Annotated in this window: 60 protein-coding genes (1 of these 60 running past the window's edge); 7 read left to right on the top strand and 53 right to left on the bottom strand. The window is 44.5% G+C overall.

The window, feature by feature from the left end; genetic code table 11:
* Positions 1-325: the end of an MFS transporter gene (locus HRJ06_RS17700; RefSeq protein ID WP_174734295.1), read on the top strand. The gene continues 920 nt to the left of window position 1, outside the view; 325 of the gene's 1,245 nt are visible here — the last part of the coding sequence; its start codon lies off the left edge, out of view; its stop codon occupies positions 323-325.
* Positions 326-523: 198 nt separating this feature from the next.
* On the opposite strand, the gene HRJ06_RS17695 is transcribed toward HRJ06_RS17700, so the two are convergent.
* Positions 524-730 (bottom strand): hypothetical protein, encoded by a 207-nt coding sequence (locus HRJ06_RS17695; RefSeq protein ID WP_174734247.1) that lies wholly within the window; start codon positions 728-730, stop codon positions 524-526.
* On the bottom strand, positions 723-1,154 hold the full coding sequence (gene ssb, locus HRJ06_RS17690) for a single-stranded DNA-binding protein (protein ID WP_174734294.1): 432 nt from the start codon (positions 1,152-1,154) through the stop codon (positions 723-725). The genes HRJ06_RS17695 and ssb overlap by 8 nt, the downstream gene beginning before the upstream one ends.
* Before the next feature lie 258 nt (positions 1,155-1,412).
* Here ssb and HRJ06_RS17685 point away from each other — a divergent pair, with 258 nt between their 5' ends.
* A complete protein-coding gene (locus HRJ06_RS17685) occupies positions 1,413-1,850 on the top strand; it encodes a YwpF-like family protein (RefSeq protein WP_174734293.1) in 438 nt (145 codons plus the stop codon).
* A gap of 262 nt (positions 1,851-2,112) precedes the next feature.
* Here HRJ06_RS17685 and HRJ06_RS17680 read toward each other — a convergent pair whose 3' ends face one another.
* The 7 genes from HRJ06_RS17680 to spoIIID form a co-directional block, all read right to left on the bottom strand.
* Positions 2,113-2,448, bottom strand: coding sequence for a hypothetical protein (locus HRJ06_RS17680; RefSeq protein WP_174734292.1), 336 nt, complete (start codon positions 2,446-2,448; stop codon positions 2,113-2,115).
* Positions 2,449-2,682: 234 nt separating this feature from the next.
* Positions 2,683-3,105 carry a 3-hydroxyacyl-ACP dehydratase FabZ gene (gene fabZ, locus HRJ06_RS17675; RefSeq protein WP_174734291.1) on the bottom strand — a complete coding sequence of 141 codons (423 nt, stop codon included), beginning with the start codon at positions 3,103-3,105 and terminating at the stop codon, positions 2,683-2,685.
* A 94-nt stretch (positions 3,106-3,199) separates the two neighbouring features.
* Positions 3,200-3,484 (bottom strand): DNA-directed RNA polymerase subunit beta, encoded by a 285-nt coding sequence (locus HRJ06_RS17670; protein WP_338421117.1) that lies wholly within the window; start codon positions 3,482-3,484, stop codon positions 3,200-3,202.
* Between the two features lie 10 nt (positions 3,485-3,494).
* On the bottom strand, positions 3,495-4,331 hold the full coding sequence (locus HRJ06_RS17665; RefSeq protein WP_174734290.1) for a flagellar hook-basal body protein: 837 nt from the start codon (positions 4,329-4,331) through the stop codon (positions 3,495-3,497).
* A gap of 80 nt (positions 4,332-4,411) precedes the next feature.
* Complete coding sequence (locus HRJ06_RS17660) at positions 4,412-5,251, bottom strand: flagellar hook-basal body protein (protein ID WP_174734289.1); 840 nt, start codon at positions 5,249-5,251, stop codon at positions 4,412-4,414.
* A gap of 369 nt (positions 5,252-5,620) precedes the next feature.
* Positions 5,621-6,622 carry a rod shape-determining protein gene (mreB, locus tag HRJ06_RS17655; protein ID WP_174734288.1) on the bottom strand — a complete coding sequence of 334 codons (1,002 nt, stop codon included), beginning with the start codon at positions 6,620-6,622 and terminating at the stop codon, positions 5,621-5,623.
* Between the two features lie 224 nt (positions 6,623-6,846).
* Positions 6,847-7,119: a sporulation transcriptional regulator SpoIIID gene (gene spoIIID, locus HRJ06_RS17650; RefSeq protein ID WP_090748757.1), complete on the bottom strand. Its 273-nt coding sequence runs from the start codon at positions 7,117-7,119 to the stop codon at positions 6,847-6,849.
* A gap of 545 nt (positions 7,120-7,664) precedes the next feature.
* On the opposite strand from spoIIID, the gene HRJ06_RS17645 reads away from it, so the two are divergent.
* Together HRJ06_RS17645 and HRJ06_RS17640 are read left to right on the top strand one after the other, a co-directional pair.
* Positions 7,665-8,459 (top strand): LysM peptidoglycan-binding domain-containing protein, encoded by a 795-nt coding sequence (locus HRJ06_RS17645; protein ID WP_174734287.1) that lies wholly within the window; start codon positions 7,665-7,667, stop codon positions 8,457-8,459.
* A 123-nt stretch (positions 8,460-8,582) separates the two neighbouring features.
* On the top strand, positions 8,583-8,918 hold the full coding sequence (locus HRJ06_RS17640; RefSeq protein ID WP_174734286.1) for a DUF2628 domain-containing protein: 336 nt from the start codon (positions 8,583-8,585) through the stop codon (positions 8,916-8,918).
* A gap of 98 nt (positions 8,919-9,016) precedes the next feature.
* On the opposite strand, the gene HRJ06_RS17635 is transcribed toward HRJ06_RS17640, so the two are convergent.
* The 5 genes from HRJ06_RS17635 to HRJ06_RS17615 form a co-directional block, all read right to left on the bottom strand.
* On the bottom strand, positions 9,017-9,682 hold the full coding sequence (locus HRJ06_RS17635) for a 3'-5' exonuclease (RefSeq protein WP_174734364.1): 666 nt from the start codon (positions 9,680-9,682) through the stop codon (positions 9,017-9,019).
* Between the two features lie 38 nt (positions 9,683-9,720).
* Positions 9,721-11,742, bottom strand: a complete 2,022-nt coding sequence (locus HRJ06_RS17630; RefSeq protein ID WP_174734285.1) for a DUF294 nucleotidyltransferase-like domain-containing protein — start codon at positions 11,740-11,742, stop codon at positions 9,721-9,723.
* Positions 11,723-13,393 carry a sodium:solute symporter family protein gene (locus HRJ06_RS17625; RefSeq protein WP_174734284.1) on the bottom strand — a complete coding sequence of 557 codons (1,671 nt, stop codon included), beginning with the start codon at positions 13,391-13,393 and terminating at the stop codon, positions 11,723-11,725. Before HRJ06_RS17625 ends, HRJ06_RS17630 begins: the two co-directional genes overlap by 20 nt.
* A gap of 102 nt (positions 13,394-13,495) precedes the next feature.
* A complete protein-coding gene (locus HRJ06_RS17620) occupies positions 13,496-13,798 on the bottom strand; it encodes a sodium/substrate symporter small subunit (protein WP_174734283.1) in 303 nt (100 codons plus the stop codon).
* A 101-nt stretch (positions 13,799-13,899) separates the two neighbouring features.
* Complete coding sequence (locus HRJ06_RS17615) at positions 13,900-14,091, bottom strand: hypothetical protein (protein WP_422392743.1); 192 nt, start codon at positions 14,089-14,091, stop codon at positions 13,900-13,902.
* A 400-nt stretch (positions 14,092-14,491) separates the two neighbouring features.
* Between HRJ06_RS17615 and HRJ06_RS17610 the strand changes: the two genes are divergently transcribed.
* Positions 14,492-15,409 carry an LCP family glycopolymer transferase gene (locus tag HRJ06_RS17610; RefSeq protein WP_242035284.1) on the top strand — a complete coding sequence of 306 codons (918 nt, stop codon included), beginning with the start codon at positions 14,492-14,494 and terminating at the stop codon, positions 15,407-15,409.
* 168 nt (positions 15,410-15,577) lie between these two features.
* Here the strand turns inward: HRJ06_RS17610 and ggt are convergent, their stop codons facing one another.
* The 3 genes from ggt to HRJ06_RS17595 all read right to left on the bottom strand — a co-directional run bounded on the left by ggt (position 15,578) and on the right by HRJ06_RS17595 (position 20,401).
* Entirely contained in the window at positions 15,578-17,182 is a 1,605-nt protein-coding gene (ggt, locus tag HRJ06_RS17605; protein ID WP_174734362.1) for a gamma-glutamyltransferase, read from the bottom strand.
* A 202-nt stretch (positions 17,183-17,384) separates the two neighbouring features.
* Complete coding sequence (locus tag HRJ06_RS17600; protein WP_174734282.1) at positions 17,385-19,373, bottom strand: penicillin-binding transpeptidase domain-containing protein; 1,989 nt, start codon at positions 19,371-19,373, stop codon at positions 17,385-17,387.
* Positions 19,374-19,483: 110 nt separating this feature from the next.
* The gene (locus HRJ06_RS17595) at positions 19,484-20,401 is read right to left on the bottom strand and encodes a stage II sporulation protein SpoIIQ (protein ID WP_174734281.1); all 918 of its coding nucleotides are present in this window, start codon (positions 20,399-20,401) and stop codon (positions 19,484-19,486) included.
* Between the two features lie 133 nt (positions 20,402-20,534).
* Here HRJ06_RS17595 and HRJ06_RS17590 point away from each other — a divergent pair, with 133 nt between their 5' ends.
* A complete protein-coding gene (locus HRJ06_RS17590) occupies positions 20,535-20,969 on the top strand; it encodes a VanZ family protein (protein ID WP_174734280.1) in 435 nt (144 codons plus the stop codon).
* Between the two features lie 420 nt (positions 20,970-21,389).
* A complete protein-coding gene (locus tag HRJ06_RS17585) occupies positions 21,390-22,376 on the top strand; it encodes a nuclease-related domain-containing protein (protein WP_174734279.1) in 987 nt (328 codons plus the stop codon).
* Between the two features lie 152 nt (positions 22,377-22,528).
* Here the strand turns inward: HRJ06_RS17585 and spoIID are convergent, their stop codons facing one another.
* The 36 genes from spoIID to HRJ06_RS17405 form a co-directional block, all read right to left on the bottom strand.
* Positions 22,529-23,551, bottom strand: coding sequence for a stage II sporulation protein D (gene spoIID, locus HRJ06_RS17580; protein WP_174734278.1), 1,023 nt, complete (start codon positions 23,549-23,551; stop codon positions 22,529-22,531).
* 282 nt (positions 23,552-23,833) lie between these two features.
* Positions 23,834-25,147 carry a UDP-N-acetylglucosamine 1-carboxyvinyltransferase gene (gene murA, locus HRJ06_RS17575; protein ID WP_174734277.1) on the bottom strand — a complete coding sequence of 438 codons (1,314 nt, stop codon included), beginning with the start codon at positions 25,145-25,147 and terminating at the stop codon, positions 23,834-23,836.
* A 32-nt stretch (positions 25,148-25,179) separates the two neighbouring features.
* Entirely contained in the window at positions 25,180-25,923 is a 744-nt protein-coding gene (locus tag HRJ06_RS17570; RefSeq protein ID WP_174734276.1) for a YwmB family TATA-box binding protein, read from the bottom strand.
* A 323-nt stretch (positions 25,924-26,246) separates the two neighbouring features.
* A complete protein-coding gene (locus HRJ06_RS17565) occupies positions 26,247-26,480 on the bottom strand; it encodes a DUF1146 family protein (RefSeq protein ID WP_422392744.1) in 234 nt (77 codons plus the stop codon).
* Between the two features lie 568 nt (positions 26,481-27,048).
* Positions 27,049-28,569: an NADH-quinone oxidoreductase subunit NuoN gene (gene nuoN / locus HRJ06_RS17560; RefSeq protein ID WP_174734274.1), complete on the bottom strand. Its 1,521-nt coding sequence runs from the start codon at positions 28,567-28,569 to the stop codon at positions 27,049-27,051.
* A gap of 6 nt (positions 28,570-28,575) precedes the next feature.
* Positions 28,576-30,096, bottom strand: coding sequence for a complex I subunit 4 family protein (locus tag HRJ06_RS17555; protein ID WP_174734273.1), 1,521 nt, complete (start codon positions 30,094-30,096; stop codon positions 28,576-28,578).
* Positions 30,093-31,961, bottom strand: coding sequence for an NADH-quinone oxidoreductase subunit L (gene nuoL / locus HRJ06_RS17550; protein ID WP_174734272.1), 1,869 nt, complete (start codon positions 31,959-31,961; stop codon positions 30,093-30,095). Before nuoL ends, HRJ06_RS17555 begins: the two co-directional genes overlap by 4 nt.
* A gap of 187 nt (positions 31,962-32,148) precedes the next feature.
* Positions 32,149-32,463, bottom strand: a complete 315-nt coding sequence (gene nuoK, locus HRJ06_RS17545; protein ID WP_174734271.1) for an NADH-quinone oxidoreductase subunit NuoK — start codon at positions 32,461-32,463, stop codon at positions 32,149-32,151.
* Positions 32,460-32,987 carry an NADH-quinone oxidoreductase subunit J gene (locus tag HRJ06_RS17540; protein WP_174734270.1) on the bottom strand — a complete coding sequence of 176 codons (528 nt, stop codon included), beginning with the start codon at positions 32,985-32,987 and terminating at the stop codon, positions 32,460-32,462. The genes nuoK and HRJ06_RS17540 overlap by 4 nt, the downstream gene beginning before the upstream one ends.
* Positions 32,984-33,403: an NADH-quinone oxidoreductase subunit NuoI gene (gene nuoI / locus HRJ06_RS17535; protein WP_174734269.1), complete on the bottom strand. Its 420-nt coding sequence runs from the start codon at positions 33,401-33,403 to the stop codon at positions 32,984-32,986. The genes HRJ06_RS17540 and nuoI overlap by 4 nt, the downstream gene beginning before the upstream one ends.
* Before the next feature lie 33 nt (positions 33,404-33,436).
* Positions 33,437-34,441 (bottom strand): NADH-quinone oxidoreductase subunit NuoH, encoded by a 1,005-nt coding sequence (gene nuoH, locus HRJ06_RS17530; RefSeq protein WP_174734268.1) that lies wholly within the window; start codon positions 34,439-34,441, stop codon positions 33,437-33,439.
* Positions 34,441-35,541: an NADH-quinone oxidoreductase subunit D gene (locus HRJ06_RS17525; RefSeq protein ID WP_174734267.1), complete on the bottom strand. Its 1,101-nt coding sequence runs from the start codon at positions 35,539-35,541 to the stop codon at positions 34,441-34,443. Before HRJ06_RS17525 ends, nuoH begins: the two co-directional genes overlap by 1 nt.
* 3 nt (positions 35,542-35,544) lie before the next feature.
* On the bottom strand, positions 35,545-36,747 hold the full coding sequence (locus HRJ06_RS17520) for an NADH-quinone oxidoreductase subunit C (RefSeq protein ID WP_174734266.1): 1,203 nt from the start codon (positions 36,745-36,747) through the stop codon (positions 35,545-35,547).
* A gap of 3 nt (positions 36,748-36,750) precedes the next feature.
* Positions 36,751-37,263, bottom strand: a complete 513-nt coding sequence (locus HRJ06_RS17515; protein WP_174734265.1) for a NuoB/complex I 20 kDa subunit family protein — start codon at positions 37,261-37,263, stop codon at positions 36,751-36,753.
* Positions 37,254-37,628, bottom strand: coding sequence for an NADH-quinone oxidoreductase subunit A (locus HRJ06_RS17510; protein ID WP_277874697.1), 375 nt, complete (start codon positions 37,626-37,628; stop codon positions 37,254-37,256). The genes HRJ06_RS17515 and HRJ06_RS17510 overlap by 10 nt, the downstream gene beginning before the upstream one ends.
* 849 nt (positions 37,629-38,477) lie before the next feature.
* The gene (locus HRJ06_RS17505) at positions 38,478-38,888 is read right to left on the bottom strand and encodes a F0F1 ATP synthase subunit epsilon (RefSeq protein ID WP_174734264.1); all 411 of its coding nucleotides are present in this window, start codon (positions 38,886-38,888) and stop codon (positions 38,478-38,480) included.
* Positions 38,889-38,910: 22 nt separating this feature from the next.
* On the bottom strand, positions 38,911-40,332 hold the full coding sequence (atpD, locus tag HRJ06_RS17500; protein ID WP_174734263.1) for a F0F1 ATP synthase subunit beta: 1,422 nt from the start codon (positions 40,330-40,332) through the stop codon (positions 38,911-38,913).
* Between the two features lie 82 nt (positions 40,333-40,414).
* Positions 40,415-41,275 carry an ATP synthase F1 subunit gamma gene (atpG, locus tag HRJ06_RS17495; protein ID WP_174734262.1) on the bottom strand — a complete coding sequence of 287 codons (861 nt, stop codon included), beginning with the start codon at positions 41,273-41,275 and terminating at the stop codon, positions 40,415-40,417.
* A gap of 174 nt (positions 41,276-41,449) precedes the next feature.
* Positions 41,450-42,958: a F0F1 ATP synthase subunit alpha gene (gene atpA / locus HRJ06_RS17490; protein ID WP_174734261.1), complete on the bottom strand. Its 1,509-nt coding sequence runs from the start codon at positions 42,956-42,958 to the stop codon at positions 41,450-41,452.
* A 24-nt stretch (positions 42,959-42,982) separates the two neighbouring features.
* Complete coding sequence (locus tag HRJ06_RS17485) at positions 42,983-43,519, bottom strand: F0F1 ATP synthase subunit delta (protein ID WP_174734260.1); 537 nt, start codon at positions 43,517-43,519, stop codon at positions 42,983-42,985.
* Positions 43,516-44,037, bottom strand: a complete 522-nt coding sequence (gene atpF / locus HRJ06_RS17480; protein ID WP_174734259.1) for a F0F1 ATP synthase subunit B — start codon at positions 44,035-44,037, stop codon at positions 43,516-43,518. Before atpF ends, HRJ06_RS17485 begins: the two co-directional genes overlap by 4 nt.
* Before the next feature lie 136 nt (positions 44,038-44,173).
* Positions 44,174-44,389, bottom strand: coding sequence for a F0F1 ATP synthase subunit C (gene atpE / locus HRJ06_RS17475; RefSeq protein WP_174734258.1), 216 nt, complete (start codon positions 44,387-44,389; stop codon positions 44,174-44,176).
* A 72-nt stretch (positions 44,390-44,461) separates the two neighbouring features.
* Positions 44,462-45,172 (bottom strand): F0F1 ATP synthase subunit A, encoded by a 711-nt coding sequence (atpB, locus tag HRJ06_RS17470; RefSeq protein ID WP_174734360.1) that lies wholly within the window; start codon positions 45,170-45,172, stop codon positions 44,462-44,464.
* Positions 45,173-45,192: 20 nt separating this feature from the next.
* On the bottom strand, positions 45,193-45,567 hold the full coding sequence (locus HRJ06_RS17465; protein WP_174734257.1) for an ATP synthase subunit I: 375 nt from the start codon (positions 45,565-45,567) through the stop codon (positions 45,193-45,195).
* Positions 45,568-45,574: 7 nt separating this feature from the next.
* Positions 45,575-45,796 carry an AtpZ/AtpI family protein gene (locus HRJ06_RS17460; protein ID WP_174734256.1) on the bottom strand — a complete coding sequence of 74 codons (222 nt, stop codon included), beginning with the start codon at positions 45,794-45,796 and terminating at the stop codon, positions 45,575-45,577.
* A gap of 294 nt (positions 45,797-46,090) precedes the next feature.
* Complete coding sequence (locus HRJ06_RS17455) at positions 46,091-48,268, bottom strand: S8 family serine peptidase (protein WP_174734359.1); 2,178 nt, start codon at positions 48,266-48,268, stop codon at positions 46,091-46,093.
* 497 nt (positions 48,269-48,765) lie between these two features.
* Positions 48,766-49,047, bottom strand: coding sequence for a UDP-N-acetylglucosamine 2-epimerase (locus HRJ06_RS23095; RefSeq protein ID WP_338421116.1), 282 nt, complete (start codon positions 49,045-49,047; stop codon positions 48,766-48,768).
* 29 nt (positions 49,048-49,076) lie between these two features.
* Complete coding sequence (gene upp, locus HRJ06_RS17445) at positions 49,077-49,706, bottom strand: uracil phosphoribosyltransferase (RefSeq protein ID WP_174734255.1); 630 nt, start codon at positions 49,704-49,706, stop codon at positions 49,077-49,079.
* Positions 49,707-49,984: 278 nt separating this feature from the next.
* Entirely contained in the window at positions 49,985-51,226 is a 1,242-nt protein-coding gene (locus HRJ06_RS17440; RefSeq protein WP_174734254.1) for a serine hydroxymethyltransferase, read from the bottom strand.
* 142 nt (positions 51,227-51,368) lie between these two features.
* Entirely contained in the window at positions 51,369-51,647 is a 279-nt protein-coding gene (locus HRJ06_RS17435) for a hypothetical protein (RefSeq protein ID WP_174734253.1), read from the bottom strand.
* 127 nt (positions 51,648-51,774) lie between these two features.
* Positions 51,775-53,433, bottom strand: coding sequence for a glycoside hydrolase family 13 protein (locus HRJ06_RS17430; protein WP_174734252.1), 1,659 nt, complete (start codon positions 53,431-53,433; stop codon positions 51,775-51,777).
* Between the two features lie 196 nt (positions 53,434-53,629).
* Positions 53,630-54,202, bottom strand: coding sequence for a TIGR01440 family protein (locus tag HRJ06_RS17425; protein ID WP_422392742.1), 573 nt, complete (start codon positions 54,200-54,202; stop codon positions 53,630-53,632).
* Positions 54,203-54,223: 21 nt separating this feature from the next.
* The gene (gene rpiB / locus HRJ06_RS17420; RefSeq protein WP_174734250.1) at positions 54,224-54,664 is read right to left on the bottom strand and encodes a ribose 5-phosphate isomerase B; all 441 of its coding nucleotides are present in this window, start codon (positions 54,662-54,664) and stop codon (positions 54,224-54,226) included.
* Between the two features lie 155 nt (positions 54,665-54,819).
* Positions 54,820-56,115, bottom strand: coding sequence for a methyl-accepting chemotaxis protein (locus HRJ06_RS17415; protein WP_174734249.1), 1,296 nt, complete (start codon positions 56,113-56,115; stop codon positions 54,820-54,822).
* Positions 56,116-56,135: 20 nt separating this feature from the next.
* A complete protein-coding gene (locus tag HRJ06_RS17410; RefSeq protein WP_174734248.1) occupies positions 56,136-56,576 on the bottom strand; it encodes a low molecular weight protein arginine phosphatase in 441 nt (146 codons plus the stop codon).
* 128 nt (positions 56,577-56,704) lie between these two features.
* Positions 56,705-57,259, bottom strand: coding sequence for a manganese efflux pump MntP (locus HRJ06_RS17405; RefSeq protein WP_242035282.1), 555 nt, complete (start codon positions 57,257-57,259; stop codon positions 56,705-56,707).
* Positions 57,260-57,671: the final 412 nt, after the last annotated feature.

Below are 57,671 nucleotides of genomic sequence, written 5' to 3'. Positions count from 1 at the left end.
AACTGTAATTCCGGCTATCGCCATTATTGGCCTTGGCCTTGCCTTAGTTTGTACAGGATTTTTCATCGCCCACTCAATGGCCTCTTCCTCTGTAACCCAGATTGCCACCCACCATAAAAGCGGGGCATCAAGCTTTTATCTGATCAGCTATTATATTGGCGTGGTTCTAGGAAGTACTGCTGCTGGTGTTATTTGGGATGTATTTTCATGGATCGGTATTGCAGCCACCAGCTTACTACTAATGCCATTAGTGTGGATGATTTTTAAAAGCGCACATTCATCTTCCATTGAAAAAACAAATTCAATCATTACCAATAATAACTGAACTTGTAAAATGTACCTGCAACCTTTCTTTACCGATAGTCGACGTATGGACTAGAGAAAACTGATGCGACTATCCATAATTTTAAAATTTCTAAAGTTAAACAATAAAAAAACCGGCAAACTGCGCCGGTAAAATGAGGGTATTGGAGAGGGGATTTCGTCTCTCTCTGAAAGGGAGTTAAACTGAATACCTAAACGTTTATATGGATCGTCTTATTTGCTGATTTGGATTATCAGGCTCCGCAATAAAGGAGTACGTTTTGGGGCGATGCTCTGTAACTGCCAGTTCAAGCTGCTGGACTCGTTTCGCCAGCTCATCCACTTTTTCATTCGACCTGCCGAGCATTTTGATTAGTGAGACAAGCAATTTCTCCATGCCTTCACTATCCTCAAATAAATTACTCAAAAGGCAAAGCCTCCTTTTTCTGGTCGAGGAATCCTATGCTCGATTCCAGGCCGTGGCTGACTGCTACAGGCACCTTTAATTCGTGGTCAATCGGGACAGCTGCTGGTTTACTGCTGAGGAAGCGGACATTTTCGGCCACGACTTCTGTGACATAGACACGCCGCCCTTCCTGATTGTCGTAGCTGCGTGTTTGGATCCGTCCGGTAATTCCGATTACAGATCCCTTCTGGCAATAATTTGCTGTGTTTTCTGCTGTTTTATTCCATATGGTGCAATGGACAAAATCAGACTCAATTTCACCGCTCTGGTTCCGGTAATGCCGGCTGACAGCTAGGGTAATGTTTGCAACCGCCTTTCCCTCCTGCGTGTAGCGCAGTTCCGGATCCCGCGTCAATCTGCCGACTAGGGTCACTTGATTTATCATTTTTCATCTCCTTTCCGCGTGATAAACCTATTCTATATGTCGATAGAATTCGAGTAAAATTGACAAATTTGCTTTTTAAAACTAGGTTTGCTCTTCCCACGGGCTTAATTGGCTTCGAAAACGCCATTTCCGAACCCCAAGAATATCTAAAAATTTAAAATACCCATTGACGAAAGTATTTTTCGACAAGGTGATCAATTCGCATTCTTTAGTGAGTATGTTATAATTTTCTCAAAACCACCAAAAGGGAGGTTGACAATGAAGACATTTAGGCTAATCTCGCTGCAAGTTGTAGATGATGAAAATATTACTGATATTGAAATGAAGGATGGACTCATCATTAATAAAGAGGATGAAAAGAACACCTGGCTTTTAGAGGCTTTTGTAAAAAACGACCATGTTCATTATTTTGAAGATGCGTGCAAAGAGGACAAGGATATCGTTGCTAAGGTCGTCATCACTAAAAAAGATAATGACCCAGCCTCCTTCAAAACTAAAGTTTGTTCTGTGATCAAGCTGGAAGAGCATGCAAGTGTCATGTTAAAAGGCACATTGCATAAAACAAGAAATGATTATGCGGAGATTTTGCTTGAACACCTCATTGACAAGGGCTTATCCGGACAAGAACTTTTAAACGAGTTTAAAACGAATATGCTTGTAAAACCCCGTTTGGTTCTGCCGAAACGACCATCTTAAAACTCCAGTGCATCGCAGCTGGAGTTTTTTGCACCTTTAGCTGAGTTTTCTCAGCACAAAAAAAGCCACGAAACAACTCCGACGCTGCGTTCCTTTCAGCTTCAGACAGCGCGCTCAGATCGAGCCCGCGGAAAGCGCAGTGTATTTCCAGAGCGCCGATGTTGGAGCTGCACGGAAAACGTAATGATCCGTAAATTGGAATTTATTTAAATTCCAAACTATAAAAAAGGACAGGATTCCAGGGAACCTGCCCTTTTTCACATTATTGATCGTTGTTGTTTTCGTCATTCATATCAAGATTATCTTCGATTGGGTCTTCCTCAGGCGTGTTGTCATCAAGCATAGCGTCGCCATCTTCATCAGTGTTTATGTCGTTGCCACCATTAGTGCCACCGTTGTTGCCACCGTTTGTACCACCATTGTTGCCACCGTTGTTGCCCTCATCGATTAAACCGTTGTCATCCTCGACATTTCCGTTATTGTTTTCAACATTAACGTCTTCTGGCGGCGGGTTGTTATTATCGTCCGTTCCACAGCCTGCAAGGAACATGGCAGATAGCAAGGTACCTGCAACCAACTTTAAAATCTTGTTGTTCATAGAAAAAAAGCCCCCTTCTTGTGTATTTTTTTGAGACCTTAGCCGAGGTCTGCTGTTAGGTTGCCCAAGATAGGACTGAACTTGCAGAGAAATTTAAAATTTTTTTGGCATTGTACGTTTTTTTGGGAGCTACTATTTATTTTTAACAATATCCTTTCACTTGCAGGCCGGAATAATACTAATTAACCTAAGCAAAATAAAACCGGCTGCATCAAGCAGCCGGCATCAAACTGGTTATTTTATTGCAAACATGATTTCCGTTTCGCAGGCGATTTCGCCATCTACTGTTGCGACGGCTTTCCCTTTTCCAATCGGACCGCGAAGTTTGACGATTTCAACTTCGAGACGCAGCTGATCCCCAGGTTTTACCTGTCTTTTAAAACGGCAATTATCGATTCCCGCAAAAAAGGCGAGTTTGCCGCGGTTTTCCTCCGGCTTCAGCATGGCAACAGCACCAACCTGAGCTAAAGCTTCAACAATCAGCACTCCAGGCATCACTGGATAATCAGGAAAGTGGCCATTGAAAAACTCCTCGTTTGCGGTAACATTTTTAATTCCAATCGCTTTTTTTCCATCTTCTATCTCAACGATACGATCTACAAGCAAAAACGGATAACGATGGGGAATAATTTCTTTTATTTGAGTAACGTCTAACATGATTTAGTACCTCCTGCTAATACTAGCTATTATTTCTTCTATTGTACTAAAAAGTGTACACAAAAAGGAAGGGCTATCCCTTCCTTCGTTTAATTTATTCTTTTTTAAGAAAATCCAATATGTGAGTCCAAGTGGATTTATCAAACGCGTCAGCTGGGTTTCCCCCGCCAATCATGCCATACCCTACAAACACTCCGAGCATTAAAGATAGAGCGATTAAGACAACGACAATAATAATTCGAAGCCATATCGGAATAAGGCGAACCCTGATCCGTTTTTTTGGTTCACGCGCTTGTTCTTGTTGTGGGGCTTTTTTGCGTTCTTTTTTTATTTGTTCACGCGTTTGTGATGCTTCGTGATTATCAGTTGTGGTCATCATGATTCTCCTCTTAGCGAATTCCGTTAACGAGTCCAAGCATCTGGTCGGCAATAGAGATGGAACGCGAATGGAACTGAATGCCGCGCTGAACGTTAATCATATCTGTCATTTCCTTGCTCAAATCGACATTAGACTGCTCCAATACACCCTGTTGGATAGAGACTTGATTTCTGTTTATGCCCCTCAGCTCGGTAAAAACATCCTCCTCGGCCACATCAAGGTCTCCGTTAGGAAGCCCAAGCAGGTTGCCGCCTTTTTGCTCTAAAAACTGAGGCTTGTTCACCATTATAATTCCGAGGTTAAACTCCTGGGTCGTCCCGTCCGTTTTTCCGATTATAAACTGGCCGTCTTCGGTCACTTTATAATCTTTTGGTTCGCCTTGAATATATATCGGCTGGCTGTTTTCGTCAAGAACTGCGTTTCCCGCACTGGTTACAAGCTGCACCTCATTGTCGGAAATGGGTGAAAGATAAAAGGCGCCATCCCTTGTGAACCGTTCCTCTGAGCCATTTTGTGTCTGCACAAGAATTTTATAATATTGCCCTTTCGCTGTAAAAGCCGTATCAAGGGTCCGCTCAGTCGTTTTCAAAGCACCCTGGGTCATGATGATGGCTGTTTGCCCAAGCTTGGCACCAGTACCCTGGCGGATATTAAACGGAGTCATCCGATTTTGCTCAAGGCGGTCATTCGGCTGATTGCGAAATTCCTGAAACAGCAAATCCGTAAACGTCGCTTCTCTCCGCTTGAAACCAGTTGTATCCACATTGGCCATGTTGTTGCTGATTAAATCCATTTGTTTCTGAAGCTGAGCGAGTGTATTCGTCGCGGTGATCATCGACCTGTTCATATTAGTCCCCCTCGGAGGTAGAAAAATCTATTTATTTATATTAGTTGAGCTAATTTTTTTCAGTATGATTGTCCGCAAGGTTAGCCAATTCGACCGATTTCGTTTGCGGCCTTGTCCATGCTTCGGTCATAAGCCTGCAGAATTTTTTGATTCGCTTCAAATGATCGGTATGCAGTCAGCATGTCTGTCATCGTTCTGCTCACATCAACATTGGACTGTTCAAGCTGCCCCTGCTTCACGCTAAACTGGGCACCATTGATGTTATAGGCATTTGGCAAGCCGTTTGCTTCTTCTGTCCGGTACAGACCGTCTCCTTCTTTCATCAGGCGCTCAGAGTTGGCCGCAAAGCCCACGCCGATTCTAGCTGCCTCACTATTTTCACCAGCTAGAACGCCATTATCAGTTACCGTAAATCGGTCGCTTGAAAGCTGAATCCGGTTTCCTTGATCATTTAGAACATAAAGGCCGCTTGCTGTCGTTAAATACCCTTGTCCATCTAGAGTAAACGAACCATTCCTTGTGTAACGTACGTCCCCTTCGGCATTTTGCACGGTAAAAAAGACCGACCCTTCTCGGCCAGTGTCCGGATCGACTGGCATCAGGGCATCTTGAAGCGCAACATCTGTTGTGTTGTCTGTCTGGCGAAGATCTCCCTGAATAAATTTAGGGATTGCCTCTTGCATATAGACCCCTGTGTTGAGGGAGCCGATGACTTTATTGGACGGGAAATTCAATCCTCGCTGAGTCGGAATATTCGTCTGATCAAAATGCTGCAGAAGCATTTCCGGAAACGGGCGCATGGTCGATTGATCCGCCTTAAAGCCTGGCGTATTTGCATTGGACATATTGTTCGTCAGCATATCCGTGCGGCGCTGCTGTGCAACCATTCCGGATGCAACCGTATAAAAGCCTCTAAACATCTCTTCACCTCTAATTGAAAGTGCTGCTTATTCAGAAAATAAGCATTAACAAAGCTTTCGTAATAATTCCGTGGCCTATCTATATAAAAGTTAAAGTCCGTGGCATCATGTATTTTCCAGTTATCTTCTATTATAAAAAAAATCCGCCTAAGATACATTAAAAAAATAAAGAAAATTGAAGAAAAAAGGTTTTCCCTGACGAATTCTGGGTAAAAAGACACAATAGATGGTCTCATTTACTTTAAAACGTTCCGCCTGAAAGGAACCAACACAAAGAAATTTAACAGAGCAAAAATAAAAAGCCTGAAATTCATCGTTGATCGATGAACCCCAGACCTTGATAATAAGCTAATTGATCGGCTGTCTCGCTTAAACGATTTTTCTCCGAGAAAGCTTGTCAATGTTGTCGAGCATGATGCCAGTTCCGATGGCTACGCAATCCATCGGATTTTCGGCCACTAGTACAGGAACTTTGAGTTCTTCTGCGAGAAGCATATCAATGCCATGCAGCAAAGCGCCGCCGCCTGTCAAAATTACGCCGCGATCAATGATATCGGCTGATAATTCTGGTGGTGTGCGCTCAAGAACAGATTTAGCTGCCTGAACAATGACAGAAACCGGCTCACGAAGAGCTCCTTCAATTTCCTCTGAACGAACGGTGATTGTTCTTGGCAAACCTGAAACCATATCACGTCCGCGGATATCCATTTCTTCACTTCTTGAACCTGGAAACACGGTACCGATATTGATTTTGATGTTCTCGGACGTCCGTTCTCCGATTAAGAGCTTATATTCACGTTTAACATAACTTAAAATTTCAGCATCAAATATATCTCCAGCCATCTTGATCGATGAACTGGTTACGATATCTCCCATTGATAGAACAGCGATGTCGGTTGTTCCTCCGCCAATGTCAACGACCATGTTTCCGCTTGGCTGGAAAATGTCCATGCCTGCGCCAATGGCTGCGACTTTCGGCTCTTCTTCGAGGTAAATCTTTTTACCGCCGCTTTTTTCAGCAGCTTCACGGATCGCTTTTTGTTCAACACTTGTGATGTTTGTCGGGCAGCAAATTAAAATCCGCGGCTTTGACAAAAATCCTTTTACATCAAGCTTGTTGATAAAGTGCTTTAACATAGCTTCTGTTACATCAAAATCGGCAATAACTCCATCTCTTAACGGACGGATTGCTACGATGTTGCCAGGCGTACGCCCAACCATCTGGCGCGCTTCTTCCCCAACCGCCAGTACCTTATTGGTGTTTTTATCAATCGCCACAACAGACGGTTCATTCAGCACAATTCCTCGGCCCTTAACGTGAATCAGTACGTTAGCCGTACCCAGGTCAATCCCAATATCCCTAGCAAACATTCTTTTTATTTCCTCCTTGGCACTTTGGCTGGCTGCGGCTTTGGAACCTCATACTTAGTCTGTGTTGCTTCTTTATTTAGAGATTTTAAAGTCGCGGCCGCTTTTCTGCGGACCAGTTTCTATCCTAATTGTTTATTTTACCATATACGACAGCAATTAGTAATAGAATAGGTGAAAAAATGCACATTTTGCAGAAATTTGTCAACTGCCAGGGAGGAAAATTTTTATTTGACCGGCTCTTCTTCTCTTTCTTCTTTACGGTACTTCAATTTCGTTGCTTCCCCGCCTCTAAGGTGACGGATCGATTTATGATAATCTAAGATTTCTTTGACCTCATTGGCAAGTTCAGGGTTAATTTCCGGAAGCCTTTCCGTCAAGTCTTTATGGACTGTACTTTTGGATACGCCAAACTCCTTCGCAATTACGCGAACTGTTTTTTTCGTCTCCACGATATACTTTCCAATCTTGATAGTTCTCTCTTTGATGTAATCGTGCACACCACTCGCCCTCCCTAAATTGGATGTGAGAAGTGTGAAATGAGACTCGCTTCTCGCTTCAACTGTTTACTGCTTACCCACATGCAATCCATGCGGCAGAAGGACATGCCTTCTGTCTACTGAGATTAATCATGTCCATCGCTAAATTCCCGTATAGTTCAAACGACTCTTCACCTCAAACACTCTCTTTGTCAGGTTTGTAACAGTTTATTAGCTTGGGTAACGATATATGCACGAATTACTCAATAGGGACAAGGAATCACGAAAGTTTTTTGAAAATTGGACAGTATGACAACAACTTCTAACCTAAATTAGGATTTTAAAGGCCGAGGAGTTCTTCGATAAGATGCCTTTTTTAAAGAACAGTATGGATTTTGCCTTTGTTAAGTGCAGCGGAAATCACAGCCTTAAATTTAGGAAGAGTTGTGGCCGAACAATTTAGCAATGATATTTTGCCCACAGGAAAATTTTTCTTAAAAGTGACATAAATGATCGAAAGGCGGCGAATTATCTAGTTGGATTACAATTTAGGGGGAAATTGGCCAATGGATCAGATTAGAAGTACGAGAAAAATGAGAATTAGAAAGATAGAAAAGCAGAAAAAGAACCTGAAGAGGGCGAAGATTGCTGGAGTGGCTGCGGCAGGCTGCATTATTGCAGGAATCGTTATGGCGCCGCACATTGATGCAGGCAGTGATCTTTATAAAATAAAAAAAGGTGACACCTTATACAGCTTATCTCAAAAATTTGATGTAAGCGTCCAGCAATTAAAGGATGCAAACCAGCTTAAATCAAACACTATCTATGCCGGACAAAAAATTACGGTTCCAGCAGCTGCTGAGGCTGAAGCGGCGTCAGAGACGGTGCTTACTGTGAAAAAAGGAGATACCTTATACTCGCTCTCTAAAAAGTATGAAGTTAGCGTAGAGGATATGAAGCAAGAAAATAACTTAAAAACTAATACAATTAAAGTTGGTCAGAAACTTTTTATACCTGAACAGCTGGCAGGAGTTCCTGTATACCAGGTGGAGCCTGGAGATACTCTGTGGGGCCTCAGTCATCGCTTTGGTGTTCCAATGAGTGACATTAAGCTGGCTAACAGCCTAAAAAATAACGCTGTTCTTATCGGCCAGAAGCTCTTGATCCCAGGGAATGTCAGTTACACGAGGGCGACAGTCGCCGGGGCTGCCGATCAATTTACGGTTGAGTTTATAACCAACAAACAAGAGCTTGCTCTCAAGGTTCCCTATGGGACAGCTAAGAACTACCAGTCACTAGCTGGGAAAAAAGTTGTTCTCGCCCATAAAAAAGGGGCCGTTCTGAATATAGAATTGAGGTAGGGTAAATCAACTAGGTTAACAAATAGTAAAATGTGAAATAGTACCCAATAAATTTACACAATTTACAAATCCTCCTGTATAATGAAACCTTGTTATTATAAGTCCTAAAGGAGGATGTTGTTTATGCGCGCTAAATTAGCGAACGAAGCAGGTGTAGTGAAAGATGTCAAAATCGGGTTTAGTTGGACTACTTTTTTCTTTGGCTTCTTCCCAGCCCTTTTTAGAGGAGATTTAAAATGGGCAGCAATTATGTTTATAACTGCAGCGGCAGTAGGAGTCTTCACATTGGGTTTTGGGGCATGGATACCAGGTATTATTTTTTCTTTTATTTATAACAAGCTTTACATTAAAGATTTGCTTGAAAAAGGCTACCGTCCAGTTGATGACAGTACCCAATCTGTTCTCGCCGCTAAAGGAATTGTTTCTATTCCGGCGGTTGGGCAAAATGTTGGCGCTTAATGTCAAACTCACTCTTTATATAGAGTAAATATGTAAATACGAAAAGCCAACCACTAGTGTTGGCTTTTTTAACGCACGGAATTCACCCAAATATAGCCTTAAAACTGCATCGACCTTGCCTGGCTGTCGGTTGCTTTAATCAGCTCACCCCATGTAGTAAGACCTCTGTTTTTAAACTGTTCAAGAAGTTCAACGAATAAATAGGCGGCTGTTTTTGCATCACCAATTGCACTATGACGATCGTAAATTCTTGTGCCGAACGCCATCGCGTACCTCTCCAAATCGCGCATATCATAGGACGGGGCAATAAACCCAATCAGGTCCAGAGTATCAATAGTGAAAAACTTTTTGAGTGCAAGCTTTTCACGTTTCAACTCACTTTTAAAGGTAAGATGGTCAAAACCAACGTAATGCCCGACTAGGCATACCGCTCCCCTTGACTCGACAAATTGAAAGAATTCCTCGATAGCTAACCTCGAACTTGGAGCCGTTTCGACAACCTCATTCGTTATTGAGGTCAATTCGATTATTTCTCGGGAAATTTGTCGGTTAGGGTTCACGAATGTTTGGAATATATCAGTTTCATTTACATGTAAGCCTTTAACCGTTACGGCACCAATTTCTATTAGCCTGTCAGAGCTGGCCACCTGGAAACCCGTTGTTTCCGTATCAAATACAATAAACGTGAGTTCATCAATCGGGGTTGATAGGGAAATATTTTCATAGGCAAGCGAGCAGGATATGGTGTTGCGGCCAAAAATCATCATTAAACCTCCTCGATGCTGGAGTATTCCTATGCAGTCTATTGAACAAATTCGGCCAGGGCTAGACTTTGCAGTTCCTTGATTGTTCTCAGGCTCAGGATTAATTCATCCTTTTCGCGCGTAGTCAGGCTGGTAAAGTTAAGGACAGACGGAATTTTCCCATCCTGTTTCGCTCCCGGCCAGCGCAGTTTCATATAGATCGCCATGATATGAGCGACAGCCTCTTTTAAATCACTGGCCAACCCGTTAGTGAGAACACCCTTTTTACAAAGCTGGTCCATTTTTTCCAGTGGAGTTCCCGATAAGACGCCATTCGCAAGCGAAAGGATTTGCAGGCTATGGTGATAAGGAAATAAGATTTCTTTTTTCATATCAATCGTCTTTCGCTGGAGCTTAAAAAGAGCGCGCACTGGCTGATCAAGGGCTGGTACAGGATGATTCCTCTCGAGCTGAGCCAGCCTAAAGAGAAATATCCTTGACCTTTCCAGCATACGAGCCAAATTCTGTTCAAACTGCTCGTTTAACTCTTGGCTTCCAGCTGCAAACCGATAGGAGAAAAAGTTTTGGGCGAGCAGCAAGTTATCATTAGTCGATTGCACCGTCCATTGCCGCAGCCGGCCCTCCCATTGTTCTACAGAACCCTGCCAGGCTTTTTCGCTAGCCATCATAAGTCCCTGACACCGTGCATATCCGGCAGCTGCAAACTGTTCGGTTATTTCTTTGCCAAGCTTTGTAAAATAGGCTTCTGCCCCTGATACCTCCTCATACACAAGAAAATGGTCCTGATCGGTCAGCATAAACTGCTCGCCACGTCCGCCGCTGCCCATTTGATAAAAAGCATAACGGCTCGGCTGATGGTCTCCTTGCGTTTTTAGCTTTTCAATAGAAAGCTCTACCAATCTCTCGACCAGTCTGTCATATAGATTTGTAACGATGTTCAGCAGGCTGAAAACAGGAACAGATTCCTTTAAAAGGGTATTTGTAATATCATAAATCGCAACTTTTACTTGTGAAAGATTCCTTTCATCCGCCTGGTCAATGCGCCTAATTGTTTTCAGAACACTTTCATTCTTTTTCCGTAATAAGTCAGAAAGCGTAACCACACCCACAATTCCGGTTTCATCTGTTACGGGCAAGTGCTTCACTCCATTTAAAAGCATCGCGGAAATCGCTTCATAAAAGTAGGCAAACCGGGCTATTGTTACAGGGTTCGGAGTCATTATTGATTGGACTGCTGTATCCATAGGAAGCCCATTAGCAACGACCCGTTCGACCATGTCCCGTTCAGTTATGATACCTGCCAAAACATCATTATCGATTACAAGCACTGAACTAGTCCGTCCTTTGCTCATCGCTTTAGCTGCATCCTGGACAGCTGCTCTAGGGGCCACGTTTATTACGCCACTTGACATGATATCCTGGACTCTTGTCATAAAAGCTTCTTTTTCCCCCAGGCCGCGGGCCAGCTTTACCTGCTCGGCAAGCGAGCCATAAACATCTTTGATTCTGATGGCAATTTCACTCAATAAATAATCATGGACTTTGGGATCGTCCCAACGTTTTGCGATGGTCTCGAATGGAATGAATAAAACTTTTACCGGTTCAGCCGCCCTGACCTCTACCGTAACCTGGCCCTTGGCTTGTAATCTTCCCTTTTCCGGCAGCCGGTTGTTGGCCTGCAGTTGTTTCCCCTCATCGAGCTGGGCATGGTTCTGATGAACTGATTGAGATGCTGAGCTTTCATCTGGATGGCTTATTTTGCCTGCTCCTGCCAAAAAACCAGCCAAACTGGAGAATCCAATTAATTCGCCTTTTTGAATAACTTCGAGCACTTCCGGCTGCCCGCTGTGGTCATTTTTTACATAAACTTCTGCTATCCCCTCTAATACTAAAAACAAGCCCTGGCGCGGGGTATCAGATTTGAGCATCGTTTGCCCTTTATGATAGCTTCGTTCCTGGCATTCTTTTATAAGGGAAAAAGCCGTGCTCTCGTCCACCCCTGCGAAAAAGGGGTGAACCCGCACAGCCTCCAGCAATTTTTTAGATTGATTTGTTTCCATCTTCATTCATCCAAACTTCGCCGTCCTTATAGACCATTTGCTCCGGATAGCGCAGGTCCATAACTTCCTCCTGGATTTTTTGTGAAGGTGCAGGTGTGGCAAGTGATACCACCACGTTGGCTATGATTGCCGCTGCAGCTCCAAAGACACCGGCACCTGTGTCAATGATACCTAAAACGGTGAAGCCGCCATATTTTGCTGCAAAAATGTAGGAGAGTGTAACAGTTAGACCAACTAACAAGCCGGCAATAACTCCTTGCGCGTTCGAACGCTTCCACCAGACTCCGAGCACGAGGGCCGGAAAGAAGGTTCCTGTTGCAAGCGCGAATGCCCAGGCGACAATCTGCGTGATCGCTCCTGGAGGATTAAGAGCAATTAACCCTGCAAAAAGTGTTGCCAAAACAATCGACCAGCGTGCAACGGACAAGCGTTTTTTCTCGGTCGCATTAGGTCTCATGACTCGGTAATAAATATCATGCGCAAATGAGGATGAAATTGAGATCATCAACCCGCCTGCTGTAGATAAGGCAGCAGCCATGGCACCTGCAGCCACCAAACCAATAACGAATGTACCAAGGTTTGCGATTTCCGGTGTTGCCATAACGACGATATCATTGGAGATAATTAATTCACTCCATTGTAAAATTCCATCATTATTATTATCCGCAACCGTAAGTTTTCCCGTATCGACCCAGGTCGTTGTCCAGGCTGGCAGCTCGGTAATCCTCTGGCCCGCCACCTTGGTCATTAAAATAAATCTTGAGAACGCTGCATATGCAGGTGCTGACAGGTAAAGCAAACCGATAAACAGAAGGGCCCAGGCACCTGACCAGCGTGCTGCCTTCATCGTTGAAACGGTATAGAAACGGACAATCACGTGCGGAAGTCCAGCTGTACCGCACATCAGCGTGAACATTAAAGCGAGAAACTGCCATTTTGTCCCGTTTGTAAACGGTGCAAAGTATTCTGAGATCCCGAGCTCCCTATCAAGCTCGCCCATTTGCCCGACAAGCGCTCCATAAGAAAGCCATGGAGCCGGATTATTCGTTATTTGCAAGCTCATAAAAATAACGGGAATTAGGTAGGCAATAATTAAAATCGAGTACTGGGCTACCTGTGTCCAGGTAATCCCCTTCATTCCGCCGAATGCGGCATAAAAGGCAATCAAGACAACCCCGATCATCGTGCCAAGCCTTGCATCAATTTCAAATAAACGGCCGATAACAACGCCTGACCCTGAGAGCTGGCCGATAGAATAGGTAAACGAAATAATAATTGTACAAAGTGCGGCAATAACACGAGCAGGGTGGCTGTTATAACGATCCCCGATAAACTCTGGAACCGTATAGCGGCCATACTTTCGAAGCTGAGGCGCGAGCAGGAAAGTCAGCAGCAAGTAGCCGCCCGTCCAGCCCATAATATAGGCGAGACCATCGTAGCCAAGCAGCATGATTGTCCCGGCCATCCCGATAAAGGATGCGGCACTCATCCAGTCAGCACCAATCGCCATTCCGTTAAAAATCGGCGGAACTCCGCGCCCTGCTACGTAGAAATCCGAGGTTTCTTTCGCTTTATTGTAAATGGCTATTCCTATATATAATCCAAAGGTTGCTAGAATAATTGATAATGAGACCAAAAATTGTGTATCCATGTTTCTCCCCCTTTACTAGCCGTTCTGTTCACCATTCTCTTTGAAGGCAGACCCTCGAAATTTTTAAAAAATCCCCAACGAAAAGCTTCCCTCATTTTTAGATTAGTGATCGACTGTTTTGCCCTGGCTGAGTTTGACGTTTTCTGCTTCATCAATTCCATATTTCTTGTCAATCCGGTCGCTCACCTTGGCATTGACAAACAGCAGGATAATAAAGGTCAGCACCGCACCCTGTGCTCCCATAAAATAGTGGAACGGGAACCCATTAATCGTAATGTTGCTCAATGTCTCAGCAAACAGTACGGCACCGTAGGAAACAATAAACCAAATAACAAAGTAAAGGATCATAAAGCGGTTTTTTTCTCGGAAATACTGGTCTGCAACACTTTTATCAATCTTTTTCACACTTCCACCCCTTTTAAAATAAATTTAGTGCTTTCCGGATTCGGCCCCCCTTTTTGAGAGTTCATTTTATAGATTTGCCATTCGGCAATTCTAAACGGAAGTTAAACTAGACTAAAAATGAATCTGACCGTATCCATAAACGGCGCGGGTACCATTGCAACCTGGACGATAAAATAAAGGAGGATCGAGAAGACTGGAATCGTTAGATAAATGGCTCTTTTTTTTCTGAGGCATAAAATCATGCTGACGGCTGTAATCAGCAAGATGAGATAAAATACGGACAAGTTTGCCACCCCCTTTGGTGTTTGTAAGCGTTATCATTAACTAAGATAAAAAAAGACTCGCAAGACTGGCTTAATTTGCTAAGTCTTTAGAAAATTTATTTTTTTATTATCTATGGAACATACTGTCCGGTCAATAGGTAGATAAAACTAAATTTTTTAAATATTTGTCGAATTGGCCTTTTTATTGGCCTTATTCCTTGGTATGAGTGGATTTATATTGTCGAAAAGTTTTGGCTTTTTAAAAAATGTCTCTGATAATTTACATCAGGGTGATAGTAGAAATATTATTGTATTCGGAGATATTCTTAGCATTTAAAATATAGGGTATTTTCATGGTCTGTAACTTAATCCTCCTGCCTTTCGTCTAAATATTTAGAGAAAAAGAGCTTTTGGGACTAGGGGGATTTATTTGAAAACAGGCAACCGCAAAAAATATATACGCTTGGCCGTATATACGCTTTTTATACTGATAGCGGGAATTGGGGCCTATGCCTTTTCCGTCTACTATTCGTTATCCAGCGCAGTAAATGATATGCATAAGCCCGTCGACAGGAAGTCTGAGCACCGGGCACAGGCGATTTCACTTGCGGATCAGGAGCCATTTTCCGTGCTCCTGCTAGGGGTTGACGAACGGGAGAATGACAGCGGCCGGTCTGACACAATGATCGTCCTATCGGTAAACCCATCCGACCAGTCGATCAAGATGCTTAGCATACCTCGAGATACAAGAACGGATATTATCGGGCATGGCACGGTGGAAAAAATAAACCATGCGTTTGCATACGGCGGTGCGGAAATGGCACTCGATACGGTGGAACATTTTTTAAAGGTGCCGATCGATTATTATGTAAAAATTAATATGGAAGGCTTCAAAGGGATCATCGACGCAGTCGGCGGGGTGACAGTTGATAATGATATGAACCTGTTCCATGGGAGCCATACTTTCCAGGAGGGCGAAATTACCTTGAGCGGGGATGAGGCACTCGTATTTTCGAGAATTCGCTATGAGGACCCGCGCGGTGACTTCGGACGCCAGCTTCGGCAAAAGCTTATCCTTGAGGCAATTGTTGAAGAAGGGGCCAGCATTAGCTCATTATGGAACTATGATGGCATTTTCAAAGCACTCGGAACCGCGGTCGAAACTAATCTTACTTTTCAGGAAATGGTCGATATCCAAAGCAGCTACCGGAATGTCCGAAACATCGACCAGCTTCAATTCCAAAAAGGTGATGGAGGCTATGTTGGGGATTTGTGGTATTATTTCCCCGACGAAAGCGAGCTGTCAGGCTTCACAGAAGAATTTCGAACACATTTGGAGTTAGAATAGATAAAAGAATGGGTGACAAAGAATGGGTGACAGGCACCTCCCAAATAATTGGGAGGTGCCTGTCACCCTTTTAGTTTCCGTGCTATGAAAGGAAAAAGGCACCATTCAGTGAACTGAATGGTGCCTTTTATGCTCTTAATTTCCAGTTTAATGGATGGTGCCTGTCACCTACCAGCTGGCAATTGTTCCGTCGGTGCGCGGCTCGGTTCCTCCGATAAGGACGCCGGATTCTGGATTGCGGGTAATGATTTGGCCACGGCCGAAGCTCTCAGACTCGACAGCGATTTTCATCTCATGTCCGCGGCTTGCGAGCTCTTTCACTAGATGGTTTGGAAAGGTGTGTTCGACTTCAACACTCTTGTCTTCAAGCCAACGCCACCTTGGTGCATCAAGGGCTGCCTGGGGGTTTAGGTTAAAATCAATCATATTCATCACAACTTGAACATGGCCCTGCGGCTGCATATAACCACCCATGACGCCAAATGGCCCAACAGCCTGTCCGTCTTTGGTTAAAAAGCCGGGGATGATAGTATGGTACGTTTTCTTACCGGGGGCCAGGGCGTTTTCATGGGTGGGATCTAGCGAGAAATCATGGCCGCGGTTCTGCAGGTTAATTCCCGTCCCCGGTACAACAATGCCCGAACCGAAATCCATGTAGTTGCTCTGGATAAAAGAGACCATGTTCCCATCTCCATCGGCTGTGGCAAGGTACACTGTGCCTCCCTTAGGCAGGGTGCCCGGTGCTGGCATACGGGCTTCCGCTGTGATTTTGGCGCGGTTTTTTTCTGCGTATTCTTCCGATAGAAGGTCGGCCACATTTACTGTCATATTTGCCGGATCGGTTATGTACGCTTTTCCGTCCGTAAATGCCTGCTTCATTGCTTCCAACTGGAGATGAAGCGAACCTGCATCCTCTCGATGAGTAAACTCGTATCCTTTTAAAATATTTAAAGCCATCAATGCAACAATTCCCTGGCCACTCGGGGGGATTTCCCAAACATCATAGCCACGATAATGAACGGAAATCGGGTCCACCCATTCTGCCTTGTAAGCTTCCAAGTCTTTTTTAGCTAAAAATCCACTGGCAGCTTGTGAAGCAGCAATGATTTGGTCCGCCAAGGCTCCTCGATAAAAGCTTTCTGCATTTGTTTCAGCAATCTCAGCGAGGGTATTTGCATGGTCTTCTGCCTTCCACATCTCACCTGCTTGGGGTGCCTTTCCGTCGGGAGCAAATACCTTGAACCATTCCTCAAATTCAGATCCCTGAAGGCGGCTCTTATTTTTTCGATATGCCTCATTCCAATATTTTGCGAGAGTCGGAGATAGCGGGAAGCCATTTTGTGCATAGTTAATCGCCGGCTCAAGAACTTCGGTCAGCGACAGTTTACCAAAGCGCTTGGAAAGCTCTGCCCATGCTGATGGAACTCCTGGGACGGTAACCGGAATCCAGCCGTTAATCGGCATTGTTTCATATCCTAGCTGTTTCACTTTTTCTATTGAAATGGATTGAGGCGCAGGGCCGTTTCCATTTAGTCCATAAAGCTTGTCCTTCATCCAAACGAGGGCAAAGGAGTCTCCGCCGATTCCGTTTGACGTTGGTTCAACGACCGTCAGGCAGGCTGCTGTTGCAATCGCAGCGTCCACTGCATTGCCGCCCTTCTTTAAAATATCTAGTCCCGCTTGGGCAGCAAGCGGCTGCGACGTCGCCACCATCCCATTGCGAGCTACAGTTGCCATACGCTGTGACCGATAAGGATACGTATATAAAGACATCATCTCTCCCCCTGTCATTTGTCTACCGAAATAATATACCAAATCGTGAAAATATTCAAAAAGGGTGACAGGCACCTCCCAAAAAATTGGTAGGTGCCTGTCACCCTTTTAGTTTCCGCGCTATGAAAGGAAAAAGGCACCATTCAGTTCGCTGAATGGTGCCCATTAGGTTCTTGATTTCCAGTTATATGGATGGTGCCTGTCACCTAAAGATGTTGGTGACTCGGGTGACGGCTGCTTTGGAGCCGCCTTGGGTTTGGGCGTTTTCGAGCATCATGGTGATGAGGAGGTCTGGTGTGTTGGGATTGTAGCCGACAAACCAGCCTAGTTCTTCTCCTTTTTCGCCTTGCTTTTCTTTGATTTCGGCAGTTCCGGTTTTTCCGGCAAGCGGGTAACCGTCAATTTTTGCATCTCTGGCGGTTCCATTCGGGTCTGTTACAACCTTTGTCAGCAGGCTATTGATTGCTGCCGCATGCTCCGCGCTAATCAGGCCTTCCTTCCAAACCTGGCTTTTCTCTTCTTCAATTTGCATGATTGGCTTAATCATATTGCCGCTGTTCACAAATGGCGTATAGGTGGCGGCTAAATGAAGCACATTCATTTCAACCTGCGCTTGCCCATAAGCAGAGTCAGCAACATTTTGTTCGTTTTCGATGCTGCCCATTTGTGAGTCTTCAATCGGATAGAAGAAATCTAGATCTTCATCAAAACCAAAGTTTTTCAAGCCTTCAGTAAAATCATCCTGGCCAATATCCAATGCTGCCCGGGCAAAGTAAATATTGTCAGAATAAATCATTGCTTTTTCCAAATCTATCTGGCCTTGGAGATTCGTGTATCGGGTTATTTTATAATTCCCCCATGAATCCAATCCCCACTGTTTTTCATTGATTTCATAGGCTGTATCCATTGAGATGGCACCGCTCTCGAGCCCGATTGCTGCGGTGATCGGCTTAATAACAGATCCTGGCACGTAGGTTGCTCTAAACCGGTTCAGAAGCGGCTGGAGCGGGTCCTCCTCGAGTGCTTGCCGTTTGGTTGCTGAAATCCCTAAGGTCATCGCATTCGGATCAAACCCAGGGCTGCTGACGAGCGCCAGCGTTTCTCCAGTTAGAGGGTCAATTGCTGCAGAAGCACCGGCCATCCCCTTCATCTGGTCGTAAATTTTCTGATGAAGAACGACATCTAGGGTCAGCTGAACACTTTCTCCGTTTTTAACTGGCCTTTCAGCGAGCAACTTTTCTGTTCCATCTTCTTTTACGATTAAAATTTTTATTCCGTTCTGGCCTTTGAGCTGAGCTTCCAGTATCTGCTCAAGACCGCGCTTCCCAATCAAGTCTGTGCCAGAATATCCCTTACCTTGAAGCTTTTCAAGTTCTTCAGCTGTTACCGGTCCAACATAGCCAGTCAAGTGGGATAGCGCCTCCCCATACGGGTATTCTCTGGCCTCCGCTCTTGTGTTCGTTACAGCTTCCATTGCGAACAAGGCTTCCTGCAGGGCAGTATCATCTCTTGATATTTTTTTCAAAGGAACAAATTGATCCGGCTGCACCCAATCGGCATCTAGCGCATTTTGGATTGACTCTTCGCTCATTTCAAGCAGCTCGGACAAGTTGGAGATGATCTTTTCTTCCTGGCCTTCCATTTTTTGCGGAACGACACCGATGTTCAGGGCTGTCCCATTGATCGCGATGCCATTGCCATCGCGATCTAAAATCTGGCCGCGCTCTGCTTTTACCGTGCTAAAATTGATTTTGTCACCTTCCTCAAGGTCAGGGAAAATATAGGTTGTATCCCAGTTGAGATACCAGTTCCCATTTTCGTCCTGCTCTTCTTTTACCAGCTGGGCTGTATGGTCAAAGGAGATCGGGCCTGCAATGCTTTCCATTTTTACCGAGAAAGGATAATCAACTGTTGACTCAGGCTCGTCCTCTTCCTCCGGCTTTATAAAATTAACGTCAAGCTTATCAATCTCTAAATCTTGATATATTTTATTGTAGCGTTCAACAAATTCCTCTTTTGTGACTGAAGCTTGTGCTTCCACTGCGAGAAACCCGTACATCTCATCGAAATTCTGGTCGTTCCAGAGCTTTATGTATTGGGCAAAGCGCTCCTCGGGCTTTGGGTCCTTATTGCAGCCTGAAATAAATACGGTTAAACACAAAGTGATAATGAAAAGAATCGTCTTTTTCATGGATTCTCCCTCCCTAGTGTTTGATTTTACCATATTATTTCCTAATTGAAAGGAAAAAGGGACCAGGCTCGCCAGACAGCAAAAAACCCGCCACGAGGACGGGTTCGTTGTTAAGAAGCGGATGAATCGGATTCTGTATCCTTTTTATCATCTGTTTCTTTTTTATCAGTGCCTTCTTCTGTGTCAGCAGCATCGCCTTCTTCTGTATCACCAGAAGTTCCGCTGTCTGTACCGGTTTCTTCACCAGGGGTGGTTTCTTCCGTACCAGCTTCTTCTTCAGAAGAACCGCCATCTTCAGACTTGCCAGAATCATCGGCAGCCTCGCTATTGTCTTCTCCTTTAAACTCCTGCAACGCACTTAATGGCTTATTGAAAAACTCAAGCGGGTTAACAGGAACACTGTCTTTGCGAATTTCAAAATGTACATGGACACCGGCTTCCTCATTGAACATGCTCTTGCCAGCTTTCGCTATAGCTTGTCCTTGGTCAACCTGGTCACCAACCTTGACTTTAAAGTCTGTAACCGACGAGTATTGTGTTACAATACCTTTGTCATGCTCAATTTCAATGACGTTACCCAGCAATGAGTCTTCTTTCACATCTGTAACAGTTCCGCTAAGAGCTGCCAAAATGTCAAATGCCTCGCCATCCTTTGTGGTTATATCAATCCCCGTGTTTGGATGGTATTGGTTGTTGTAGAATACTAGCGCAGCTTCCTGTTTTTCAGCCTGACTGTCATTATCATAGAATTCCTTTTGAATGACAACTTCATCTGGCTTCATTACAGGCATTACAAAGTTCTCCATGGCACGGTTAACTTCGATTGCTTCCTGGTCATTATATTTTTTACCAGGAACATCTGTTGCGTTATAATCTAATTGATTACCCGCATCGTCTCCGCCGTTTTGGAACCAGAGAACACCTGTTAAAATGATAGCTGCACTTGCGATATAAATTGCTGGATACACCCACCGCTTTTTAAAAAACTTTGAGCCTTGAGAAGATCGTTTAGTTTCTTCCTCTCTCATTTTCATCACCTCAGCAACAGTCTGAACAGATCTGGAAAAATATATACATAGAGTCAAAAAATTTTTTTGTGCTTATCTTTCGACAAATCGTTTCTTTTTATACATAAATTTTTTAAGTGAGTGTGATAATCCTATGCGTCAGATATTAGTATGGGCTGTGCGGATCCTGCCGTTCGCCTACATGGCCCTGATTTGGCTTCTTTCAAGCCTGCCCCACAACGCTGTCGTCGAACTGCCCGATTCTGCCGTTGACCGCTTTATAAAAGAATCCCTCCACTTAGTAGAGTTCGGAATTTTATATATTCTGTTATTTTTCGCCGCGCTAACATTGGACAAGTTCACACCAGTAATGGGTTTCGCTTTGATGGCCATTGCGGGCCTGTACGGAGTCATCGACGAAATCCACCAGTCATTCGTCCCATATCGGTCTGCGACGCTTATAGACGTCATTAAGGACGTAATAGGCGTACTCGTCGCCTCCCACTTTATGCACAATGCCTACTTTAGCGGAAGGTTTCCAAAACTGCGGGACAAGCTGATCCAGGCTGAGCGGTATTTAAAGGGGTAGAGGCTGAAAGGGCGGGGATTGGACTACAGATGAGACCTTGCCCTGATCAAGATATCTCCTTGCGACGGGGGTTAGCGGGAAATCGGATTTGATTTGGGCCGGGTACCTGGGTTTAGATGGAATCATTGATCGAGGCTATCTTTTCGTGACGGGGGTTAGCATAAAAATCGGAATTGATTTGGGCCGGAAGAGGATAATATGTGCTCTAGAGTCTGTTTTTAGCATACCTTCTTTAGAATCATTATCGTCTTGGAATAAAATCGTTTTTTTTGGAATATATTCGTTTTTTTGAGAATATATCGAGTTTTTTTGGAATATAATCGATTTTTTCGGAATATATTTTTCGCTGGACCAAAAACAGGCAGGAAACAACGGAAAAAAGACGAAAATTTAAAGCAAACCCTTCCAGGAGTGATGCTAATGATTATAAAAACTGTAACCAAGTCTCTAGACCTGCTCGCCCATGAAGCCTTAGCTAGAAGATTGCCCAATAATCATCCGGAAAAACCAAAAATTGAGCAGAAAATCCTCTCGATGCGATCAGGTTATCGCGGGGAAAAGAGTTTAGTGTACCCCTTGAGAAACCTGACCGATAAATATTTGATTTTTTTTGGCCTTCGCCTCCCCGATGGTGAATATCATTTCCAAATTGATTCCTTCCTCCTATCCACAAAGGTTATACACCTAGTAGAAGTGAAAAACCATTCTGAAGAAATTTACCTGCCCGATAATTTCAACCAAATGATTCAAACATATAAACATACAGCGAGAAGATACCCAGACCCACGACTGCAAATTCTGAGTCATGAGGAGCTCATCACGAATTTCTTGACCCAAAATAAGCTTGCCTGCCCACCCATAAATAAAATCATCGTTTTTACCAACCCAAATGTTATAGTCAAAGGAAGTCTGCAGGCTTTGAAAATGGTCTGTCCCCCAGAAGAGCTAACCGCCCGGATCGACGCCTTCGAGGAACGATTTCGCACCGATTTCTTCCAGCCCCGTGACCTAAAGAAAATCAGCAGAAAGTTGCTAAAAGCTCACTCTCCACATTCGCCAGATGTCCTCAATCTTTTTAAAATTCCTCCTGTTCACTTAATCAATGGTGTACGATGTCCCGCCTGTTTATCTTACGCTATGTGTCGAGGCCATGGCTGGTGGGAATGCCGTTTCTGTGGTTGTAAGTCTAAAAACGCTCACCTTGAAACTGTTATCGACTATTTCCTGATTGTAAAGCCCTGCATTACTAACCAGGAATTCAGGAAGCTTGTCGGCATTTCCTGCCCCAAGTTAGCAACAAACCTTCTCGCTCGTTTAAAACTCCCATTTATAGGGGACAAAAAAGGCCGCACATATTACCCCCCGCATGATTTTGAGATATGGGCCCAACAGGAGAGTGAATTTTAGAATTCGCCTCCAGGTCACACAAGCTCTTTAAAAAACACAAAAAATCGGAGCCTCAGCCCCGATCATAAATTTGTTTTTTAATTAAAACTGCTAATTCGTCACATACTATCACTCGCACCATGATATGTTGTCCAGGTACCTTCTTGCCATATTTACTTCTTCGCAATGATCTTGGTGAACATATCGTCAGCGGATGAGACTTGAACGCCTTGGTAATAGTGTTTGACGATGTCCTGATAAGTTTTTCCTTCTATGGCCATGCCGTTGGCGCCATACTGGCTCATGCCGACACCGTGACCAAAACCTTTTGTGTTAATGACTATATTGTTGCCCTGCAGGCTCCAGGAGAAGTCGCTGGACCGGAGTTCTAATTTTTCGCGGATGATTTTGCCGGTTAGAGATTTGCCGCCGATTTCAACCTTGCCGACGCGGTCTCCTTTTGTACGGGAAACAATTTTTCCGACAGCAGGCTCAGTGACCTTTACGCCCAGTTTGGATTCAAATTCCTGAAGCGAAACGATTTTTTGATCTGTGAACTTCGGGGACTTTTCATCCCATGGGCTTTGAACGCTTCGCAGATATGGAAATGAGTTGGACCAGTACTCTTCAGAGTTTTCCGTAAAACCGTTGCTGGTTGAGAAGAAGGTTGCATCAATCGGTGCCCCTTCATATGTTAAAATCTGTCCATCTGTTGCGTGGACGGCGTCAGCTATTTTTTTGATTTTCCACTTGTAATCGGCGCCCCAGAGTATTTTTAGTTCATCAGTATTGCTGTAAACTTGATGCAAGACTGTGTCTGTAACATCTGATCCTTCAGGGAGACCGACTTTGTCCTCGCTCATCATTTGCTTTACATAATAGGTTCTTGCGGATAATGCTTGTGCCTTAAGAGCTTCAGGCTCGAATTCTGCGGGCATTTCAGCGGCGACTACTCCAATTAAGTATTGGTCGAGAGGCACTTTTTCAAGCTTAGAATGGGACATTCGGTAAACGGCCACCTCTACTGCAGAATCGATGGATGGCTTGGCAGCTGCTGGCTGAGCGGGTTGTACGTCTTCACCGAGCTGTCCTTTTGCGGTTCCTTCCATAAATGGGAGTACGAGAAGGCTTGGCACCAGGAGGGTGATCGTAACGAGAAGAGCTGCTGCTACGGCGAGAGGTTTGATTTTTATCATATGTGTGTCCTCCATATACGAAATACTAGACGGCCTCAAACCATCTAATTCAATTCTATGGAGGCGGACAAGCTTTTATGACTTGAACATTTTTATCTTTGCTTGTTTTTAGACAGGTTAAATTTTTTAATTTTTTTTTTAGTTCTGTCAATGTTATTACTTGGGAATGTTAGCCAAGTATGGTATTCTCTAAGCAACAAAAAACCGCAGAATCAGCAATCCGCGGCGGGACTGGTAACTCTCCGGTTTCTCGATTAATAGTATGGTTAATGCGTATAGTGTTTACGCGTTTAGGTCTGCTACAGGAGCGTCAACTTCGACGTCAAGTGTTTCTTCGACTTCGTTAATACGCTCAATGTCTGCTCCAAGAGCTGCAAGCTTTTGGTGAATGTTCACATAGCCGCGGTCCAAGTGCTTAAGCTCAGTTACACGTGTGATCCCATCAGCAACAAGGCCGGTCAGAATTAATGCAGCTGCAGCACGAAGATCCGTTGCTGCTACTTCAGCGCCTTGCAAATCAGATGGGCCGTTCATGATAACGGACCTGCCGTCGATTTTGATGTTTGCATTCATACGACGGAATTCTTCAACGTGCATGAAGCGGTTTTCAAAAACTGTTTCAGTGATCATACTTGTACCCTGAGCGCGCAACAGCAATGCCATCATTTGAGATTGCATGTCAGTTGGAAAGCCCGGGTGAGGCATGGTTTTGATATCCACTGCCTTTAATTTCTCTGGTCCGATGACTCGAATACCATCTTGTTCTTCAATAAAGAGTACGCCCATTTCTTCCATTTTAGCGATCAATGAAGTGGAGTGTTCTGGAACGGCACCTCTCACAAGGACATTGCCTCCTGTGATTGCTGCTGCTACCATGAACGTACCTGCTTCGATTCGATCTGGAATAATGTTATGGTCTGCTCCATATAACTTTTTAACGCCTTCAATGCGAATGGTTCCTGTGCCGGCCCCTCTAACTTTTCCACCCATTTTATTAATTAGGTTGGCGAGGTCGACGATTTCAGGTTCTTTAGCCACATTTTCAAGCACCGTTGTACCTTTTGCGAGGGATGCAGCCATCATGATGTTTTCCGTTGCGCCAACGCTTGGGAAATCAAGATAGACTTTTGCCCCGTGTAAACCGTTTGGTGCTTCTGCCTCGATAAAACCGTTTCCTACCTTAACCGTTGCTCCCATTGCTTCAAAGCCTTTGAGATGCTGGTCGATCGGTCGGGACCCGATTGCACACCCTCCTGGAAGGGCTACGCGGGCACGGCCATTTCTGGCTAAAAGCGATCCCATAACTAACACGGATGCTCGCATTTTACGTACATATTCAAATGGTGCTTCAATTTTTAGCTCTCTTGATGCATCTACTTCAATTTGATTATTATTAAACTCCACATTGGCGTTCAAATAGCGTAATACTTCATTGATGGTATATACATCGGAGAGAGTTGGCACATCACGAATTACGCTTTTTCCATCACTTGCTAACAATGTTGCAGCGATAACAGGCAGTACAGCATTTTTAGCACCTTCAACCTTTACGGTGCCCTGCAGCCTTTGTCCGCCGCGGACGATGATTTTTTCCAAATGTATTCCCCTCCGCGTCCAATTTCTCTATATTAATATTCAATCGTTATGATTGGTGTGCCAACTACGATGGTAGTCTTTCCGCCCAATCCTTCGGTTTTCCTTAACCCAAGTTGTAAATTCATGTCTTTATAGTTGCTGCCAATCGATGCAGAAAACATTGGCGAAGATGCCGATACAGAGATGAATGATTCCTCTTCTAAAGCTTCAATTTTATGCGCCTGAAATGCGCTTAGAAAGCGGTTTGCATCGCTACTTATAGCCGTATCAATCTTATCACTTATTTCACCTTTGATACAAGAAAAAGTTGTAACATTTCCTCGGAAAATGTCAAATAATCTGCTTTCCACCTGTTTGTTCAAGAAGGATTCGACATGATCATTCCATGACTGCCCTTTGACCTCATACATTACGTACGCAGCTGCGTGGTGATTTGTGAGGGTGGAAATGATGCTAATATTTTCTTGGTAGTGGGGTGTGTTGTTTATTGCCTGCGCTTTCCATTGTTGTGAATCTTTAGTAACCGTCCATTCCCAATTGGGCAAGGCTAGTTTTAATTCATTTAAAGATGAGAGTACCTGCTCATGATTTTCTATTTCCAATTGTTCCCTTGCATGTAAAGACCAATCGTTGATCAAAATATCTTCGTCTTGCAAAACAGAGGCCAGTGTTTGCAATTCCTTTTCCGCATCGGCTACAGTTGTCCTATTCCCGAGTTGAAGCACAATAAAACCAATAGTGCCAATTATTGATAAAACAAGCATTGCTTTTTTCATCTGTTACGCCTCCCCTTATTACCATTCTTACCAGGGGAGCGCAGAGCATACTTGGGAATTGTCGTCACTTTTAGACAATTAATTGACTGATCCATCTTTCATACCAACTGATCCTAGTGTATCACGTAATGAACCGTATAGTTCTTTTTCTAAAAAACACAACAAATGAATTTTACTTAAGAACTTGCCGTTTGGCTACATGTAAGAAGACCTATCTTTTATAATTAACAAGCGCTGTTTTTTGCAAAGATTGTTGTTTTTTGACTAAATGACGGGAATCCAAAGTGCCATAGCATCCTATGCAGATCTTCTTTAAAAAGCGGCTAGCCAAAGATGAGCGGCAGCTGCTGGGACCACTGCAGGTAATCAAGGAAAAAGTTACTTACCGTTGAACCGAGGGCAACTGTCGTAAATATGTACAAGACGCGAGCCTGCAGTACATGGTTTGAACGAAGCATTTTTTCAAAATTGAGAGCCTGTAAAGCCCACCATGCTAGTCCAATAAAAACTAGATGGGACATTATGCTTATTAATGCCTGTGAACCAAATTCTGCCATCAAGGTCTTTCCCTCCTTTAACACATACTGCTTTATTTTAGCAAAGTCCTTGGGTTTAGGGAAGCTGTAAATAATTACTAAATATTTATTTCCCTTATATTAGACGGATCTCGTTAATAAAAGTTTCATGCACATGAAAAACGCAAGCGAACAGCCCCGATATCCTTTCTAATTGAACAAACAGGGTCCTAAAAGGTATAAACTTTTGGGCAACCTCTTTAATTAAGGACTGGATATAAAAATAGGCCGTTGATTTCCGTTCCTGGCGCTTCGCTTTCCGCGGGGCTGGCGGTGAGCCTCCTCATCGCCTTCGCTCTTCCGGGGTCTCACCTGTCCAGCTGATCCCGCAGGACTTTGATTGGGCATCCTCGAATTTGCCCACGCACGAAGGAAATGCGATAGCATTTTCGAGGAGTCTTTACGCCTTCCACTCCAATCAACTCATATTTTAAAATTAATTTTTATCTCAAAAAAACAAAAAAGGTGACAGGCACCTTCCAGAAAACTGGATGGTGCCTGTCACCCTAACCGCTGCAGGTCAATTAGCTTTCCCCAAAACTTGATTGACTTATTGCAGGAAATCTGAGAAGCCGTTAAAATTCTGGTGAAAAAAATCCAATGCCAGGTTTGGCATGATTCCGAATAGAACCGTTGCGGCAGCACAGATTACAACTACCGTTGTGATTCCAGGTGACAGTTTGAGTTTACTATCATCTGCTGCCGGGCGGAAGAACATTTGTGTAAACAGGCCGAAATAATAAACATAAGAGACGACCGTCATCACAATCATAATCCCGACTAGGACAAAATGGGCTGGCTCACGGATAAGAGCACCCATAAAGATGTTCAGCTTGCCGATGAATCCGGCTGTACCAGGAATTCCTGCGAGAGACAGGATGAAAATACCCATTCCCACTGCTAAAACTGGTGCACGCTGATACAGGCCGGCAAACTGGCCGATATCTTCTGATCCTGTTTTTGAAGTGATCAGCTGTAAAATAGCAAATGCGCCAAGATTCATAAACAGATAGGCTAGCAGGTAAAACCAGATCGCATCAAACATAAAGTAAGACATCGTTGTGAGCGCAACAAGGATATACCCTGCATGGGCTATGCTTGAGTAAGCGAACAGCCGCTTTACGTTTCTTTGCCTTAAGGCAATAACGTTGCCGATGATCATGGTTGCTCCTGCCAGGAAGGCAAGATAATCCTGCATTCTAAGCAGCAGCGGCAACGGTTCTGCCCCGTCTCCCTGTACCGGAACACTAGCAAAAATCGCCAGCAGCAGCCTGAGCAGAATCACAAATCCAGCTGTTTTGGAGACTACACTCAGAAATGCCGTTACTGGTGTTGGTGCTCCTTCGTAAACGTCTGGCGCCCACATATGGAATGGCGCTGAAGCAATCTTAAAGCTTAATCCTATGAAGATTAGGAAGAATGCAAGTCCTAAAATATAAACATGCTGAGGATCGGCAATATTACCGAGGATCAGACTCATTTCTTTTAAATTGGTGGTGCCTGTAAGACCATATACATAGCTCATACCGAACAAGGTAATTGCGGTTGATATGCCTCCGTTGATTACGTACTTCATTGCTGATTCATTGGACTGCAGGTTTTTCTTCCGCATTCCGGCAAGAATATAAGAAGAAAGCGATAGAAGCTCCAGCCCGATAAATAAGGTAATCAAGTCACCGCTTGAAGACATCATCATAGCGCCAAGCAAGGCTGTGAGGAACAGATAGAAGAATTCTCCTCTGTATTCTTTCATGCCTTCCTTCGGCTCGTAATCAATCGCCAGCAGCAGCACCAAGGCGGCGCCAGCTAACAGGATCAGCTTGAAGGCTTTTGCAAAACCGTCTAAGCGAAATGTATCAAATAAAATGGATGTTGTATCATGCCCGATTAAGCTGACTAACGCAACTATTGCGGCCAGGATACCTGTAAAACCTAACCAGCCTAAAATCCGGCGGTCCACTTTTTTCGGCATAAATAAATCAAGCAGGGAAAGTGCCGTGGCAACACCAAGGATGATAAACTCCGGCGCCATCGTTCCCCATTCATATGATAGCAATGTTTCTAAATCCATCGTTCATCAACCTCCTATCCCCAGCATGATTGTTTCTATAGTTGCTTGAAGAGGCTGGCTGAGCACGGCCGGATAGACCCCGATCAAGACAATTAACCCCATTAATACTAATACTGGTGCCCATTCAAACGTGCGAATATCGGTCAACCCGTCAAATTCGCGATCGGCTCTGCCAAACGTAATCGCCAGAACTGCACGAAGCAGATAGACCGCAGTCATAATAATTCCGAGCGTTCCAACCGCTGCTAATATCGGCCATTCTCTAAACAGCCCCAGGAAGGCCATAAATTCACTTACAAATCCCGACATGCCCGGCAGTCCAAGTGACGCCATCGCTCCGGCAAGAAGAAACCCAGCTGCGATCGGCATCCCCTTTGCAAGGCCCCCCAGATTGGAGAGATGTGATGTATGTGTCCGCTCGTACATGACTCCGACAAGGAAGAACATGAGGGCTGAAATTAAGCCGTGTGAGACTACCTGAAAAATCGCCCCTTGAATTCCGGCTTCATTTAATGCGCCTAAGCCGATTAAAACGATTCCCATATGGGAAATAGAGGAATAGGCAAGCACCATTTTAAAATCATCCTGGATAAACGCAAGAAACGCACCATACAGCAGGTTCACTACCCCAAGAGCAGCGAGCACGAAGGCAAGGTCGGTAAATTGTTCCGGGAAGATGCCCATTCCAAAACGGATTATCCCGAACGCACCGATTTTTAACAAAATTCCTGAATGCAGCATGACGATGGATGGCGGTGCCTCCACGTGAACGCGCAGCATCCAGCTGTGCAGCGGGAAGATAGGCAGCTTGATGCCAAACGCAACAAGCAGTGCAATCAGAAGCCCCATTTTTAATGAATCAGAAATCGGCGTGACCAGCGGGGCATCCGGCGTATTCATTAAGAATCTGAGCGCATCAATGTTCGTCGTTCCCGTTCGGGCAAACAACAGAACAATGACGATCAATAAAATCGCGGAGCCAAGGCCGTTATAAATTAAAAAGCTGTAGGCTGCTTTTTCTTTTTCAAAAAAGCCCCACTTACCGATCAAGAAAAACATCGGGATTAACGTCACTTCAAAAAAGATAAAGAATAAAATAAGGTTTTGAGCTGTAAACACGCCGAGCATCCCAATGACAAGGAGCAGGAACAGCATGTAGTAGCCCTTCCATTCCTTTTTAATATGAAAGGAAGCAAGTGCAGCCAACGTTGAAATGACAGCCGTCAGAACAAGCATTACGAGGGCAAACCCATCGATGCCAAGCTCGTAAAATACGGTAAATAAATTTTCATCTACGCTGCCAAAGTCGCCGAAGGTAATCCAGCGAACCCGTTCCGTAAATTCAGCAAGGTCCGTGCCAGTATGATACATATTGTAGGCAGCCAGAGACAGGATTAATGCCGGCAAGGTAGCCAAAAACCCAACTAGTTTTATCGCCTTTTCATTTGTTCTAGGCATGAACGCCAGAACAATAATACCTAGTAACGGGGAGAATACAAGGAATGTTAGAAAATAACTAAATGTCATTGTAAGTACCCCCCTGTTAGCGCAAAGATGACCAGTAAAACAGCAAGGCCGACAAATGCAACCGTACCATAAGTCTGAACCTGACCGTTCTGCAGCTTAGATCCTGTGTTCGCAAACGCCTGTGTAATCCCGCCGATGGCTTTCATGATGCCTTCAACAAGGAAGATTTCGATGAATTTAAGGAACAGACTGATCGCTTTCGCTGCATAAACAAATGATAGTTTATAAAACTCATCAATAAAGTATTTATTTACAAGAATGTTATAGCTAATCGGCGCTCTGCTTGACAGCCAGTCACGTTCCAATGATTTCTTGCTGTACATGAGCCAGGCTAATAAAATACCAAGCAGGGAGACCGCTGTTGCTACAAACATAATCCAGGCAGGTCCTTCGACATGTCCATGTCCGAGGGCAGGATTCCCTTCTGTCAGCCAGTCACCAAGGAATGCTCCAAACCATGGGGTATTCACATAACCAGCCACTACAGCAAGTACACCTAGGACAATCATTGGTCCGATCATAACACCCGGTGATTCATGGACATTATCCATTTTGCTGCGGGATTCGCCCGAGAACACCATGAAGAATAACCTGAACATATAAAAGGCTGTAAAGAAAGCAGCAATCACTGCGAGCCAGAATAGACCGTAGTTTCCATGCGCCCATGCGGCCATAAGAATTTCGTCTTTACTGAAGAAGCCTGAAAACAACGGGACTCCGCTGATTGCCAGTGTTCCGATTAAAAACAGCGGCCCTGTGAAGCGAAGCTTTTTCCATAATCCGCCCATTTTTTCAATATCCTGAGTCACAACTGCATGTATTACGCTTCCAGCAGCAAGGAACAGCAAGGCTTTAAAAAATGCATGAGTCATCAGGTGGAAAACGCCGGCCACATAGCCTGCAGAACCTAATGCCAGCATCATGTAGCCGAGCTGACTTACCGTTGAAAAAGCTAAGACTCGCTTAATATCCGTTTGAACGAGACCAATGCTGGCCGCAAAAATAGCCGTTATTGCACCAATCACCGCTACTGTCATCAAAGCTGTTTCACTGGCAGCGAACAGCGGAAACGTTGCAGCGACAAGGTACACACCCGCAGCAACCATTGTGGCGGCGTGGATTAACGCGGAAACGGGTGTTGGACCTTCCATCGCATCCGGAAGCCATGTATGAAGCGGGAACTGGCCCGACTTACCAATTGCGCCGATAAAGATCAGAATTGCTGTTAAGGTGATCCATTTCTCTGAAACCTCTCCCTGCCCAACAGCAGCGAAAATTTCATCATACTCAAAACTGCCCGTTTGCCAGAATAATAGAATCATTCCGATAAACAGTCCGACATCGCCAATCCGGGTCATGATAAATGCCTTTTTGGCAGCCTGCTTCGCACTTTCTTTGTAAAAATAAAAGCCGATTAATAGGAAGGAGCCGACACCGACAAGTTCCCAGAAGATATACGTTTGCAGCAGGTTGGGCGACATGACCAATCCGAGCATTGAGAAGGTAAACAGGCCAAGGTACGCATAAAAAACCGGGAAGCGTTCATCGCCGTCCATATATCCTTTTGAATAAATATGTACTAGTAAGCTGACAAGCGAAACAAGTACCAGCATTAAGGCATTTAACTGATTTACTTCAAAGCCCGCGGTCAATTGCAGTTCTCCTATTGACAGCCAGACAGCTTCAGCCTTGTGGGTTGGCGCGGTGAATCGTTCAAACAGTACGATAACTGAGTAAACGAACGATACTAGCACCAGGATAATCCCTACATACGCGCTGGCTATTTTAAGCTTTCTGCCGAATAACAGGAGGACTAAAAATGATAAAAGCGGGAAAAGCGGAATGAGCCATGCATTCTCCATCAATATCACAATCCCCTTTTTTTGAACGCGCTTGTTGTCTTTCTATTTTTAGATTATGCGCGTCATATTGAGGCCCGCCCTTTGGCGGGGCAGCCATTCATTTACGATTCATACAGTCTGTGAGACGTCCAATTTTTTAAGATCATTCAGCTAACAATCATGCTGGCTTGATTCATAGCCAGTTTATCCGCTAGCCTTGCAGCTGGTCCATTTCATCAATGTTGACGGTTTTTCGGTTACGGTACAGAGCGATTAAAATCGCCAGTCCGACTGCTGCTTCAGCTGCTGCTACAGTGATCACGAACAAGGCAAATACCTGTCCGGTTATGGCCGGAGCCACTCCGTATTTACTGAATGTCACCAGATTAATGTTCACCGCATTGAGCATCAGCTCGATCGAGATGAGGACGATAACCGTGTTCCGTTTAGTCAGGGCTCCGTATAGACCGATACAAAACAAGATTAATGCAAGTGCCAGGAAGGCTGAAATGGGTACTGAACTCATTCCTTCTCCGCCTCCTTCTCATCATCCTCGTCTTTTTTGGCCAGGACGATCGCCCCGATCAATGCAACAAGCAGCAGGACAGATGTTAACTCAAACGGAATAATAAAGTGGGAATAAAGAGAGATCCCAATTTGCTCCGTGTTGTCTACATGGAGAGTATTAGCGGCTTGTGGAATATCCAGATTGTAGATTCCGATATAAACCGCAACACCGAAGCCAAGAACGCCCAGCAAGAGGAATAGCTTTCGCCACTTCCCTGTTATTGGCTCACTTGTATCATCATGGCGAGTCAGCATGATGCCAAATAGCATGATAATCGTGATTGCACCTGAATAAATAAGGATTTGTACGGCTGCAATAAATTCGGCAGACAGAATCACAAATATGCCGGCAATGCTGACAAACGTAAACACAAGCGCGACAACCATATGAATGACTTTGGTGAGGTTGATTAACAGCACGCCGCCGATAATTGCCACTAAAGCAAGTGCCATAAACGCAATAAATTCGCCCGTTAACATCATGCTTTATTCACCTTCCGTATATTCTCATCATTTTCATCCAGCCACTCGAGATTTTTAAACAAGTTATCCCGGCTGTATTCTGCCAGCTCGAAGTTGTTTGTCATAATAATTGCTTCTGTCGGACAAACCTCCGTGCATAAGTCACAAAGGATGCAGATTTCAAAGTTGATATCGTACGTATCAATGATTTTTCCCTTTTTGGCTGGGTCCGGGTGTTTTTTGCCGGTCAGCTGAATGCAGTCTGTCGGACAGATGTTAGCGCACTGGTTGCAGACGATGCATTTTTCCGGGTAAAACTTCTGAATGCCGCGAAACCGGTCCGGAAGTGGAAGCGGTTCGTTTGGGTAATCGTATGTTACCTTTTTGCGGGTCAGATTTTTAAGGGTATATGATAATCCTTTTGCGAGTCCAAGCATGCTTTTCACCCCTTGTTTTTAAAATGAAAAACGTTACATAAAGAATAATTGTTTTACAATTGCTGTTATAAAAATGTTAGCAAGTGCGACAGGCAGGAGCACCTTCCAGCCAAACTCCATTAATTGATCGGCACGGATACGCGGGAACGTTACACGGAACCAGATCAGGATAAAGATCACAAGACTGAATTTGAGTGCAAACCAGACAGCACCTGGTATAAAGCCAAGGAACGGCAGCGGCAGCCAGCCTCCCAGGAATAAAACGGTTGTTAATGAGGCCATCGCGAAGAAATACACATATTCCGCAAGCATGAAGAACGCCCAGCGAAAACCTGAGTACTCAACATGGAAGCCAGCGACCAATTCAGATTCGGCTTCAGGCAAGTCAAACGGCGCCCGGTTCAGTTCAGCTACAGATGCAATTAAAAAGACTATAAATCCGATTGGCTGCAGGATAATAAACCATCCGCTCCGCTGAGCCTCAACAATCTCATTTAAGTTTAAGCTTCCAGCTAGAAGAATAACTCCTACAACCGACATAACGAGCGGGATTTCATAGGAGACCATCTGAGCCGCGGCACGCATTCCCCCGAGGAGTGCGTACTTGTTGTTTGATGCCCAGCCGCCTGTGACGATCCCGATCGTCGTTAACCCGGAAATAGCAATATAATAGAGCAGGCCGACTCCTATGTCAGCGAACTGAAACCGATCCGTAAACGGGATCGTTGCCAGCACCATAAAAGCTGGTGCAAAGGCAATGATCGGAGCTAAAATGAACAGCGGCCTGTCAGCTAGTTTAGGGATCGTGTCTTCTTTTAAAAGAAGCTTTAAAACGTCAGCTACTGTTTGCAGCAAACCCCAGCGGCCGCCGACCTGGTTTGGTCCATGGCGCAGCTGCATGAATCCCATAACCTTCCGTTCTGCAAGGATTGCATATGTTACAAAGCCTAAAACAACCATCAGCAGTGCGGCACCTAGCAGGAAGAAGATCCCGACATTCGTCCAGCCCGGGCTCGAGTATAATAAATCCTCAATCATTAGCCATCGACCTCCCCAAGAACGATGTCAATCGCTCCTAATATCGCAATCAGGTTGGCAATGTTTTCGCCTTTTAGCAGCTTAGGGAGGATTTGCAGATTGTAAAAGCTCGGCCTCCTGAATTTCAGCCTGTATGGCTCTTTTTTTCCATCGCTGGCAATATAGCAGCCGATTTCTCCACGCGGAGATTCGATTCGGACAAATGCTTCCCCTTTTGGCGCTTTGATGATTTTTGGAACCTTGGCGAGGATTGCTCCTTCTTTCGGAAACTGCTCAACCGCTTGCTCAAGGATTTTTAATGATTCTTCGATCTCAGCCATGCGGACCTGATAGCGGGCCCATGCATCGCCACCGTCGCTGACAGGAACGTCAAAATCAAACCGGTCATAGATCGAATATGGTTCATTTTTGCGCAGATCCCACTTGACTCCTGTACAGCGGAGATTCGGACCGCTCAGGGAATAATTTATAGCTTCGGCCTTCGTGTATCTGCCAACGCCTTTCACGCGGTTCATAAAAATTTCATTCCCGGTAACAAGCTGATGATAGCCCTTTAGCTGCTCGCGCATATAAGGGATAAATTCGGCTACTTTTTCAATCCAGCCTTCTGGCGCATCCCATTTAACGCCGCCGACACGCATATAATTAAACGTCAGGCGTGCTCCAGACAGCTCATTCAGCATATTAACGATCATTTCGCGTTCGCGGAACGCATATAAAAATGGGCTGACCGCCCCGATATCCAGCAAATATGTACCCCACCAGACAAGATGGCTTGCGACCCGATTAAGCTCCATCGCCATTACCCGCAGGTATTCGGCTCGCTCCGGAACCTCGAGACCCATCATTGTTTCGACCGCATGACAGATCACATAGTTATTGGTCATTGCTGAAATGTAGTCCATCCGGTCGGTATAAGGAATAATTTGCGTATACTGAAGATCTTCAGCAATCTTTTCAGTTCCGCGGTGTAAATAGCCGATTACCGGTGTAGCTTCCTTAATGATCTCCCCATCAATTTTCAAGACAATCCGGAAAACTCCGTGTGTACTTGGATGCTGGGGCCCCACGTTTAAAAGCATCTCTTCTGTGCGTATCACCGGTTACACCTCCACATCGTACGGTTCATAATCTTTTCTCATTGGATGCCCAACCCAGTCTTCGCCAAGCATAATCCGGTTCAGATTTGGGTGGCCGGTAAACTTGATGCCAAGCAGATCGTATGCTTCACATTCTGGCCAGTTTGCACCTTCCCAGAGCGGCTGCAGTGATTCAATCTCAGGCTGGTCCCGGTTAATTTTGACCTTCAATGCGACCGATTGGCTGTTTTTATAAGAATAAAAGTGTACATATACTTCCATATGTGTTTCAAAGTCTGTTCCGTGGATCTCTGAAAGGTAATCAAAGCTAAGCTGCTCATTGTACTTTAAGAATTCTGCCACCTTAAAATATGAATCTCGCTTTGCTACCAGTGTTGGAACATCTTTGGAAAGTTTATTTATATAGGATTCTTCCAGGACACCTTCGCCAAGATGCTTCTCAATGACTTTGGTATATTTATCGAGAAAAGGCTGATTAATAGACGGTTTAGCTGTTTCATCAGGTTCAGCATCTCCGCCTGTTTTCGCGGACCCAGCTGCCTTTGCCTTTGCAGCAGCGGCAGCTTTTGCTTTTGCAGCAGCAATGGCCTTAGCCTTTTCATCATCCCCTGCTCCAGCTCCGCCTGCAGCAGCTTTTGCCTTCGCGGCAGCGGCAGCCTTTGCTTTCGCTACTGCGGCGGCTTTCTTTTTCGCCAGGTCATCTTCTTCATTTCCTGGGGCTTCCCCTTCTGCGTCTTGCTGCATCGCAGCTTTTTTCGCGGCGGCGGCAGCCTTCGCTTTTGCTACTGCGGCGGCTTTCTTTTTCGCCAGGTCATCTTCTTCATTTCCTGGGGCTTCGCCTGCTGTGTCTTGCTGCATCGCAGCTTTCTTTGCGGCGGCGGCAGCCTTTGCTTTTGCTACTGCAGCGGCTTTCTTTTTCGCCAGGTCATCCTCTTCATTTCCTGGAGCTTCGCCTTCTGCGCCTTGCTGCATCGCAGCTTTCTTTGCGGCGGCAGCGGCCTTTGCTTTTGCTACTGCGGCGGCTTTCTTTTTCGCCAAGTCATCTTCTTCATTTGCTGGGGTTGCTTTCTCTGATTCTTCTTTAACCGGTTCTCTCGTGCCGCCTGCTTCGGCTGCTGCTTTTTCAGCCTGCCGTTTCTTGGCAGCTTCCTTTGCCTTGGCAGCGGCTTCTCTTTTTAATTGTTCCAGATCCTTTTCCCCGCCCATGGATTAGATCACCCTCTTCCCGGTCTTCGCCTCGTAACGGATTTTCTCTTTTAATTTATTAATTCCGTAAATTAACGCTGCCGGGTTTGGTGGACAGCCCGGTATGTATACATCAACTGGGACGATCTGGTCGACCCCTTTTACAACTGAATAGGATTTTACATATGGACCGCCTGCAGTCGCGCAGGATCCCATTGCAATCACCCATTTTGGTTCTGGCATTTGGTCGTACAGGCGCTTTACAATTGGTGCCATTTTCTTTGTAACTGTACCAGATACGATCATGACATCTGATTGTCGCGGAGAAGTACGGAAGAACGATCCAAACCGGTCCAAATCGTAGTGAGACGAACCTACTCCCATCATTTCGATTGCACAGCAAGCAAGCCCGAACGTCATCGGCCAGAGCGAGTTGCTGCGTGCCCAGGCTTTTACCTGTTCAAGCGTTGTGACAAAAACATTTCTCTGCAATTCTTCCATTTCTTGAGGTGAGATGTTATCCATTTTTAAGTCCATTTTAGCACCTTCTTTTTCCATGCATAAACAAGCCCGATCACAAGCATTAACACAAAGATCAGCATCTCGATTAATGCAAAGATTCCGAGCTTTTCATAGGCTACCGCCCAGGGATACAGAAACACGGTTTCAACGTCAAAAATAACAAACATAAGGGCAAAAATATAATAGCGGACATTGAACTGTACCCGAGAATCATGGAATGGTTCAATTCCGCTTTCATAGGTGGTGTACTTTGCATCATAGGGTTTGTACGGCCGAAGCAGTTTCCCGAGATACAGCGCCACCAATGGCAATATGACCCCTAGACATAGGAACACAAACACTATCAAATAGTTATTTTGATATAAATTCAGCAGTTCCATGCCCATCCCCTCCAATGTTGTAAAATTTCTATTTTTTAAATTTTGTAACCGATAACATTATATCATTGTTGCAAATACGTGTCGATAAACCCTCAAAACTCTCTTAATTAATTTACATAGGATTTCTTCAGGCTTTTTATGCCTTGATATGAAAAAATTTTGATTACACTAGTCCCCTGCTATTACATATCTAATCTTTGTACAGCTTATTTATTCTTAATTCTTTAATTTTGAAGGTCTACACTTCCCACTTAAAAGGAAAAGCTTGTTTTTGTCAGTGACAATTGTTAACAAATTGTCAAAAAGTCACAGGATATTTATTTTCACAGCAGGATATCAGCATAGAAGCTTTGATAGAAATTCTACGTAGCTTGTCTTTTAAATAGTCAAAAAGGACCGCATTGAGCTATCCTCCCATACTAGACAAACTCTAAGAATTGTAATTTAAGTTATAATTACCGGTGTTGATAGATTTTCACTCCGGGTGGACGCTTTCCGCGGGCGGGGCCGAGCCGCTTCCCTCGCTACGCTCAGTCCAGGGTCTCGACTGTCCCGCTTTTCCCGCAGGAGTCGCCCCCCTCCGCTCCAATCCACTTTATGACACTTAATCAATAATAATTTCCTAGAGATGACCCAAAGTCAGTTTAATGAACGTGAACAATTAGAACTGCTCGCTTCTGAACCATCAATTCCACCCAGAATAACTAGAAATAGACATAAGATATGCTTCAATACAAACTCTAAATAAGCACAAATACGCTGGTTTACACCTTATCAATAATCCTCGCCTCTCAACTTAAAACAATAAAAAAACACCCCCAGCACATGGCTGAGGGTGTATTTTTATTATTATAGTTGTTTGTTGGCGACATTGATTCGATTGATTGCGCGCTGCAAGGCGAGCTCCGCACGTCTGAAGTCAATGCTTTCCTGCTGTTTTTCCTGCAGGCGCTTCTCCGCACGCTCTCTTGCTTGCAATGCACGATCCAAATCAATTTCATCTGATTGTTCGGCTGTTTGGGCCAGGATGGTTACCTTATCAGGACGAACCTCAAGGAAACCACCGCTGACTGCGACCATATCAGATTTGCCGTCCTCTAACTTTAACCGGACAGCGCCGATTTGTAACGGTGCAACCATTGGGATGTGGCCGGGCAGAATTCCTAGCTCACCGGTTTTCGCTTTTGTACTAACCATTTCCACATCTGATTCATACACCGGCCCATCGGGAGTAACAACACTGACTTTAATCGTCTTCATTTTTTACCCTCCTGGTCCGTGATTAGACCTCTACACCCATACGTTTTGCATTCTCAAGCGCATCTTCAATGCGGCCTACAAGACGGAATGCATCTTCTGGAAGGTGGTCGTATTTGCCTGCAAGGATGTCCTTGAAGCCATTAACTGTATCTTTTACTTCAACATATGAACCTTGCTGGCCAGTAAACTGTTCAGCAACGTGGAAGTTTTGTGATAAGAAGAACTGGACACGGCGCGCACGGTGTACGACTTGCTTATCTTCTTCAGATAACTCGTCCATACCGAGAATTGCAATGATATCCTGAAGCTCTTTGTAACGCTGTAATGTTTGCTGTACTTGGCGGGCTACTGAATAGTGTTCTTCGCCTACAATTTCCGGTGACAATGCACGGGAAGTAGAAGCAAGCGGATCCACCGCTGGGTAGATACCCATTTCAGAAAGCTTACGCTCAAGGTTAGTTGTTGCATCCAAGTGAGCGAACGTTGTAGCCGGAGCCGGATCCGTATAGTCATCGGCTGGTACATAAATCGCCTGGATGGAAGTAACAGAACCTACGTTAGTAGATGTGATACGTTCCTGCAATCGGCCCATCTCCGTAGCAAGTGTCGGCTGGTAACCAACCGCTGATGGCATACGTCCTAATAGGGCGGATACCTCAGAACCTGCCTGGGTGAAGCGGAAGATGTTATCCATGAAGAAAAGAACGTCTTGTCCTTGATCATCACGGAAGAATTCAGCCATAGTCAAACCTGTCAGTGCAACACGCATACGTGCGCCTGGAGGCTCGTTCATCTGACCGAAAACCATCGCAGTTTTCTTAATAACGCCTGAATCAGTCATTTCATGGTAAAGGTCATTACCTTCACGTGTACGCTCGCCTACACCAGCGAATACGGAAATACCGCCGTGTTCTTGAGCGATATTGTTGATTAATTCCTGGATTAAAACGGTTTTACCTACACCGGCTCCACCAAACAGTCCGATTTTACCACCTTTAATATAAGGGGCAAGAAGGTCTACTACTTTAATTCCAGTTTCAAGAATTTCTACTTCTGTAGAAAGCTGTTCAAATGTTGGCGCTTCTCTGTGAATTGAATCACGGCGTGCACCCGCCTCGATTGGAGCATCAAGGTCGATTGTTTCACCCAAGACGTTAAATACACGGCCAAGTGTTAAGTCCCCAACTGGAACAGAAATTGGTTTACCAGTATCAATAACATCCAAACCACGAGTTAAGCCGTCCGTGGAAGCCATTGCAATGGTACGAACTGTATCATCACCTAAATGAAGGGCTACTTCAAGGGTTAAGTTGATGTCAACTTGTGATTCATTGGTCGCTTTTCTTTCTATAACTAAGGCATTGTAGATCTCAGGAAGGTTGCCGCTATCAAACTTTACGTCAACAACTGGACCCATAACCTGAAGAACGCGTCCTTTACTCATCTATTTCCCTCCTATCGTACTCTTTCAAGATCTGTCTTATTGAAAAATGGCACGGACTTTAAAGCCCGTTTCATTTTATGTTCTACTCGAGAGCTGCAGCTCCACCGACGATCTCGGTGATTTCTTGCGTGATGGCAGCCTGACGTGCACGGTTGTAGCTTAAGCTAAGCGCATTGATTAGGTCTTTAGCATTATCCGTTGCATTTCTCATAGCGTTCATACGTGCTGCGTGCTCGCTTGCTTTGCTGTCTAAAAGGGATCCGTAAATCAAGCTTTCCGCATATTGTGGAAGGAGGACTTCAAGAATCTCTTCAGCATTTGGTTCAAATTCATAGGAAGTCAGCTTGCTGGAAGAAGTTGAGATCTCTGTTAATGGCAAGACTTGCTTCTCGGTTACTTCCTGGCTGACGGCACTAACGTAGTGGCTGTAATAAATGTACAGCTTATCAAATGTACCGTCTGAGAACATTCCTACAGACTTGCTTGCGATGTCCTGTATCTCGACAAATGATGGCTGATCCGCAACGCCAATAATCTCAAGCACAACATTAATGCCGCGCTTAGCGAAAAAGTCACGTCCGACCCTTCCGATGGCGATGATGGAAAACTCATCATTTGATTGATGACGATTTTGAATCGTTTGGTAAACTTGGCGCAGAACGTTCGTGTTGTAAGCTCCGGCAAGTCCACGGTCCGATGTGATTACTAGATATCCGGTTTTCTTGACTGGACGGGAAACTAGCATTGGATGGTTTGCATCCTGGCTTCCAGCTGCAATAGAGGCTGTTACTTCCTGGATTTTTTCCATGTAAGGAACAAATGCTTTTGCGTTCATAACACCTTTGTTCCATTTAGAAGCGGATACCATCTCCATCGCTTTTGTAATCTGGCTCGTCTTTTTAGTCGAAGTGATCCGGGATTTAATATCGCGTAATGATGCCACAGGTTCTCACCACCCTTTTTCAAAGATTGCCGAGCTCAGCGCTCAGAAGGTGCCCGTACGGCACCCTTCATTTACGGCATCCGGCTTTGCTGTTACAGACTGTTACACCTGCTCAGGAAGGACGGATGACGTTAAAAGCTGATCACTGTGCTTCCGCTTTTATTACTGTCAGACTTACTCAGATACTGCGAAAGTCTTTTTAAAATCGTTGATCGCAGCGGCCATATCCTCATCTTTTGGAAGTTCTTTTGTAGTGCGGATATGTTCTAACAAATCTTTGCGGTTATGGTCTAACCAAGTGTGGAATTCAGATTCGAAACGACGGATATCCTCTACAGGAATTTCATCGATGAAGCCGCGAGTCAATGCGTATAAAATAGCAACCTGCTTTTCAACAGAGATCGGTTTGTTAAGGTCCTGCTTTAGAACTTCAACTGTCCGTGCTCCACGGTTAAGCTTTGCTTGTGTTGCTTTATCAAGGTCAGATCCGAACTGAGCGAATGCTTCCAATTCACGGTATGACGCAAGGTCAAGACGCAGTGTACCAGAAACCTTTTTCATCGCTTTGATTTGCGCTGATCCACCTACACGGGATACGGAAAGACCAGCGTTAATCGCTGGGCGAACCCCTGAGAAGAATAGGTCAGACTGCAAGAAGATCTGTCCGTCTGTAATGGAAATAACGTTTGTTGGGATATAAGCAGAAACGTCGCCAGCTTGAGTTTCAATAAACGGAAGTGCTGTGATAGAACCAGCGCCTTTCGCATCACTCAATTTTGCAGCACGCTCTAATAACCGGCTGTGCAAGTAGAATACATCCCCTGGATAGGCTTCACGGCCTGGAGGACGACGTAATAGCAATGATAATTCACGGTAAGCTGATGCTTGTTTCGTTAAATCATCATAAACAACTAATACGTGTTTGCCTTCGTACATGAATTCCTCAGCCATTGTTACACCTGCATATGGAGCAAGGAACAAAAGTGGAGCCGGCTGGGAAGCAGATGCCGTTACAACGATTGTGTATTCAAGGGCACCGTTTTTGCGCAGCGTTTCAACCGCGTTACGAACAGTGGATTCTTTTTGACCAATTGCAACGTAGATACATACCATATCTTCGTGCTTTTGGTTAAGGATTGTATCGATCGCTACTGATGTTTTACCAGTCTGACGGTCACCGATGATTAACTCACGCTGTCCGCGTCCAATTGGAACAAGAGCGTCGATCGCTTTAATACCTGTTTGAAGAGGCTCGTGAACGGATTTACGATCCATTACACCTGGTGCTGCACTTTCAATTGGACGAGTTCTTGTCGTGTTAATTGGACCCATGCCATCGACTGGCTGTCCAAGCGGGTTAACTACGCGTCCGATTAACGCTTCCCCAACAGGAACTTCCATGATGCGGCCCGTACGGCGTACTTCATCGCCTTCACGAATTTCTGTAAAAGGTCCAAGAATGATAATACCGACGTTATTTTCTTCAAGGTTTTGCGCCATACCCATAACGCCGTTCGCAAATTCAACAAGTTCCCCAGCCATGACATTGTCGAGGCCATGAGCACGGGCGATACCGTCACCAATTTGGATAACTGTACCTACATCACTCACTTGAATTTCCGACTGATAGTTCTCAATTTGCTTCTTTATCAGCGCACTAATTTCCTCAGCTTTGATGCTCATGAGTTTCACCCCTATCTATGATACTTAGCCTAGCAATTTACGTTCAAGACGGTCGAGTTTACCACGTAAACTTCCGTCGAATATACGGTTTCCAATTCGAAGCTTAATGCCTCCGAGCAGATTAGAATCCACATGGTTTTCAATACGAAGCGATGTTTTGCCGACTTTCGGTGCGAATGCATCGGAAATCGCCTGGCGCTGAGCATCAGTTAATGCCTTAACACTGTAAACCTTAGCTTCAGCAACACCTTTCGCATCGTTTGCCAGTTCAAAAAAGCCGTCTGCTACTTCACTAATTTGATTTTGGCGATGGCGGTCAACTAAGACCATCAAGGTATTTTGGACATGACTGCTTGCAGAAGCAAACGCTTCCCTCAATAATCCTTTTTTCTCTTCGTTTGAAAGCTTAGGAGATGCTAAAACAGCACTGAATGCTGGATTGCTGGATAAAACCTCTTTGACTACACGAAGTTCGTCTTCCACCTGGTTAAGAGACTTATGATCGTTCGCTATTTGAAAAAGGGCGAGCGCATAGCGTTTTGCGATTGTTGAATTACTCATCGCCCTTCTCCTGCCTCTTGAATGTATTCGTTAATAAGCTTTTCCTGGTCTGCTGCACTTAGTTCTTTCTCAATAACTTTAGAAGCAACTAAGACAGACAAGGAAGCAACCTGCTCGCGGATCGCGGCAACTGCCTGCTCTTTTTGCTGTTCAATTTCAAGCTTCGCAGACTCTTTTAATCTTTCTGCCTCGGTACGGGCTAACGCAATAATTTCATCGCGCTGTACGTCACCTTGTTTCTTGGCATTTTCAATTAAACCTTGAGCCTCTAAGCGTGATTGCTTTATAAGTTCACGTTGTTCTTCTATTAAAGATGATGCTTCCTTACGGCTGTTTTCAGCGGCGCTGATTTCATTAGCAATATGCTGTTCACGCTCGTTCATAATGCCCATTAACGGACCCCAAGCGTATTTCTTAAGCAATGCCAACAAAATAAGAAAAGCAGCTAACTGGAACAAAATGTCTCCACCGTTGAATCCTGCACCTGCTGCACCTAATACTAAATTGCTTGTTAACACCCTCGATTCACTCCCTTCAAGAGTCGTTCCTTAGAAAGGCTCCATTCATGATGAAGCTGGATTATTTTAAAGGATAAAAGAATGGCGAAGGTTCGCTGGGAATGGTCTTCGCCTTGTTGCTGTTAATTTCGGCAAATTAGCTCTGGCCGATAACCATGAACGCGATAACAACCGCGATGATCGGAATCGCCTCAACTAACGCTACCCCAATGAACATTGTTGTTTGAAGCATACCGCGAGCTTCTGGCTGACGTGCGATACCTTCTACTGTACGTGATACGATAAGACCGTTACCAATACCTGCACCAAGTGCTGCTAAACCGATTGCTATTGCTGCTGCTAAAAGACCCATTATAAAGTTCCTCCTTATTGTATAAAAAAATTATTATATTTGCTTTTGTTCATTAGATGAACAGGGTATATATTAATGGTCAGTGCTGACTTTATGGGCCAGATATACCATTGTTAACATGGTAAAGATAAATGCCTGGATGGCACCGATAAATAGGGAGAATCCTTGCCAAGCCAGCATTGGAATGATAGCAGCTAAGTGGCCGCCAAATCCAGTTGCCAGACCTCCGGCAATAAGCGCGAGAAGAATTTCACCTGCGTAAATGTTCCCGTAAAGACGAAGACCAAGTGTCAGGGTATTCGCAAATTCCTCAATGATCTTGATCGGAAACATGAACCAAAACGGCCGGAAAAACTCCTTGCCGTATTCCTTCGTTCCCTTAAGTTTGACACCGTAGTAATGTGATAATCCGACCACCATAGTTGCCAAGGTCAGAGTTACGACCGGATCGGCTGTTGGTGATTTCCACCATAGTGTGTTGTCGTAGACGATCGAAAACGGAAGTCCCAGCATGTTTGATACAAAGATATACATCATTAGGGTAATCCCTAGAACATGGAACCTTCCCCCTGTTTTCCAATCCATCGTACTGTCGATGATCCCTTTGACAAAGTCCATAACCCATTCAAAGAAGTTTTGCAGCCCGGTAGGCCTCATAGCTAGAGTACGAGTGGAAAGAACGGCAATTATGAAAACAATAACACTTGCTATTGTAATCATCAGGATGTTTGCCAGGTTGAAATTGAGTCCTAAAAAAGATACTATAGGAGCTTCATGATGCACAGTTTTCACCTCTCTTCCCGCTATTTACGTGTATGAAAAGATTGAACAAAAAAATCTATCATAATGACAAAATAAATTGTCATTAATCCAATAATCACGCTGATAAAGTTTAAACTTTCAGGATATTCAAGCGCGATAATAACCGCTAGCACGGCTGTCGCCATTCTTGAAAAAGTCCCCAGCGAACGGACCTTTTTCCCCTGTAAAATATCATCCCCAAATGTGCTCGTCTTTCTGACAAGAAGCCAGAGGTTGAACAAGCTTAGGCTTGTACCAAGAATGAGCCCTAGAAAAATAGATTGGTAAGATGTAAAACCATAGCCGAGAACATACAAAGCCATTAAAAAGAATATGTATTTTCTCTGACGTGCGTAGATTACCTTTATTTCTGGCATTTTTAGTTTAATCTCCCGAAAAGAAATGATGGACGAGGCGAAGCAAAGCATAAACACCTGCTGCCAGTCCTATTAGCAATCCGATAATTAAGAAAAGAGGCTCTGTTCCGGCTATCCGGTCCAGCCATCTTCCTGAAAAAATACCAATTAAAACGGAACCTACTAACTGAGAAAGTATTGCAGACATAAGGGCCATTGCTTGGAATGGATGACGGTTATTAGAGCTCATCTGAACTCACCCTCGCATTTGAGAATAGAAGCGGGCTGAGGACAAAAAAAAAGAACATTACAAGATAAAAACCCTTGCAATTTACTCTTGAAAACCTTATCATTTATGCCCTTTGTAAGCATACAATAGCCAACATTCATTGTCAATGAAATGCAGTGAAAAAGTTCACATAATAAACATTGAGAAATACTGGCATTCCACCTTGTTTTTCTGCCATATTATAAATAGGAAAGGAATGATTTTTCTCACCCATTCCTTTCGCAAATTCAGAACAATTTTATTTCTAAAATCATCCTATTGTCCGCGTTTATTTTTAAAAAGCCCTTCCTCTTCGGGTACGATGATCTGAAGGTGTGCATCGATCATATCCTCCCTCCCTGCTTTTCGTGCAAAAACTTTTGCGAGGTATAATCCCGGCTTTGGCAGTTCCTCTTCTTTTAGCTCCACCTCAAGCATCCCCCTGTTTACCTTTCTGGAAGAATCCAGATAGCCTAAAAACCGGTAATCATCCGGGTCGAACAAAGCAATTCCGAATTCTTCAGCCCCCCCTGGCAGGTAGACTTCATAGCGGTAGGTTCCAGGCTTATCGCCGAGCCCGAAATCAAATCCCATTATGCGCGGATAGTCCGGCTCCTCCAGCACATAAATATAAGGAATTTTGATCTGTTGCGAGCCATCATTTAAAATCAGACTTCCCTCATGAATCTTCTTTGTTAGTTTCCTAGGTTCAACCTGCATGGCAATGTTGATCTTTCGAGTTTCCTTAGGACCAAGTGTAAATGACATTGGAATATCCCATTCAATACCGGTTTCCTGTTTAGGAACGGAAACTGAGTAGTTCTTCTTGTGCTCCGTTGTATTTTGAACCGATACAACAGCAAGATGGCGATGATGGTCCTCCTTCAGCTGGAATTTTCCAAACTGGATGCTTCCTGGCATTACCAGTGTTTCAGCATTGATTGCCTGCTCAGTTTGAATGCGCCCTGCGCCTTGTTCATACGTTTTGTAGATTACACCTTTGCTGTCTTTTATTTGAAGAGCGGTGTTCATGAGTGCAGCCTTGATTTGCTGCGGAGTCCAGTCTGGATGCGCCTGCTTAATGAGGGCACACGCTCCCGCTACATGAGGAGACGCCATGCTTGTTCCCTGCAAGGGCAGATAGCCTCCTGGAATTGTACTGTTAATGGCAACTCCGGGTGCCACGACATCAGGTTTTATTTCCCATGTTACTGTAACAGGACCACGTGAACTAAAGTCAGCCAGGGTATCTTTTTCTTCTATTAACACCATCCTTGTAAAAATAACACCTTTTTCAAGCTGTTTTTTCACTGCCTCACCCTCGGCTTTAGAGATGGCTGCTACAGGGATCGGCAGATTAGCTTCGAGATTCCCAACAAAGCTTCCTTTTGTATTATTAAAAATTACAACTGCGACTGCACCTGCGTTGAGTGCGTTTGTTGCTTTTTCAGTAAATGTAAGCTTTCCGCGCTTGATAAGGGCAATCTTACCTTTTACACCTTTTAACTCTTTCCTTTCCCCAAGGCCGCCATAGGCAAATTCAACGCCTTTCTTAAGCTTCCACTCTTGTGAACCTTGCAGCGGCTGGAGGCGGATTTGCTCCTGCCCGCCAGCCAAGGATAAGTGGGGAACTTTTAAAGGAGGAGTTGAGGCACCAACCGATATCGCCTTCGAGGCTGTTCCTGGTGATCCAACCGTCCATTTATTCGGCCCTGAATTACCCGATGACGTTACCGCCGTAATGCCTGAATCTACTGCTTTATTTAGAGCAAGGCTGATTGGAAGGTCCGGCCCATTCACACTGTTGCCGAGCGACAAATTTAAAATATCTACCTTATCCTTAATCGCTTGATCTATCGCAGCTAATACCTGTTCTGTGGTTCCCATACCACCTGGTCCAAGTGCCCGGTAGGCAATGATGGTTGCTTCTGGGGCCATCCCCTGCATCTTTCCATTGGCTGCAATGATGCCCGCGACATGTGTACCATGAAAGGTGTTTTGCGAGCCTAGCGAGACCGTTTCCATTGGATCATCGTCACTGTCAACGAGATCACGGCCGCCACCGTACGTTCTCCGCAAGTCAGGGTGATTGTAGTCAACACCCGTATCAATCACCCCAATGGTCACACCCTTGCCAGTAAGCCGATGATCTTTGGCATCATAGATCCCTCTAGCGGCCTCGCTGCCAATCAGTTCAAAGTTTTTATCCGCTGTGACCTGATACGTATTAACAGCGGAAACATGAATGACATCCCTGTTTTCCCCAAGCTTTATAAGCTTATCTGCTGGTCCTTTTACTGAAAAACCAGTGACTGCATGCTCAAAAACATGGCGCAGCTCAACACCTTGAAACGAGCTAAGCAGCTTTTTAATCTCTTGTTCTGATCTCGGTTTTTCCAGTAAAATGATCGCGACCTTTTCCTTCCGCGGAGATTCCTGCGGTAACGGCGGCATCTGAAGTTTAGGTGAAGTTGGCTTAGAATTTGGGCCGTTTTCTGATGATTTTTGCGAGGCGGAGCTCTGTTTTGGCTGCTGGTGGACCCCGCTATCGTCAGATGTGATCGAAACTGAATCTTGCATATGTGGATCTTTAGCTTTATGCAGGTTGGCCGGGCTTGCGGCTATTAACATACTTAGAGCTAACAAAATTGGAGTGAAGTTTACGTTTAGCACCGACATCCCCCTCTCTTTTCCCATAGTGTTTGAATGGGAGTGAAAGAGTATGCGGTCTAGCAGATCAAAATAAGAGATTTTTCTTAAAGATTGGGGTTTCTAATCATCCTGAACCAGAATAACAGGGAGGAACTTGGAGGGAGTTGAAAACAACAATTCTTTTTCCCCTTCGTCTCCATATATGAAAAATTCCATAGCATAACCCGCTATGGCAGACCCGAATTTTAAATTTTCTTTTAAAAAACCGCCAGGACGCATTTGTCCGGGCGGCTTCACACTTATAGTGGTTTGTATTCTTCGGGCCGTTCATCTGTTTGTTTAAAATAAAACCGGATTGCCTCAGCAATACGCTGGGATACCTTTCCGTCTCCATACGGATTGACGGCTCCGGCCATTTTTTCATAAGCTTGAGGGTCCGTCAATAGTTCGGTTGCCAGCTCATAGATCGGCTGCTCTTCAATGCCTGCAAGCTTCAGCGTGCCAGCCTTAATCCCTTCCGAACCTCGTTCCAATAAGTCATTACCTTTATCGGCTGATTCAAAACCTGACACCTCTTTCACATTTCCCCAGACTTCAAGAAAAGATGATCTTATTTCGTGCCAAACAGTCTGTCGCCGGCATCGCCCAAACCTGGAACAATATAGCCTTTTTCGTTTAATTTTTCATCAAGCGCTGCAATATAAATTGGAACATCAGGATGAGCTTCTTTTAAAGCGTCTACCCCTTCAGGTGCGGCAATCAAACACATAAATTTAATATGCTTAGCGCCCCGGGTTTTGAGGGAGTTAATTGCCTCGATTGCAGATCCTCCTGTTGCAAGCATTGGATCAACGACAATGAAGTCTCTCTCTTCAACATCGCTCGGAAGCTTCACGTAGTACTCAACAGGCATTAATGTCTCAGGGTCACGGTACAGCCCAATATGCCCCACCTTTGCAGCAGGAATTAATTTTAAAATTCCATCTACCATTCCAATTCCAGCACGCAAAATCGGAATGATCCCTAATTTTTTACCAGAAAGAACTTTAGACTTTGTCCGGCTAACCGGTGTTTCAATTTCAATATCATGAAGCGGAAGATCGCGAGTGATCTCAAACGCCATCAGTGTGGCTACTTCGTCCACAAGCTCACGGAATTCCTTTGTACCCGTATTTTGCTGACGGATGTATGTCAGTTTATGCTGAATTAATGGGTGGTCAAAAACATATACTTTGGCCAAGTGAATCGCTCCTTTTCAAAGTAAATCGCATATTATGTAGACTTCAAATCGCACTTCGTCTAATTTTACAGAAAAAAGTCCGTTCGGGCAACTTGTCTGGGTGAATAATTAGAATTCCCCACCTTTACAACAGATAAAGTTGAACATTGTCGTTAAAAACTTTTTAAATTGTCTGCTGAGTTTGATGAAATCCAAGTTAGAACGGGACTATCATTCCATTAAGGCCACCCCCAGCTAAAAATGAAAGGCAGCCTCTTATGCAAGGCTGCCTCCTTTTGTTAGCGTTCTGGATATAATTCAAATTTACTTGTTAAATCTTCGACCTGTGCTTTGGCTTCTTCCAGCTTGCTTTCGTCTTCATGGTTTTTCAGGGTAAGAGCGATGATTGAAGCGATTTTATCCATTTCCTGCGCTCCGAATCCTCTGCTTGTTACGGCTGCTGTTCCAATCCGAATTCCGCTTGTGACAAACGGGCTTTCTGGGTCAAATGGAATCGTATTTTTATTTACCGTTATGCCGATTTCATCAAGGACTTTTTCAGCGATTTTACCAGTTAATCCGAGCGTGCGAAGATCAACTAGCAGCAGATGGTTATCCGTTCCGCCTGATACTAGGCTGATTCCTTCTTTTTCAAGGCTTTCTGCAAGCCGCTTGGCGTTGGCGATAATGTTTTGTGCGTACTCTTTAAAGTCAGGCTGCAGGGCTTCACCAAATGCTACGGCTTTAGACGCAATAACATGCATAAGCGGGCCGCCCTGGATGCCAGGGAAGATGGATTTATCTATTTTTTTTGCATACTCTTCCTTACATAAAATCATTCCGCCACGAGGGCCTCGAAGGGTTTTGTGAGTTGTTGTTGTAACAAAGTCAGCATATGGAACTGGGTTTGGATGCAGACCTGCCGCAACTAATCCGGCGATATGTGCCATGTCGACCATTAAGTAGGCACCGACTTCGTCTGCAATCTCACGGAATTTTTGAAAGTCGATTTCACGCGGGTAGGCACTTGCTCCAGCAACGATCATTTTCGGCTTATGCTGGCGTGCTTTTTCGGCAACATCTTCATAGTTAATGCGGTGGCTTGTCTCATCTACACCGTATTCAACAAAGTTATATTGAATACCGCTAAAATTAACAGGACTGCCGTGTGTTAAATGACCGCCATGGGATAGGTTCATGCCGAGAACAGTATCTCCCTGTTCAAGAACGGTAAAATAAACCGCCATGTTTGCTTGCGCACCAGAATGAGGCTGAACATTAGCATGCTCGGCACCGAAAATTTCCTTGGCACGATCGCGCGCCAGGTTTTCGGCGATATCTACGTACTCACAGCCACCGTAATAACGGCGTCCAGGGTACCCTTCCGCATATTTGTTCGTCAAAACTGAGCCTTGTGCTTCCATAACTGCCTCACTGACAAAGTTTTCAGAAGCAATCAGTTCGATTTTCGTACGCTGCCTCCCCAATTCCAGTTGAATGGCTTCAAAAACCTGTTGATCCTGCTGAGCTAAATGTTTCATACTAATCCCCCTCGTATTCCTTTTCCGAATAAAATTATGTACATGACCGAGTCAAACTTTGTTAGAAAATTCTATTATATATTAGCATGTTTCCCTTTCGAAAAGAAAGAAACATCTCGTTATTTTAAGGCAACTAAACATGCTAACTTTTCCGAAATGCTTTTATAGAGGTTTTCAGCGCTGCATAATTTCCGATTGCTGCGTAGCCATAAAACCAGCCCATAAACACTCCTGCTAAAATGCTCTCCTCATGGCTTATCAGTACAGAAATCAATAGGCCGATCGACAGAGCAATTCCTGGAACAATTCGCTTCGGAACGTTGAAGTACACTTTGATAACTTGTGTAAGGATCATTATAAGCGGAATAGCAAGGACCACATCCCAAACATTTGTATGAATAGTAGGGAAATCTAAATTCATATCAATCCACAACCTTTAATAGCTAGTTTAAATTCAGGATTCCCCCGAAAATGGTTTCCATCCAAAAAAAGTGACAGGCACCATCCAGAAAACTGGATGGTGCCTGTCACCTTACTAGGTCACCTTACTAGATTCGATAGACTCTTGTTTCATAGGGCTGGAGCGGGATTGTATGGGCTGTCTCATGGAATCCGACTCCATAGTTTGATAGGATTAGGCTGCTGTGTTCGAGTTTGATGCTGTCGGACTTAAACAGAGCCGGATCTGCTGATATATTTGCCATGATCAATACTTGTTCATTTTCCAGCGTTCGTGTATACGCATAAATTTGCGGATGATCAGTAAGAATTAAGTCGTAAATACCATAGGTGAAAATTTTGTTTTGTTTTTTCAGCTGAATCATGCGCTTATAGAAGTGCAGAATAGAGGAGGGGTCTGAAAGCTGATTTTCGACGTTAATTTCCGTGAAATTCGGATTAACACCGAGCCATGGAATGCCTGTCGTAAAGCCTGCATTCACCTGAGCGGACCATTGCATTGGCGTTCGTGAATTATCGCGGCTTGTCGCCCATATAAAGTCCATGATCTCCTCATGCGGGACGCCTGCTTCTCTTTTAACGCGGTATAAATTTTTAGTGGCCACGTCATCATATTCTTCAATGGAATAAAACTGGACGTTGGTCATGCCAATCTCTTGGCCCTGATAGATAAACGGAGTTCCCTGCATCAAAAAGTACATTGCCGCTAACGCTGTCGCACTTTCATACCAATATTCCTCGTCATTTCCCCAAGTTGATACCACTCGTGCTTTATCATGATTTTCAATAAACAAAGCGTTCCAGCCGGTATTCTCAAGGCCCTTCTGCCAGTTTGTGAAAACCGTCTTCAGGTCTATAAGGTTCAAGTCCTTTTTCTCGGCATCCCAAAGGCTTAAATGCTCAAATTGGAACACCATATTAAATTTGCCTGATTTCTCTCCCACCCAAAGATCCGCTTCATTAACCTTGACGCCATTTGCTTCTCCAACAGTCATAATGTCATATTTGGCGAAGGTTTCATCTCGTAATTCTTCTAAAAATGGATGGATGCCTTTGACATTCATATGTTTCCCATAGGACGGGACATATTTTAAACCATCCGGATTGGGCATATCGAGGAGCCCAGCTTCCTTTTTAATATGGCTGATTGCATCAACGCGGAATCCATCAATGCCTTTATCAAGCCACCAATTGATCATTTCATACAAGGCTCTGCGGACTTCGCCGTTCTCCCAGTTCAAGTCAGGCTGCTTTCGGGAAAAAATATGCAGGTAATATTGATCTGTCTTAACGTCATACTCCCATGCGGACCCGTTAAAAATGCTTTCCCAGTTATTCGGTTCTTTTCCATCTTTCCCGTCCCGCCAAATATACCAGTCTCGCTTTGGGCTGTCCTTCGCTTCGCGTGATTCAATAAACCAGGGGTGCTCATCACTTGTATGATTGATTACCAGATCGATAATCAGCTTCATGCCGCGTTTATGGGTTTCAGCTAAGAGCAGGTCAAAATCTGCCATTTTACCAAACTCCGCTAAAATATCCTTATAATCGCTGATATCATACCCGTTATCATCATTTGGCGATGAAAACATTGGACAAATCCAGATCACGTCAATCCCTAACTCTTTTAAATAATCGAGCTTGGAAATGATTCCTTGTAAATCCCCAATCCCATCGCCATTAGAATCCATAAAGCTTCTAGGGTAGATTTGATAGGCAACCGCCTCTTTCCACCAAACCTGTTTCATCTTAAATCATCTCTTTTCTGTAGCTGATGGAGCAGCCGGTTTTGAATTTAATTTTTCTTGGTTCTGAGAAAAGATGCCAGACTCCAATCGCTATATAACGTGGAGTCTGGCATCTAGGTGATTAATTGTAGGTTGTTTATTTAGGTCAGGCTTGCTGGAACCGAAATCCTTAACGTTTATGAATTTATGATTCCACCTAACAGGACTCATTCTCACGGTTGTGCTCATACACAGCTCTTGCACCGCCGATGAGCTTTGGACGGGTTGTCGCCAGTGTTATATGCGCATGTCCGACTGACTTTTTCGAAACGCGGACCGGCACAGCAACATGCTTAAGCTGCATTCCAATCAACGTATCGCCAATGTCAACACCTGCGTCCGCTTTCACATGCTCAACCACAATGGGGTCTTTAAACTGGCGAAAGGCAAACGAAGCCATTGCCCCGCCGGCTGTTCGGACCGGTACAACCGTCACTTCATCATATCCGCGCCTTTGTGCTGTGATCCGTTCCAGTACGACCGCCCGGTTAAGATGTTCGCAGCACTGGAAGGCTAATTCAATGCCTGTTTCTTTTTGAAGTGCGGTTAGTTGCCGGAAGAGCATCCCAGCCACATCGTCAGTTCCAGCAGTGCCAATTCGCTGCCCTGCTACCTCACTCGTACTGCAGCCAACTACAAGAAGCTTGCCCTCTGATAAGGCGGCAACTTGTTTAAATTCAGAAAGGATTGTGCTGAATTCTGCTTCCCAAGTTTCAATGGACATTGCCATCGCCCTTTCTTGTTTAAAAACTTATTTGTTCTCGTATGCTGTGATTTTTCCAACCCGGTTCGCGTGGCGTCCGCCTTCAAACTCACCTGACAGCCATGTTTTCGCAATTTCCCGAGCCAATCCTGCTCCGATTACGCGCTCTCCCATTGCTAATACGTTGCTGTCGTTATGCTCACGGGTTACTTTTGCGGTAAAAACGTCATGGACAAGCGCGCAGCGAATCCCGTTTACTTTATTGGCAGCAATGCTCATTCCAATTCCTGTACCGCAAATTAGAATACCTTTATCGAACTCGCCGCTTGCCACTTTTTCAGCAACCGGAAGAGCATAGTCAGGATAATCAACGGATGTACCGCATTCGCAGCCAAAGTCTTCGTACTGAATGCCCATTTCGTCCATGAGGCTCTTTATTTCTTCCCTGATATTTACTCCGCCATGATCAGACGCAATTGCAACTTTCATTCTTCTTCCTCCTATTGAAGCATATATTGCTTTTATTTTCTCATAACAGCTAAAAAATATAAAGCTAGGCTGACAGCTGGTCAAGAAAAATCCAAGGAAGGAAATCTGAGGAATAGGTTCATAAACGCAAAAAGCTGCCCGGGGGCAGCGTGTGTTTATAGTTTAAAGCGTGTAATCGTCTGTTGAAGATTTTCAGCTTGTTCTTTTAGTTCGTTGGCGAGGTTTTCAACATTCCCCATAACGGCAGCCTGCTGTTCAGTGGATGAAGCGACCTGGACGGCTCCGGCAGATGTTTCTTCCGCGATAGCAGCGACCTCCTGTGATTGGGTTGATGTAAGATGGATTGTTTCCATCTGTTGAGCCACAAGGATTGCGATAGCTGAACTAGCTTCAGCCATCTCATGGATCGTTTTTGTCATTTCAGCGATGGTCTTGTTGGTGGCCTCTCCTTTTTGCGCTTCCTCATTCGCCGTTTTTACTTGCTTTTCCATTTGGCTAACGACATTTTTAACCTCTGTTTGGATGTCTTTAACCAGTCCGGAAATACCCTGGACAGCTTTGGCGCTTTGGTCAGCCAATTTCCTGACTTCTTCAGCAACAACCGCAAATCCTCTGCCATGTTCCCCAGCGCGTGCGGCTTCGATAGAGGCGTTTAAGGCAAGCAGGTTTGTCTGGCCGGCAATATCTCCAACCAGCTGAATAATTTGCTCAACTTTTACCGCGTTTTCTTCCAAGCGTTTAACTGTACCAAGTGAATTTCGATTATCATTAGCAAGCCGTTCGATACCAGAAATTAACGAATCGATCGCTTCCCTTGAATGATTAAGATCCTTTACCATTTCTGCTGAAATGGATTCCGAGACCCTAGCCTTATTTTCAACCTCTTCCGCAATCCGAATGACCTCTTCTACCGTCTCAGCTGTCGTCTGAGTCGAAACGGCTGAACTATCAGCCCCTGCGGAAATTTCCTTAATCGTCATTGCAATCGATGATGCTTGGTCTGACGCTTCTGCGGACTGGCTCGCGATCTCATATACTTTTTCATTAGTAAGCTTGAAATTGCCTTCGATCTGCTGAACCATTTCCTTCAAGCTTGTCTGCATATTGTTAAAAGCAAGGCCAAGCGAGCGGATTTCATCATCCGACCGCGCAAGCTTTACCTCTTCACGCAAATCACCATAGGCAGCCTTGATGACCGCTTTTTCTAAATTCTGAAGCGGTTTAACAATTACTGAAGCGGCAAAAAAGGCCAGAATGCCCGACCAAATTATCCCCATACTTAGTGATATCATCGTATAAACTGTTTCACTGATTGGCAGAAATCTGGAGATATAAGGGTAAAGAAAATAGATAAAAAACGCACTTGTCGTGTAGGTAATAAGCGCTAATGAAACAGTAAATACGACCAATTTATGCCGCAATCCAAATTTAAAGCTTTTCGCTTTGTCCATGAAGGCTGCCCCCGATTTAATTAATCTGTGTCTAGTCTTTTTATCGACTTATTTATCGCATCCTTAATATCTAAAAACGTTTCACGGTAAATTTCTACAGGCCCTCCGAACGGATCAAGAATATCTTCGTATGAACCATCAGAAAATTCCTTAAGGGTAAATGTTTTTTCAGACGCTTGGGGAAAGCTTGCCAGTACAGCTTGCTTATGGCTGGCGGTCATAGTAAGAATATAAGTCGCCCAATTTACTTGCTCACTTGCAAGCAAGGCTGAGTGATGTTCTATTCCAATCGCATTTTCCTCAAGTACCTTTTGTGTATTTAACGAGGCGGCACTGCCATTGGCTGCGTATATGCCGGCCGACTTCACCTCAACCCCTGCCAGCGACTTACTTTTTAAAATAGCTTCTGCCATAGGGCTCCTGCAAGTGTTTCCTGTACAAACAAATAAAACATGAATCATTCTCTACGCCTCCTATAGGTTTATTATATGATAATTTTTTCCTGATTTCATTTTCCGCGCCATAAAGAAGGCATCTCCAATATGGAAATGCCTTGTCGCGCCTCTATTTTTTTAGTCTTGGTTAACGCTTAAAATGGCAGGAGCAGTTTAATTCCGAAAGCCAGCAATATGCTCCCGCCCAGTGCCTCACTATATTGGCCGAGCAAGCCTTGCACCCTTCGCCCGATTAGTAAACCGGCCCACGTAAGAGCGGTGGCAGCAGCACCAAAACAAATCAAAACCAGCATCGTTTTAGCTCCGTAAATTCCGAGGGTCAAGCCGACGGAAAAGCTGTCAATGCTTACGCTTAACGCAAACAAAAGCAGACCCATCCCAATTGGTGCCATGGCACTCGTCTCTTCTTCTTTAAAGCTTGACCATATCATTTGCAGACCTAACAGCAAAAGCAGAACTCCACCCATATAGCCTGCCACTTCACCAAAGCGTTCGGATAAAAATCTTCCGCCAATCATCCCTAAAAGCGGCATAATGACGTGAAAAAGGCCGACTGTAACCCCAATTTTGAAAATTTGTTTGAGCCTTAGCTTGAACATCCCCATTCCAAGGCCGACTGAAAAAGCGTCCATCCCTAGTGCAAAGGCCATTATTATAATTGTAATTAATTCCCCAATCATTGCTGTCAATTTTTCGCCCTCCTTGGACTTGCTAATTCAGCATATGCACGTCCACAAGGTTTTAGAAGCAAAGAAATAATCAATCACGTTGTATCTTTCGGGAATTCTTAGAGGCACGTATCTTTCTCTACTTATCGGTCTGTATGGAGCTGGTTTCTCTTAATTTTTCACGAGAATTAATGTTTTAAAGCAATTTCCAGAAGATCAAGCTAACGATTGGGGAATTTTAGGCTTGAATTTTATGAGAAACTGAGTACATTCCGACTAAATTTCTGCCCTTCAGATTAAGTCCATATAATTGTGTAAAAAGAAAGAGTCATTTTATTCACTCTTGGCAACACTGTTTTCTACCACGATAACAATGAAGAGAGGAATAATAATGACTCAATTACAGTTTAACCTAGATATTGATGTTTTAAAA

Source organism: Mesobacillus harenae, from assembly GCF_013343715.1.
GTDB classification, from domain to species: domain Bacteria; phylum Bacillota; class Bacilli; order Bacillales; family Cytobacillaceae; genus Mesobacillus_A; species Mesobacillus_A harenae.
Note: the sequence above shows the minus strand (reverse complement) of the source record. Positions and strands in the feature narration are given on the sequence as shown.

Coding starts and splice junctions, on each gene's coding strand:
- HRJ06_RS17585 (WP_174734279.1), top strand. CDS start 21,390: ATGATTATAAAAACTGTAACCAAGTCTCTAGACCTGCTCGCCCATGAA.
- HRJ06_RS17460 (WP_174734256.1), bottom strand. CDS start 45,796: ATGAGCTCTAATAACCGTCATCCATTCCAAGCAATGGCCCTTATGTCT.
- HRJ06_RS17425 (WP_422392742.1), bottom strand. CDS start 54,202: ATGGCAATGTCCATTGAAACTTGGGAAGCAGAATTCAGCACAATCCTT.
- HRJ06_RS17540 (WP_174734270.1), bottom strand. CDS start 32,987: ATGATGTTAACGGGCGAATTTATTGCGTTTATGGCACTTGCTTTAGTG.
- nuoN (WP_174734274.1), bottom strand. CDS start 28,569: ATGGATTTAGAAACATTGCTATCATATGAATGGGGAACGATGGCGCCG.
- rpiB (WP_174734250.1), bottom strand. CDS start 54,664: ATGAAAGTTGCAATTGCGTCTGATCATGGCGGAGTAAATATCAGGGAA.
- HRJ06_RS17645 (WP_174734287.1), top strand. CDS start 7,665: ATGGATCAGATTAGAAGTACGAGAAAAATGAGAATTAGAAAGATAGAA.
- ggt (WP_174734362.1), bottom strand. CDS start 17,182: ATGTCTTTATATACGTATCCTTATCGGTCACAGCGTATGGCAACTGTA.
- HRJ06_RS17435 (WP_174734253.1), bottom strand. CDS start 51,647: ATGAATTTAGATTTCCCTACTATTCATACAAATGTTTGGGATGTGGTC.
- HRJ06_RS17640 (WP_174734286.1), top strand. CDS start 8,583: ATGCGCGCTAAATTAGCGAACGAAGCAGGTGTAGTGAAAGATGTCAAA.
- HRJ06_RS17565 (WP_422392744.1), bottom strand. CDS start 26,480: ATGGCAGAATTTGGTTCACAGGCATTAATAAGCATAATGTCCCATCTA.
- ssb (WP_174734294.1), bottom strand. CDS start 1,154: ATGATAAATCAAGTGACCCTAGTCGGCAGATTGACGCGGGATCCGGAA.
- HRJ06_RS17630 (WP_174734285.1), bottom strand. CDS start 11,742: ATGGAAACAAATCAATCTAAAAAATTGCTGGAGGCTGTGCGGGTTCAC.
- HRJ06_RS17440 (WP_174734254.1), bottom strand. CDS start 51,226: ATGAAACATTTAGCTCAGCAGGATCAACAGGTTTTTGAAGCCATTCAA.
- HRJ06_RS17625 (WP_174734284.1), bottom strand. CDS start 13,393: ATGGATACACAATTTTTGGTCTCATTATCAATTATTCTAGCAACCTTT.
- HRJ06_RS17665 (WP_174734290.1), bottom strand. CDS start 4,331: ATGAACAGGTCGATGATCACCGCGACGAATACACTCGCTCAGCTTCAG.
- HRJ06_RS17505 (WP_174734264.1), bottom strand. CDS start 38,888: ATGAAGACGATTAAAGTCAGTGTTGTTACTCCCGATGGGCCGGTGTAT.
- HRJ06_RS17410 (WP_174734248.1), bottom strand. CDS start 56,576: ATGATTCATGTTTTATTTGTTTGTACAGGAAACACTTGCAGGAGCCCT.
- HRJ06_RS17595 (WP_174734281.1), bottom strand. CDS start 20,401: ATGAGAGAGGAAGAAACTAAACGATCTTCTCAAGGCTCAAAGTTTTTT.
- nuoH (WP_174734268.1), bottom strand. CDS start 34,441: ATGATTGAGGATTTATTATACTCGAGCCCGGGCTGGACGAATGTCGGG.
- HRJ06_RS17660 (WP_174734289.1), bottom strand. CDS start 5,251: ATGTTTAGAGGCTTTTATACGGTTGCATCCGGAATGGTTGCACAGCAG.
- HRJ06_RS17670 (WP_338421117.1), bottom strand. CDS start 3,484: ATGATGACCACAACTGATAATCACGAAGCATCACAAACGCGTGAACAA.
- HRJ06_RS17590 (WP_174734280.1), top strand. CDS start 20,535: ATGCGTCAGATATTAGTATGGGCTGTGCGGATCCTGCCGTTCGCCTAC.
- HRJ06_RS17465 (WP_174734257.1), bottom strand. CDS start 45,567: ATGCCAGAAATAAAGGTAATCTACGCACGTCAGAGAAAATACATATTC.
- fabZ (WP_174734291.1), bottom strand. CDS start 3,105: ATGTTAGACGTTACTCAAATAAAAGAAATTATTCCCCATCGTTATCCG.
- HRJ06_RS17555 (WP_174734273.1), bottom strand. CDS start 30,096: ATGACATTTAGTTATTTTCTAACATTCCTTGTATTCTCCCCGTTACTA.
- HRJ06_RS17455 (WP_174734359.1), bottom strand. CDS start 48,268: ATGCCGCCGTTACCGCAGGAATCTCCGCGGAAGGAAAAGGTCGCGATC.
- HRJ06_RS17515 (WP_174734265.1), bottom strand. CDS start 37,263: ATGGACTTAAAAATGGATAACATCTCACCTCAAGAAATGGAAGAATTG.
- atpE (WP_174734258.1), bottom strand. CDS start 44,389: ATGGGTCTTTTAGCAGCAGCAATAGCAATCGGTTTAGCAGCACTTGGT.
- HRJ06_RS17510 (WP_277874697.1), bottom strand. CDS start 37,628: ATGGAACTGCTGAATTTATATCAAAATAACTATTTGATAGTGTTTGTG.
- nuoI (WP_174734269.1), bottom strand. CDS start 33,403: ATGCTTGGACTCGCAAAAGGATTATCATATACCCTTAAAAATCTGACC.
- HRJ06_RS17520 (WP_174734266.1), bottom strand. CDS start 36,747: ATGGGCGGGGAAAAGGATCTGGAACAATTAAAAAGAGAAGCCGCTGCC.
- HRJ06_RS17680 (WP_174734292.1), bottom strand. CDS start 2,448: ATGAACAACAAGATTTTAAAGTTGGTTGCAGGTACCTTGCTATCTGCC.
- atpA (WP_174734261.1), bottom strand. CDS start 42,958: ATGAGCATCAAAGCTGAGGAAATTAGTGCGCTGATAAAGAAGCAAATT.
- HRJ06_RS17430 (WP_174734252.1), bottom strand. CDS start 53,433: ATGAAACAGGTTTGGTGGAAAGAGGCGGTTGCCTATCAAATCTACCCT.
- nuoK (WP_174734271.1), bottom strand. CDS start 32,463: ATGAGTTCAGTACCCATTTCAGCCTTCCTGGCACTTGCATTAATCTTG.
- spoIID (WP_174734278.1), bottom strand. CDS start 23,551: ATGATAAAAATCAAACCTCTCGCCGTAGCAGCAGCTCTTCTCGTTACG.
- HRJ06_RS17570 (WP_174734276.1), bottom strand. CDS start 25,923: ATGAAAAAAGCAATGCTTGTTTTATCAATAATTGGCACTATTGGTTTT.
- HRJ06_RS17485 (WP_174734260.1), bottom strand. CDS start 43,519: ATGAGTAATTCAACAATCGCAAAACGCTATGCGCTCGCCCTTTTTCAA.
- HRJ06_RS17415 (WP_174734249.1), bottom strand. CDS start 56,115: ATGGACAAAGCGAAAAGCTTTAAATTTGGATTGCGGCATAAATTGGTC.
- HRJ06_RS17635 (WP_174734364.1), bottom strand. CDS start 9,682: ATGATTTTTGGCCGCAACACCATATCCTGCTCGCTTGCCTATGAAAAT.
- HRJ06_RS17600 (WP_174734282.1), bottom strand. CDS start 19,373: ATGAAAAAGACGATTCTTTTCATTATCACTTTGTGTTTAACCGTATTT.
- HRJ06_RS17685 (WP_174734293.1), top strand. CDS start 1,413: ATGAAGACATTTAGGCTAATCTCGCTGCAAGTTGTAGATGATGAAAAT.
- atpD (WP_174734263.1), bottom strand. CDS start 40,332: ATGAGTAAAGGACGCGTTCTTCAGGTTATGGGTCCAGTTGTTGACGTA.
- mreB (WP_174734288.1), bottom strand. CDS start 6,622: ATGTTTGCTAGGGATATTGGGATTGACCTGGGTACGGCTAACGTACTG.